This is a genomic window from Plantibacter flavus, from assembly GCF_900177615.1.
Classification (GTDB): Bacteria; Actinomycetota; Actinomycetes; order Actinomycetales; family Microbacteriaceae; genus Plantibacter; species Plantibacter flavus.
In genome coordinates, this window is sequence record NZ_FXAP01000003.1 from 502,165 (window position 1) to 544,526 (window position 42,362).

Genomic DNA, 42,362 nt, shown 5'->3' on the forward strand with positions numbered 1-42,362 from the left:
GGAACTCGACGAACGAGCCCGGCCAGCCGTGCGTCAGTACCAGCGGTAGAGCCCCCTCCACCGACGACCGGAGGTGCAGGAAGTGGATGGTCTGCCCGTCGATCACCGTTGTGAACTGCGGGAACTCGTTCAACGCCGCCTGCTGCGCCGCCCAGTCGAAGGTCTCAGCCCAGGTCGCGACCAGTCTGCGGAGGTAGCCGACCGGGACTCCCGTCGCCCAATCGTCGCGCGGCAGGGCCGGTGGGAACCGTGTCTCCCTGAGCCGGCGTCTGAGCTCGTCCACCGCGCTCGCGGGGATGTCGATTCGAAACGGCTGAATCTCGGCGTGCATCACAGGTTCCCTCCATCGCGTGCGGGCTCGAGCGAGCCACGTCACGGGAGCGACGATAGGAACGAACGAGGACACGACCTGTCCTCGGCTGAGATGCACGACGCGACGGACAGCGATGAGTGCGATGCTCGGTTCATGCCGTGGCCTGTGATCGAACCGCTGGTGTCCGAGCGCGTCACGCTGGAGCCGTTGTCGCTCGACCATGCCCGGCCGATGGTCGACGTCCTCTCCGACCCCGCCCTGCACACGTTCACCGGCGGAGAGCCGCCGACGCTCGACACGCTCTCCACTCGATTTGCCGCCCAGATCCGCGGGCCGGCCGACGGGTCGCAAGCCTGGTTCAACTGGATCGTGCGGCGGCATGACACCGGCGCGCTCGTCGGGTTCGTCCAGGCCACCGGAGAGTCCCAGGGCCAGGACATGCTGGCCGAGATCGCGTGGGTCATCGATCCAGCCCATCAGCACCAAGGCTTCGCCTCCGAAGCGACGGCTTCCATGATCGGTTGGCTGCACGCTCAAGGGGTCACCCGGCTAACCGCGCACATCCATCCGGAGCACACTGTGTCTCAGCGGGTGGCGCACCGCCGAGGCCTCCGTCCGACATCGAGCATCGAGGACGGCGAGGTCCGTTGGGAATCGCCTATCTCCTCGCCGACCCGAACGGTCACACCGCCTGGACGATGAGGGCGACACCGAATGCGACGATCAGACCGTTGCCGACGATGGCCGTCCACCTCCGAAAGGACGCGCCAGTCCTCCGCCGGAGCCCGGCTCCGAGCGCGACCAGCAGCGTCTGCCAGCCGAAGGATGCGAGCCCGACACCCACGATGAAGGCGACCGCCGTCGACCCTGATTCCGTGAACCCGGCCAGCCCGGTCAGGATCGCCGCGAAGTACACCAGGGTGGCCGGGTTGATCGCCGTCAGACCGAGGAAGAGCAGGTAGCGCTGACGCGAGGTGCCCGAGCGGCCTGCGGGCCGTTCCCCGGCTGACGGCTTCGCACGGAGGCCCTGCAGGAGTCCGTGCGCTCCGAGCGCGATGACGGCGACACCACCGAGGAGCTGCGGCCAGGGAGACCAGCCGCTCACGATGGGCCCGGCGAGCGCACCGGCAGCGACGGCGGCCGTGCAGTACGACACGTCCACCGTCGCCACGGCGGCGGCGGCAGGGAGTCCACTGCGCAACCCGCGGGTGATGCCCTCCTGGAGGAGCAGGATCCCGATCGCACCGAGCGGTGCAGCCAGGGCGAGGCCGGCGACGGAACCGGCGAGAAGGGCGAGGAGGACATCCATGCCGACGACTCTGGCGCAGCGCACCGGTCACGACAGTGCGTTCTGGCAGCGAGACGGCATACTGTTTCGCATGGACGATCTCGACAGTGCAATCATCGGCGTTCTGCAGGCGAATGCGCGCATATCGTTCAGTGAGCTCGGCCGTCAGATCGGGTTGAGCACGAATGCGACGGCGGCCCGTGTCCGTCGCCTGGAGCGCAGCGGCGTCATCACCGGGTACCGCGCGGTCCTCGGCTCCGATGCCCCGGTCGCCGAGGACGGCCTGGAGGCGTTCATCGACGTCCGACTCGACCCCGCGCGCAAGTCCGAGGAGTTCCTGGAGTGGACCCGACGGATCCCCGAGATCAGAGACGCGGTGCACGTCACCGGTGCCTACGACTACCTCGTCCACATCCGCGTCGCCGGCACCGCCGCCCTCGACCGCCTTCTCCGCAGCATGAAGAACGACGGCGGGGCGACCCACACGCAGACGCGGCTGGCGCTCCGGTAGGCGGGAACCACGCGCGCCGTCGCATCGCGCTACCGCGGCCTGTCTCTACACCGGCGCGAGCGGTTCACGGGCTCCGTCCGGCAGCTCCACGGTGATCGGATCACCTGGCTGCACGACGCCACCGACGAGCACCACACCCATGACTCCCGTCTTGCGGACGGTGCGGCCCTCTGCGTCCGTTCCGACGACCTGCTTGAGCAGGCCCGGTTCGAAGCGGTCGATCTGGACACACGGGTTCCGCAGCCCCGTCACCTCGACGACGGCGTCCGTCCCGAGCCGGAGCACGGCACCCGCGGGGAGGTCGAGGAGGTCCAGCCCCTCGGTGGTGATGTTCTCGCCCAGCTCCCCCGGCGTGAGGTCGGCGTCCACCTCCGCGAACAACTCCCGGTGGATGAGGTGGACCTGCCGGAGATTCGGCTGCGATGGGTCTCGTCTCACCCGGGATCGATGCTGCACCGTCGCACCGAAATGCGCGTCCCCTTCGACACCCAGCCCGGCGACGAGCGTGATCGCGTCCCGTCGCGGCTTGGAGAAACGGTGCTCATCATCGCTGCTGACCGAGACGACACGGGCGTTTGTCATCACCCCAGTGTGCACGGGGGGAGCGCGGAACTCCACAGGCCTCAGCGACCGACGGGCTCGTCGCCTGCGTGGGCTCCGTAGAACTCGGACTGCCGCCGCATCAGCTCGCGCATCGACACCTCGGGTCCGACGCCGTACACGGTCCCGCCGAAGTCGAGCTGTCGCTGGATCGCCCAGATCTCATCGTGGCGTTCGGGCGGGAGGATCGATGCAGGTGTTCCGACCGCGACCCATCCGATGGGAACCACGGCACCCGGTTCCAGCACGGTGTTGACCTGGACGACACCGTTGATCCGGACTTCAGCGCCGTGCCCGACTCGGCTGCCGGGGAACAGCGAGGCACCCGTGGCGATGAACGCCTCGTCGGCCACCACGCTGCCGTTGATGTGCGTGTGCGGCCCGATCATGACGGCGGCTCCGATGAGCGCTGGGTGACCGGACCGTCCGCGGATCAGGGCATGCTCCATGACGACGGTGTCCTCGCCGATGACCACCTCGCCGTCTTCGGCGGACACCACCGCACCGTGCAGGATCCGAGCACCCGCCTCGATTCTGACATCGCCCACGATCATGGCGGACGACGCGACGGTCGCGTTCGCGTGGATCGACGGTTCGCGGTCCCGGTGTCTGATCAGCATGCGCTCACGATAGCGAAGGCGTCCGGTCCCGGACGGTCAGCGGTGCAGGATCACCTGGTACAGGTTGTGGTCCTGCCAGGTCCCGGCGATCCGCAGGTACGACGGGGCCATGCCGATGTGCTCGAACCCGGCTTTGCGGAGCACCCGTTGCGAACCGTGGTTGTGCAGGAGGGTGCTCGCCTCGACCCGATGCAGGCCGAGGTCGTCTCGCGCCACCCGGACGATCGCCTGCACGGCGGCCGTCGCGAGGCCCTTGCCCGCGTACTCCGCATCCACCCAGTAGCCCAATCCGGCGTTCTGGAACGGGCCGCGGACAATCCCCGACAGGTTGAACCGGCCGACGATGGTCGTGCCGTCGAACAGGCCGAGGGAGTATCCGCTCCCGGCGGCGCTCGACGCGAGCTTGCTGGTGAGGTCCGCCGATTGCCCGGCTTCGGTGAAGAACTCGTCGGATCGAGCCGGCTCCCAGGGGGCCAGATGGTCGCGGTTCCGCGAGTACGCCGCGGCGAGCTCCTTCGCATCGCCGAGCTCCAAGGGCCGCATGTCGACGCCGTCGGCGAGGTTGATCACGGTGAACACCCGTCAACGGTAGTCGCCGCCGGCGCACTCGACCACCCCGATGCGACGTCTGTTTCCCGCCAGCTCAGGGCGACGCGAATGATGAGGCTGAGAGGTGACCACCCCGCTTCCCCGACGTCTGGACACCCGTGCCCCACTCCCATGTCGACATCGACCCCGCCATCCTCTACTTCGGGACACCCGTGGTGCTGCTCAGCACGGTGGACGCCGACGGCCGCCCGAACCTCGCGCCGATGTCGTCGGCCTTCTGGCTCGGACACACGGCCGTCCTGGGCATGGGGATGCGGTCGCAGACGGCGTCGAACCTGCTCGCGTCCGGGGAGGTCGTGATGAATCTGCCGTCGGTCGCCCAGGTCGACGCCGTCGACCGCCTCGCGTTCACGACCGGCCGCGATCCGGTGCCCGCGGCCAAGCAGCAGGTCGGCTACCGGCACGCCGCCGACAAGTTCGCCCTCGCCGGCCTCGCCGCGGTGCCCTCGACGACCGTCGCTCCCCCGCGGGTCGCCGAGTGCCCGGTGTCGCTGGAGGGCCGCGTGACCGCTGTCCATCCGCTCACTGTGGATGACCCCGCCGAGGCCGGTTCCGCCTCGGTCTTCGAGGTGACCGTCACCCGGGTGCACGTCCACCCCGGTATCCAGGACGCAGTCCACCCGAACCGGGTCGACCCGCTTCGGTGGCGACCCCTGATCATGAGCTTCCAGAAGTTCTTCGGCCTCACCGACCAGGTGCACCCCTCGCGCCTCGCCACGATCGACGAGGAGTGGTATCGCTGATCGAGACTCAGCGGCTGGCGATGGGGTGGGCCGGGTACTCGCGCAGCACCAGGGCCGTGCTGACAGGGCCGAACCGGCCGATGGCGTCGATGATCTGCTCGAGGCGTTCCGGCGAAGGAGCGTGCACGTCGAGGACGAAACAGTCCTCCCCGGTGACGCGGTAGATCCGGTGGATCTCCGGCAGCTCGTCGAACTGGGCCAGTGACGCCTGGATCTGCGCGTGGGTCGTCCGCAGACGGACCACGGCGTGCGTCGTGAGCCCGAGCTTCTGCGGCGACACCCGAGCTCCGTAGCCGGTGATGTACCCGGCGAGCTCCAGCTTGCGGACCCTCGCCGACACCGCCGGCTGGGACAGATGCACCAGCCGGGCGAGGTCGGTCATCGTGGTGCGCCCGTCGACCTGGAGCACGTCGAGGATCGTCTGATCCGTTCGATCGAAGGAAAGCGAGGCATCGTCCGTCATCTGCTTAGTAAACAACGGATGATGACGCTCCAGCTGCTGACATCGAGGGTTCTGCTGGCACGCTGAGGGCAGATCGCCCGACCACGACGAAGGAATCCCATGTCGATCATCACCATGCCCGGGATCGGTGGATCCGACGACGCTCACTGGCAGTCCCAGTGGGAGCGCGAGACACCCGCGATCCGACGGTTCGCACCGGCCTCCTGGGACGAGCCGGACCTCGACGATTGGTCCGCCGCGCTCGACCGGGCGGTGGCGGACGAACCGGCGATCCTGGTGGCCCACAGCCTCTCGTGTCTGCTGGCCGTCCGCTGGGCGGCGGCGAACCCTGCACGAGTCGCCGGGCTGTTCCTCGTCGCCGCCCCCGATCCCGACGGGCCGCGATTCCCGAGGGTCGCCGCCGCGTTCGCCGAGGACCTCGATGCCCGACCGCCCGTACCCGCAGTGCTCGTGACCAGTGACGACGACCCGTACTGTTCAGAGGCGCGCGCAGCCGAGTTCGCCGCAATGTGGGGCGTGCCTCGGATCAGCGTCGGGCGGCAGGGCCATGTGAACTCCGCCAGTGGACTCGGCGCCTGGCCGGAGGGCCGGCGACTGCTGACCGCCTTCAGCGCTGGCACCGCGAACGCCTCCCCGCCTCGAGGGAGCTGAGCGCCGGGATCGGCGGCAGGAGCGAGCTGCGCGGTGCCGCTAACCGTTGTCGCTTACGCGGACTTCTTCACCAAGCGAGTCGATGGACCGGCGAGCTGCTGAACGCGCTGGTAGCTCACACCGAGAATGGCCCCGGCCGCTTCCATCGGGTAGCCGTCTTCGCGGAGCTTGCGCGCTGCCTCGCGCCGCAGTGCGTCGGCGTGCTCGATCGCGGCCTTGCCGGCCGCATTGGCGTCGTTGCTCTCGGCCACGAGCCGGACGATCGCACTGGGCGCCTCGACCGTCACCGTCACCTCGAGTTCGGAGGGCTCGATATCCAGCCAAACGGACGCAAGGTCCGATGCAGCCTTCTTCACTCCTCGGAAGGTGAGTGCGGAACCGGTGGCGATGATCGTCGCTCCACTTGGCGCGGCGGACGTGAGTTCCGGGATCGTGATCGTCCACGTGCCGTCCTCGTCGCGGGTGGCGTGTGCTGTGACCTGCGTCGTCATGGCGGTTCCTCTCAGTTCCAGCTGCTTGGGGTGTCGGTGAAGGCAACCTGGACCTGACGGACGATCCCTGCCTTCACCGTGTCGCCGTGGACCGGGATCGAAATCTTCATCATGCCGTCCTCTGATGACCAGATACGGTGGCTGCCCCGCGTGCGAATGTGCACCCACCCTCACGGCGGAAGTCCGGTCGCATTCGGTGAACCCTGCGATGAACGTCGTCCGCGCTCTGCGCCGGTCGGGCAGACTTGAGCCGTGACCCGAGCCGACACGACCCGAGCAGCCCTTCTCCGCGACCGCATCGTCCAGCAGGTCGCCGAGCAGGGCTTCGGCGCGCACGGCCTGCACGTGCTCGCCGGTGACGACGAAGCCGAGCATCGCTGGACCGAGGAGGTCCGCGAGGACATCCACTCCGCAGCGAAGGGCGTCTGCGTGCTCGCCGCCGGCCTCGCCATCGACGACGGCCTCATCACGATGGACACCACGCTGGGCGCGGTCTTCCCGGAAGCCGACTTCGGCGAGGGCACCGCCGACGTCACCCTCCGGCACCTGTTGAACATGACGAGCGGCGTCGACCTCCCCTGGTCGCCGACCCTGCTTTCCGACTGGCCGGACCTGACCCTCGAGTTCCTGAGCAGGCCGTCCCCTGGTCGCGTCTTCCAGTACTCGAACGCCAGCACCTACACGGCGATGCGCGCGCTCGAGACCCGGGTCGGCGACGTCGGCGACTACCTCGAGCAGCGACTCCTCGCACCACTCGGCATTCACGACGCGCCCTGGGAGCGGTGTCCCCGCGGATTCATCGCATCCGGCGGCGGGCTGCAGCTTCGCACCACGGAACTCGCGCGAATCGGCCGGCTCATCCGCGACCGCGGCCGGTGGGCGGGCGAACAGCTCCTGTCGCCGGAGTGGATCGACGCCATGCACACCGACTGGGTGGCCTCCGGAACCGGCATCGGCTACGAGCGGTATGCGCTCGCCGGGTGGGACGGTCCAGGCGAGGCCTGGCGACTCCACGGCGCCTACGGGCAGCTCGTCATCTTCGCCGGCGACGCCGTGGTGACCATCACGGCCGAGGACCACGAGGGGGCCGACCGCATCGCGGCCTCCGTGTCCTCGCTCCTCACCGACACCGCGGACTGAGCCCGCCTGCGGGCGCGGGTCAGCTTCCGGCGCCGAGCACTCCCGCCGCCGCTTCGGCGGTCGAGACGAACGTGGCGCCGACGCTCCGGTGCCCGGACCGGATCTCCTGCTGCGGAGCGTCGGAGAGCACGACCACGTCGATGTCGAGGATACGACAGACACGCGCCTTGTACGCGATGTCGACGCGGTCCCCCGCTCGCGGGCACAAGACGACCGCGCTCGGTGGGAAGCGCTCGTCCGTGAGCATCTCACCCCAGGACGACGCCGCGATCGTCACCTGGAGATCAGGCGCGTGGGAGCCGAGCCATGACACGGCAGACGCGCGGGCGCGGTCGTCACTGTCCAGTACGCCGACTGTTCGCATCGATACCTCGTCACCCGCCGTCGCACCCGGAGTCACACCCCGGTGGTGTCGGCGCCATCCGTAAGATACCAGCGCTGGGACCGCCCGCGGAGCACGGGATCCGAACCCCACCGCACCACCCACCCACCCCTCATGCGGACCGTCCACCACGGGCGGCTCGCGGCGCTTGCGCCCCACAGGCCTGGCGAGCACGATGGACGGGTACCGCGGTGTCGTGGTGATCGTCGAAGCCCAGGCCGACTTGTCTGCCGACCGATCCCCCGCTCCGCCTCGGAGGCATCGTCCATGACGACTGCTCGCTCATTCCCGCCCTCCATCCTCGGCCCCTTCCGCTCAGCCGCCAACCGGTATCGCGGCGTCCTCGGCCGCCCGGGGGCGCCCCAGTTCTTCCTCGCTGCGGCCCTCGCCCGGCTCGGCGTCGCCATGTCGGGACTCGGGCTGCTGTTCTCGATCCAGCACGCGACGGGGTCGTTCGCGGTCGCAGGTGCGGCGACGGGGGCGTTCGCCCTCGCCGAGGCTGTGGTCGGTCCGCAGATCGCACGACTCACTGACCGGTGGGGACAGACAGCGACCGTTCCGGTGGCCGTGCTCGTGCACGTCAGTGCAGTCGTCGTCGCGATCACCGCTGCAGGACATGCGCCGATCGGCATCACCCTGGCGATCGTCATCGTCGCGGGTGCCGCGATCCCGCAGCCCGGCGCCCTGTCGGCGGCGCGCTGGTCACGGCTCCTCCCGGAGCCCGAGGCGCTCCGGACCGCCTTCGCCCTCGAGGCGAACGTGAACGACGTCGTGTTCCTGTCGGGACCGATCCTGGTGACGCTCATGAGTTCCTTGCTCGCGCCGTGGGCGGGATCCGCAGCTGCGGGGATCCTCGTGGTCACCGGCTGCGTCGCACTCTCCTTGCAACGCTCCACCGCACCGATTCCGCGACGTCGACCGGAGCGCAGGGCGGACACCCACCGATCCACCCTCCTCGCCCCGCCGTTCCTCGCGGCGCTCGGGGTGAACCTCGGGCTGGGGTGCTTCTTCGGTGCGGTACCACTCCTCGTCACGGCGGCGGCGACGGCGGAGGGACGACAACCGTTCATCGGACTCGTCCTCGCGCTCTCCAGTGCCGCGAGCATCGTCGCCGGCGCGCTGTACGGGGCGATGCGATCGACTCCGCAGCCTCAGACCGTGCAGCTGATCGCATCCGTCGTCCTCACGCTCGCCGTCCTCGTCGGCGCCGGCTGGCCGACCCTGCTCGGGCTGGCGATCATGCTCCTCGCCGGCGGGACCGCGATCGCGCCACTACTCGCGTCCTCCTCGCAGATCGTGCAGGCGACGGTCGCCCCACGGGAACTGACGCAGGGGTTCACCTGGATCAACTCGGCTTCCGCCGCGGGTATCGCGGCGAGCGCCGCGCTCACCGGTTGGCTCGTCGCGCAGGGAGGCGTCGAGGCCGCGATGCCGCCGCTCATGATCCTCGTCCTGATCGCGGTCGCGTCCGCAGGGTCGGCGCAAGCGCGAGCGAAGGCGGGCCGACGTCGCGAAGATGTCTCGCGGGGGCCTCACCGGTGAGGCCCGAGGACTGTCAGCTGGGGATGCGACGTCGACCAGACCTCACGGTAGACCAAGCCACCGACACCGGGGTTCCTGTCCAGCGGCAGGGAATCGTCGACCGAGGGACGGCAGATCGGTACCGTGGGTCACAACCGAGCGGGTTCACTCAGCGGAGGTACGTGCGATGTCTCAGAAGAAGCAAGCCGACAAGAAGCAGACGGACAAGAAGCGGGCCAGCACGAAACAGGCCGGCACCAAGCAGGCCGAGAAGCAGGCGAAGAAGCTGGCAGCTGAACAGCGGGCAGTGGAGCAGAAGCTCCGGCGCGGAGCTGAGAAGGCGGTCGCACGTGCCGAAGCCGCAGTGGAGGCCGCCCGAGACGCCGTCCGCACCTCCAGCAAGCAGCTGCGGAAGCAGGTCTCGGCGCTGGCGAAACGGACCGAGAAGCTCGCCGTCAAGCACGAGCAGTCCGTTCGCGAAATGACGCAGCAGCAGGCCCGCGCAGATGCGGCGCTCGCGACGCATGCAGCGGCCACCGGACCGGACGCACGACCCGCACCGCAGCTCACTCCGCCGCTGCCGAAGCCCGCTGGCGCGGTGCCGACGCTGATCGAACTGCGCGAACTCGCGAAGGAGCAGCGGATCGTCGGCTACTCCCGCATGAACAAGGCCACCCTCCTCGAGCGGGTCGACCTGGCCAACCGGGCGTGAAGGTCCTCGCGGTCTACAGCACCAAAGGTGGTGTCGGGAAGACGACAGCTGCGGTGAACCTGGCCTGGGAGGCTGCGAAAGACGCGCGGGTCCTGCTCTGGGACCTCGATCCGCAGGGCGCGGCCACGTTCCTCCTGAACGTGAAGCCCAAGGTGAAGGGCGGTGTCGGAGCCCTCGTCGGCGGGCAGCACAAGGTCTCCGGCGCCATCCGCTCGACCGCGTACGAACGCCTCGACGTCCTCCCGGCGGACGCGAGCTACCGCGACCTCGACCTCGTGTTCGACCAGGCGAAGAAGTCGGAGCGACGGGTGGCGAAGATCATCGAGCAGGTCGAGGACGACTACGACCTCGTGATCCTGGACTGCCCGCCCGGAGCGTCACTCGTCGCGGAGAACGCCGTCACCGCCGCCGACGCCATCGTGGTCCCGCTCGTGCCCTCCCCGCTGTCGATGCGTTCGCTCGACCAGGTGACCGAGTTCGTCTCGGAATCCTCGTCGCGGGCACCCGTCGTCGCGTTCCTGTCGATGGTCGATCGGCGCAAGACCCAGCACCGAGTGGCCGTCGACGAACTCCCCAGGGAGCGGAAGTCGGTGATCGACGTCGTCATCCCGTCCACCGTGCATCTCGAGCGCATGGGGTCCGAGCGCGCACCGGTCGGCAGCTACGCGCCCGCTACCGAGGCCGCCCGAGCCTATGCAGCCCTCTGGCAGCGAGTACGGGCTGTCGTGAAGCTCCGCACGGAGGCGCCGACCCCGAAGCGCAAGCGCTGACCCGGACGACGTCGGCCGCCCGCTCCCGCGGGTCACACCCCGGCGGCGGCTCAGCGGTCGAGACCGCCATCCTCACCGCAGGTGCGCTCGCCACGGCCTGAGCGCTACGCGTGTGTGGAGGCGTCGGCGATGACGCGATCGATCCAGTCGCGTCGCTGCAGCGCAGGGATCTCGTCTCGGGCGAACCAACCGAGTTCGAGGAGTTCCTCGGGATCTGCGGTCGCCTCACTGAGGAGCTCGCAGTCGTAGGCGGTGGTGACGTACCCGACGTGGTCACCGTTCGGGTAGCGCACCATCATCGGTTCACCGCCGTACACCCCGACGATGCCGCGGATGCGGACCCGGGCGCCGGTCTCCTCGAGCACCTCGCGCAAGAGGGCGTCGGCGGGTTCCTCACCCGGCTCGACGCCGCCGCCGATCAGGCTCCAGAGGCCGGAGTGGTGATGGCGACCGAGGAGGAACCGGTCCCCGTCCCGGATCACCGCGGTGACCCCTGGGAGCATGAGGAACGCGGTCCCGATGTGGGCGCGGATCGAGGCGACGTAGTCGGACATCGGCATGCGGGGAGTCTATGGAACCGGCCTGACCGGAACGTGTCAGTCGGCGTGCTCCGGCGGCCACACCACGGCGAAGTGTTCGAAGACGATCTGCTCGGACTCCGACCACTCCGCGCCCCGGGCCGCACTGGTCCGTTCCCAGTAGCGTCGGTGTTCGCGCTGCCAACTCTCGAGCGTGCGGTCGTCCTCACCTTCGGCGAACGCGAAGTCGGCGTCTCCGCTCGTGAACGGTCCGATGCGCAGCGCGGTGCTCCGGATGATGATCCGCGGAGCCCCGATGCTGTCGCACGCGATCCAGTGCGACCCGATCCGCGGGAGCGGGTCGCCGCGGTGCGCGAACTCCGAGACGAGTTCGGCGGTGGCCCGCTTCCGCCCGGTCAGGACGATGTCGAGCAGTTCGTCGGCCAGCCCGGCTGTGTCGCCGAAGTGCTCGACCGTGTAGTCGGCGTCGTCCGCGCCCGCGCCGCCGCGATGCTCGGCGTACGCCTGCCACATCGTCCTCGCGGCATCGGCGTCGGGGGCGGCGACCGGGGTGGCATCACTGGGAGCAGTCATGTCCTCGATCGTGCCAGACGAGCAGGCACCTCAGTCGAGGATGGCCGTCGCCTCGACCTCGACGAGCACGTCCGGCTCGAAGAGGTAGTCGACGCCGATGAGTGATGCCGGCGGCATGGGGACCGGCAGCCCGATCTCCTCGGCGACCGCACCGACACCGGCCATGAAGGCCTCGATCTTCTCCGGTGCCCAGTCGGTGACGTAGAACGTCAACCGGAGGACATCCTGGAAACCGGCACCGGCGCTGACGAGTCCGGCGTGGGTGTTGCGCAACGCCTGCGCGACCTGACCTGCCAGGTCGCCCGGAGCTATCGGAGCGGCATCTGCGGTGCGGGCGATCTGCCCGGACACGTGGACATGACGGGTCCCGCTCCCCACGGCGACGTGGTGGTAGGGGACGGGCTGCATCAGGCTGTCGGGTGAGGTGAGACGGACGGTCATCGGGGACTCCTTCGATCTGTTCGGTATCTCAGGACTACCTGGTGTCGGGAAGGCACTTCAACGAGACTGGGTAGCGTGACGGATACCACCCACTCCGCGTCGAGCCGGTTCGAGATCGACGCGCCCCACCGCGAACTGCTCGACCAGGTGCTCGACAAGTGGTCGCTCCAGGTGCTGAACGAGCTCTGCGAGCGCCCCCTGCGATTCAGCGGACTCAGACGCCTGATCCCGTCGGTCACACAGAAATCGCTCACCTCGACGCTTCGGCGACTCGAGCGGAACGGCGTGGTCGAGCGGATCGTGCTCAGTACCAGGCCTGTCGCGGTCGAATACCGGATCACGCCACTCGGCAAGACGCTGCGACCACCCGTCGAGGCGATCCTGGCCTGGGCAGGCGAGCACCTTCCCGCGATCGAAGCGGCACGGAACCGATTCGACGACGAGCAGGACGGTCGGATCTGAGCGGTCCTGCGCCAGGACTCAGCGCAGGCGACCGCCCGTGAATGCGCCGGCCGCGGCGAGGACGGTCTCGAGCGGTGTGTCGATCGCCACCTCGCCGACCTGGAACCCGAGCTTGCCGAGCGCGGCGAAGGACCTTGACGGGAGGGTCGTCGAGACGCCCGGTGACTGCGTGGTGAGACCGGGCACGAGGTGGAAGGTCAGGATCCGCCACCGGCCGCGCGAGCGCACCGACAGGCGTTCGATCGCACCCCACGGGAGATGGACCTCGCCCTGCTGGATGCTGCCACTGAGGCCGTCGGCGTCGAGTGTCAACACCGTTCGGGCGACCGTCTGCGCTCCACGGACCGTCGCGAACTGGACCACGGCGAACAGCATGAGCCACGAGATCACACTGAAGGACAGCCCGGCCAGCATGCCGAGGGCGAATCCGCCGGTGGTAGTCGTCAGCACGGCGAGGAGCATCCCGAGCACCGGGACCAACGCCGCTCCGATCAGCGTGAGCACGAAGGCCGGGCGGGTCACCCGTTCGGTGCGCTTCGGATCCGAGCCGACGACGAGTGGCGGGAAGGACTGCGGTGCGCCGTTCATGGAGCCAGTATGCCCGGTCACCGCGCAGTGAGGCCCGAGCCGTCCGCGTCAGCGACGAACGAGGTGGTGCCGTAGTCGTCGCCGACACTGAACATGATCTCCGGCGGCCCGGCCGGGCGGCCGAAGGCGGGACTGTGGACGTCGTCGTCGGTCGCGCGGACCACGTAGGCGAGGGCGTCGCCGACGGGCCGGTCGACCTGCTCGGCACCGTCCTGCATGAGCGTCCAGACGCGGTCGAGCGCGACGTCCGTCCAGGAGAACTGCTCGGCCGTCGACTCGGGCTGCGTGGTCGCCGCGCCGTCGTGGGTGACGGCTCCGTCCCGGTAGGTCCAGCGGTCGGTCTTCGTGTCACCAGCGGAACGTGGAGCCTCGACGATGATGAAGTCGGCCGCCACCGTGATGGAGGCCACGCGGTCGTGACCGATCGCCTCCTCGAGCGCCCGTTGAGCGTCGGCGAGCGCTTCCGGTCGGCGCAGATCCGGTCGGAGTCGTCCATCCTGCATGGCGGCGAACGACTGTCCGACCGCCCGGTGGTACGGCACGACCACGATGGCCGCTGCGGCGACCGCCACGACCGTGAAGAGGGCGATGCGGCCGGGACGACCGGCCCGGCCGACGCCGAGCAACGGTCCGCGTCGCCGTCCGTCGACGATGCGCTGGTGCGGCTCGACCGGGATGAACGGGACGGACCCACGCCCAGGCACGCGCAGACGCGCCCGTTCCGCCGGTGAGAGCTCACCTTCGTCGATGAACGCGACCTCCGGTCCACCGTCGAGCAGGATGGCGACATCGCGCTCCGTGCCGGGCTGGAACATCGGGATGGCGGTCAGTGGGACGATGGTGCGCATGGTGCTCGCGAAGGCCGATCCCTGCAGCGGTTGAACGGTCAGGTCGAGCTCGCACAGGGGCTGGTCGTTGATCTGCGTGCCGGTCTGACGGAGCGCGTCGATGCGTGCGACCCCGAGCCGGCGGGCGTCTTTGGCCTGCTGCACGGCCTCCGGAGAAGCCCCGACGGCGTTCCCCACCGACCGGGCGATGAGCGTGAGCACCGTGGCGATGATGAAGACGGGGAGTGCGATGCCGGCCACCGTGTACCCGACGGTGGAAGGACCGACGGCGATCACGATCACCCCGCCGACGAGAGCACCGAGAGCCGCGAAGGCGATCAGACGAAGCATGCCTTCGAGCCTATCGCCAGGCTCGGTCGCGATGCTGTCGTCGCTCAGCCCGGCCCATCGCTCCCCGCGGCGAGCAACGGCACGACGACGTCGCTGATCGGCGTGGGGATGCCGTGCGCGCTCCCCCGCCGCTGGATCACCGCGTTGCGGACGTCCCATTCGAGCGGTCGCCCCTGTTCGCGGTCGGCGAGGATCGAGGTCCCGCGGTCGACCGGAGCGGCACGGAACTGGTCGAGGAGCCGCCGAGGTTCGTCGTCGGTCAACCGCGCACCCTCCGCGCGCGCAACGGCGGCACATTCCTCGAGGTAGCCGAGCATCAAGCGGCCGATGTCGTCGCGCCGGTACATGCCGGATCGGCGTCCGGTCAACGCCATGAGTCCGGCGGCGGCATTCTGCAGCAGCTTCCGCCAGGCGAGGGTCGTGAAGTCGGTCGAGACCTCGACGGCGCAGCGGGAGCCTCGCAACGCGTCCTCGACCACGAGGGCACCGGGTGCCTCCGGTAGGGACAGGCGCGGCGGGCTCAACAGGGTGACCGGTCCGCCGGGCTCACGGGTGGCCGGGAACCACACGACCGCGGGGACGACCGTTCCCTCCCGGACGAGTGGCTCCACCATCTCGCGTTGCTCGACACCGTTCTGCAGGACGCACACGACCGTGTCCGGGCCGCACAACGCGGCGAGCCAGTCGGCAGCGGCAGCCGTCTGGGTCGCCTTGACCGCCAGGAAGACGAGGTCCGCGGTGCCCGGAGACTCCGCCGGATCGGTGTGGACCGGGCCGGGGACCGTCACCGTCCCGTCGTCGACCTGGAGCTGGAGTTCCGGCCGCTTCGACCGCCCCGCGATGAACGGCGTCCGTCCCTGTTCGTGGAGCGCTGCGGCGACCACGGTTCCGATCGCGCCCGGCCCGATCACCGCGATGCGGTCAGGCCCACCGGGCGTCACGCCTCGCTCGATCCGGACAGCGCATCGATCGTCGCGGCGATGACCGCTTCAGGGAACCGCCGGAGCTGGTCGAGGTCGACCCACTCCTCCGCCGCGTGCAGTCCGCCGCCGGCGGGGCCGCACACGACGGTCGGGATCCCCGCCGCCTGCCAGAGCGCCGACTCCATCCAGTACGGCGCTCCGACCGCCGCCGGTACGGCCTCGGCGTCCCGGGAGAGCTCGGCAGCCAGGGAGTCGGCGAACCGCGCAGCCGCCCCCTGCTCGTCGGCCTCCCAGGCCTCGCGCTGATGGGTCAGCCGAGCGCCCGTGCGGAGACCAGGCATCCGGGCGGCGACCGCGTCGAGCATCGCCTGGACCTCGACGAGGGCGTCCTCCGCGCGTTCACCCGGCAGAGTGCGTCGCTCGATGACGAGGGTCGCGTCGGCGGCGATCGTGAACGGAGCGTTCCCTGCCCTGGCGACCGTCGTGGTGAACGAACCGTGGTCGAGCAACGGGTGCGCCGGTCGCCGATGGAGTTCGTCGTCGGCCCGCTCCACCTCCTGCAGCAGCGCACCGAGGGCGCGGATCGCATCGACGGCCAGACCGGGCTGGGACGAGTGCGCGGCCGTCCCCTGCAGCGTGACCTCGACGACCGCGTACCCCCGGTGCGCCGCTACGCGGTCCAGCCAGGTGGGCTCGGCGATGAGGCACACGTCCGCCGTCACCCCGCGATCGGCGAGGTGTCGGAGGACGGCTGCGGCCCCCACGCTCGCGTCCTCTTCGTCGGCGACACCCGTGAAGACGACGGTGCCGGGGTGGTCGGCCGCTGCGAGTCGCTCCGCGGCGACGATCAGTCCTGCGAGGCCGGCCTTCATGTCGCTGGCGCCGCGTCCGAAGAGCTTGCCGTCTGCGATCCGCGGGGTGAAGGGGTCGACCATGCCCTCGACCCCGACAGTGTCGAGGTGGCCGTTGAACACGACCGTCGGACCCGGCTGCGATCCCGCGTGCACGGCCACGACGCTGACGCGTTGCGCGTCCTCCGGCGCGGGAACGAGGTCGACCACGAAGCCGGCTCCCTCGAGTCGCTGGGCGATCACCGCCGCGATCCGTCCTTCTCCGGGAGCCCCTGGGACGAGGCTCGGACTGACGGAGTCGGTCGAGATGAGCAGGCGGGCGAGCTCGAGCGCGTCGTCGCCGGGGCTGAGGTCGGACATCTCACGACGATAGCGGGATGCCCTGCCCGCGCGTGAGTGGTCAGCGCCTCGGCGTCACTCCGCCTTCGGCGCGCGCCACGTGCCCGCTCCGCCGAAGGAGACCGACTCGAGCGTCGCGCCCTCCGGCACCATGATGAGCTGACACCCTTCCGCCTTGCCGTCGGACACCTCGCCGAGACCGGTGCAGTCGAAATCCCCACCGAAGTTGAGGACGTTGATGGGCGACGCCTCTCCGTTCGACGCCTTGGCCTTCCAGAAGTTCTCGTTGAGGTCGCCGTCCGAGCCGTCGTTGAAGGCCACCTCGTACGTCACGAAGTACGGCGTCTGGCCGGCGAGCTCGTCGAGTTCGAGCGCGGCGACGTCCTCCGCGGTCCGCTGCTCAATCCCCGTGACCGTCATCATCCCTTCGGAGATTCGGACTTCATCGCCGATCTCGCCGCCCGAGCTCCCGCACGCGCTCAGGAGCAGCAGTGCCGGAACGGCCAGGGCTGCTGCCGAGGTGCGGATGATTCGCTGCCGGAATGTGTGCCCCATGGTGATGCTCCCCCTGATCGATGGTTGTTGCTCTCAGGGTCCAGCTTGGGGCACGCCACGACGACCGCTCAATGGGGACTGCTCCCCACCGTCGGCCCGTGGACGTCGACACCTGGGCGGATCGCGGCACTGGGCGGATCGCGGCACTGACGGCGAAGACCAGAACAGGCGCCCGTCTCCGTGAGGGGACAGACGCCTGAGCGCATCACCGACCACGATGGGCCGCTGATCAGGACTAGCGGTTCTTGACCCGCGTGACTGCGTCGGTGTTCTCCGAACGCGCATTGCCGGCCTTCTTGTCGGCCTTGGCGGTGCGCTTCTCCTTCAGCGTCTTCGCCGGTGCGGTCTTGCCGCCTTCTTTCCGTGCGGACTTCTCGCCCATGATGGTGCTCCTTTGCGAGTCACGGTGACCCGGTACCGCTGAGGGTACAGCCACATCCTGTCCCCCGGTCCAGCCACCGCATCCTTGTTAGCATTCGGGGATGACGAACCCGACACAGATCACCGACGTCCCGATCGGCGGCGAGGGCATCCGACTCGGGCAGTTCCTGAAGTTCGCAGGCCTACTCGACTCCGGCGGAGACGTGAAGGCGGCGATCGCCGACGGCGCAGTGAAGGTGAACGGCGAGATCGATCGCCGACGCGGCCGGCAGTTGCAGCTCGACGACGTCGTCTCCCTCGAGGGGCGCAGCGTCCGCGTCCGCCCCTGAGCCCGATGAGAGGAACCCTGTGAGCCCGAGCACACCCCGACCCATCGCCGTCACCGGATCGACCGGCGTCCTCGGCGGCCTGGTGGCGCACGACCTCGCCGCCCGCGGGATCCCACAACGCCTGCTGGTACGCACGCCCGCGACCGCACCGCAGCACCCACTCAGCACCGTGCACCGGTTCAGCTACACCGACCAGGCGGCGGCCCGCGCAGCCCTCGAGGGCGTCGACACCCTGTTCATGGTGTCGGGGGCCGAGAGCGCCGACCGGGTCGACCAGCACCGGTCGTTCATCGATGCGGCCTCCGCCGCCGGCGTGCAGCACCTGGTGTACACCTCGTTCGCTGCGGCGGCACCGGATGCCGTCTTCACGCTGGCGCGCGACCACCATGCGACCGAAGAGCACATCCGAGCGTCGGGCATGCGGTGGACGTTCCTCCGCGACGGCTTCTACCTCGACTTCATGGAGGCCCTCGTGGGTGAGGACGGCGTCATCCGCGGGCCGGCCGGGGACGGTCGCGCGTCCTTCGTCGCCCGCGCCGACATCGCACGGACCGCCGCGGCGATCCTCGTCGACCCGGCGTCCCACGCCGGTCGCACCTACGACCTCACCGGACCGGAGGCGCTCTCGATGGCCGACGTCGCCGCCACGATCGGTCGCGTCCGCCATCGCGAGGTCACCTTCCACGACGAGACCATCGAGGAGGCATACACGTCGCGAGCCTCCTACGGCGCACCCGACTGGGAGGTCGACGCCTGGGTGAGCACGTACACGGCCATCGGCAGTGGCGTGATGGCCGAGGTGAGCCCGTCGATCGAGGACGTCACCGGTGTTCCACCGATGGACCTGGAGACCTACCTGCGGGCGAACGCGGGCTGAGGACTCCACCGTCCGACGATCGACCGGGCACGACCACCCCGCTGGATCAGAGGCCGTAGAAGCCCAGCTCCCAGTCGACCGCTTCCGCAGGACTGAGCTCGACCTGCGGCAACTCGGACACGTCGTTGGTCGTGAAGGAGATCGACGTCCCAGGGCTCACGAAGACGCTCGCGAAGTCCTCGCCGACGACGTCGAGGTCGACGAAACCGCCCCCGGACAGCGCGGTGCGCTCCATCGTGTCCTTCAGGGTGGTGATGATCGTGCTCGGGTCGAGGTCGTAGACGAGCCCGCCGAGGGTGAGAGTGCTGCTTTCCATCGTGATGTCCTCAATGAGGTCATGGTGCGCGAACGGCAACCGTACGCCATCGAGCGGCGCGAGTGGGTTGCTCGCTCCGTGCGCCGAACACGCCGACTGACCCTGACGTCCGCCTGGCGGTGAAGTGGGTCCCGGCCGGAATCGAGGGGAAGCCGGCCGGGAACCCCGACAGGGCGAAAGGGTCCTGTCGGGCATCAGCGTAATCACGGAGCCGGGTGTCGCGTGGCCCGTTGCGCTCTGTGGCTAGCCGGGCGCCTCCGGCACCTTGCTTCCGGTCGGGCACGCGCCGTGGCGACCTTGCGATACTGGGCTGATGTCACAGCTGAGCCTGCAACCCATCGAGCGCCCTCGGGACGACGACGCGTTCGTCGAGTTCTTGAGCACTCACGAGTTCCCCTTCCACGTGCGGCCGCGACCGACAGCTGAGGATGCGCGTGCACGCCTGGTGGCCGGCGTCGTCGACGGGCCCGGCGCCTTCGGATGTTGGGTACTCGCAGACGGTGAGGTGGTGGGAGTCGTCACCCTCGAGGACCTGGAGGACGACGCGGCGTTGATCGACCTGCGGCTCGCCAAGGACGCGCGAGGGCGCGGGATCGGCTCGGCGGTGCTGCCGGTCATCGTCACCGAGGTGTTCGGGCGGTTCCCGTCGGTTCGCAAGCTCGAAGGGCAAACCCGCGAGGACAACGTCGCCATGCGTCGTGCCTTCCGTCGGGCCGGCTGGGTGAAGGAGGCCCACTACCGCGAGGGCTGGCCCGTGTCCGGCGGGCTGCCGCTCGCCTCGGTCGCCTACGCGATCCTCCGCAGCGACGTGCAGTCGGGCACGACGACACCGGTCCCCTGGGACGACGAGCCGTGAGGCGGGCCGGCACGCGTGCCTCGGCGCGGACCGGGAACCACCCACCTGAGGACCATCTGATCGCTCTCGTCCGGTCCGGTCACCCCGGCTCGGGAGGAGATCACCAGGACGAGCCGGCTTCGACGGGCGCGAGCCCAGCCACAGCGGCCAGCGCACGCAAGTACTGGTCGCCCATGCGGACGAGGGTGATGGTTCGGAGTCGATAGCCCAACGGGCCGGCGTGCCACGTCGCATCCGATCGGACCTCGAGCAGATACAACCAGTGACGTCTCAGTTGGTCGGGCACACCGACCCACATGAGGTCGGGTTTGTTCCGGCGTTCGATGGCGCAGAGGACTCCCTTCGCGAGGAACGACCGCAACATGCCGCGGGTCGAGTCCAGATCGGGCATCGGCCGACCGGGCGGAGGATTCACGGGCCACTCGGGTCGAGTTTCGGAGAAACGACGTTGGAACGATCGGTCGAACCGAACGCGGGCGATCTCGCGGACGCGGATGACCGCATAGCCGTCGAAGAACCCGCCTGAAGCAATCGGTGCGACGAGCACCCACTTGCGACCGATGGCGACGACGAACCCCTCGAGGGTCTCGTATGGGGCGGACATCCGGTTCAACTTCACGATCGTGGATGTCTCCCGAGCGAGGGCCAGTCGATTGAGGACCTTCGTGCGCGTCTGCATGGCTCATTGTCCCGCGGTGGACGCCTTCGTGGACGAGCACCGCCGACCGTCCACGCCGGGCCGCTATGGTTCTCGGGTGGCGAGAGACGGATCGAGGTCGGCGAGCGGCAGAGCCCGTCGTCGTGGGCAGCTGGCCGCCGCACGCCCGGTCCAGATCATCTCCATCGCGTTCGGAGCCGCGACCCTCATCGGCACCCTGCTCCTGATGCTGCCGATCTCGAAGACCGGCCCGGGCGGCGCGAACCTCATCGAGGCGCTGTTCACCGCGACGAGCGCCATCTGCGTCACCGGCCACATCATCGTCGACACCCCGGTGTTCTGGACGCCGTTCGGGCACGCTGTCATCCTCACGCTCATCCAGATCGGCGGCATCGGGGTGATGTCGTTCGCTACGCTCCTCGGCCTGCTCGTAGCCCGGCGGCTCGGCCTGCGGACGCGGCTCACCGCGGTCAGCGAGACCCACACGCTCGCGATCGGCGACGTCCGCCGGGTCCTGCGCGGCGTCATCCTCATCGCGCTCGGGGTCGAGGTCCTCTGCGCCGCCATCCTCGCCCTGCGGTGGATGATCGGCTACGGCTGGGCGCCAGGCGACGCGATCTGGTTCGGCGTGTTCCATGCGGTGTCGGCCTTCAACAACGCCGGCTTCGCCCTGTTCAGCGACAGCATCATGGGGTACGCGACCGACCCGTGGATCTCCCTGACGATCTGCGCGGCGGTCATCCTCGGCGGGCTCGGCTTCGGTGTGATCCTGGAGCTGCGCCGCCGGTTCAGGACGCCCTCGCGGTGGACGCTGAACACCATGACCGTCGTCGTCGGCACCCTGATCCTCCTCGTCGTCGGCTGCGGCTTCATCACCGCACTGGAGTGGTCGAACCCGGCGACGCTCGGCGCGCTCGCCCCGGCGGACCGATTGCTCGCGGGGTTCACCGCCGGCGTCCTCCCCCGCACCGCCGGGTTCAACAACCTCGACGTGAGCCAGATGCACCCGGTGACGTGGCTCGTCACCGACATCCTCATGTTCATCGGGGGTGGCCCGGCGAGCACCGCCGGTGGACTGAAGATCACCACGTTCGCGGTGCTGTTCTTCATCATCGTGACCGAGCTGCGCGGCGGTGCGGCGGTGAACATGTTCGGCAAGCGTCTCCCGCGGTCAACGCACCGGGAGGCCATCACCGTCGCGCTCCTGTCCGTCGGCCTCGTCGTCGGCGCAACGGCCGCGATCATGCTGATGACCGACTACAGCCTCGACCGCGTCCTGTTCGAGGTCATCTCCGCGTACGCGACGGTCGGACTCTCCACCGGCATCACCGCGTCCCTCCCGGTCGCGGCGCAGCTGATCCTGGTGGTCCTCATGTTCGTCGGCCGCATCGGCCCCATCGCTCTCGGTTCCGCGCTCGCGCTTCGGACCGAGACCCGCCTGTATGAACTCCCGAAGGAGCGTCCGATCATTGGCTAGACCGTTCAGCAACAAGCGTCCGCGCGGCGTGGAATCCGTCGTCGTCATCGGCCTCGGTCGGTTCGGAAGGGCCCTGGCCACCGAGCTCGCCGAATCGGGGACGGAGGTGCTCGGGATCGACACCGACGAGGACATCGTCCAGTCGCTGAACGGCGTCCTCACCCACGTGGTGCGTGCCGACACCACCCGCGAGGGCGTGTTCGACCAGCTCGGCATCGACGAGTTCGACCGCGTCGTCATCGCAATCGGCACCGACCTGCAGGCGAGCATCCTCACTGCATCGCTCCTGAAGCGCCGCGGGACGACGCATATCTGGGCGAAGGCGGTCAGCGAGCAGCACGGCCTGATCCTGGAGCAGATCGGGGTCGAGCACGTCGTCTACCCCGAGTCGGACATGGGCCGTCGCGTGGCGCACCTCGTCCGCGGCGGCGGGATGCTCGACTTCCTCGCGGTGGAGAAGGACTTCGTCATGGCCAAGACGACCGCTCCGGCAGAAGTCGTCGGGCAGACGCTGACCGCAGCGCGCATCCGCGACCGGTTCAGCGTGACCGTCGTCGCCGTCCGACACGACGACCGGTGGACCTATGCGACCGGCGACACGGTCCTCACCGCCGGCCAGCGTCTCCTGGTCCTCGGCCCGACGGACAAGACGGAGCGGTTCGCGGCGCTACCGCGGTAGACCCCGTAACCGTCGGCGACACAGGCTCGCGCGTGCAGCGTCGTCGAGGGGACCGACGCCCGTCCGCTGGGACGACGAGCCGTGAGGCGCCGTCTCCTGCCGGCTACGAGCGCCGAGGACGCCCCTGACGCGGACCTTCCGCCGTCAGCCGGGGAGCTCCCACGAGGGGTCGCGCAGCAGCGTGGTCGCGTACCCGTCGCCGCGCGCTGCCGCGATCTCGTAGGCCTGTCTTGCTGCGGCATCGTCGCCGAGTGTGTGGAGCAGGTTGCCGAGGCTGCGCGCCGAGTGGGCATCTCCGACAGCCATCGCCCGGAGATAGGCTTCCTGCGCCCGTTCCGCATCGTCCGCCCACCAATGGATGTCCCCGAGCACGGCCAACGCGTCCGGGTCGTTCGCTCTCACCTGGTCCTGCAGCAGAGCGATCGCATCCTCCACATGACCGAGTTTCGCGATAGCCAACGCGCGCCAACACATCCAGATGTCCTCACTGTCCCCGACACGGTCGAGATAGGTGAGCGCCTCGTCCATGTGCTCCTCGTCGTCGTAACGGTCCGCGATGAGGCCGCCAAGGATCCCGAAAAGCCTCGGATCCTCCCAATCAGGATGGCGGGATACGAAGTCACGGAGCGCTGCTTCGGCTCTCGGATCACCGACCCAATCGAGCGACTGCGCCAGGGCGAACCCGGCGAGATCGAGCCCCGCGACCGAGGACGCTTCGAAAGCGAGGAGCGCCGCCTGCGGTTCGACGTCGTCCCGGTCCGACCAGGCGAGTTCCCACAGGGCGTAGCCGCAGTCGTACATCGCGTTGGCGAACGACTCCTCCGGGTCGAAGAACGTCTCCCAGTTGTCCTCAGCGAACTGATGCCCGTGCGCAGCCAGGGCGGCCCGGACGAGCGCGCAGGCGCGTTCCGGCTCGCCCTTCGCCCGGAGGTCGAGCAATGCGGAGATGAGCGCTTCCGGCGAGTCGAATCGCATCATTTGCGTGCCCTCCTGTTCCGAGCTGCCGGCCACCACTGCACATCATTGCAGCACCGGCGCCCGAGGCAGAGGCAAGGCCAGTCCCCGGGATGACCAGCACTGCGGAGCCGTCTACGAAGACGCGCTGGCGAACCGGCAGCTGCTCACCCGCGCCAAAGCTCGGCCTTCACCGGCCGAGATTGACGATGGCCCGCTGATAGGCGTCGAGGTTCGCACGCCGCCCGACGGCGACAGCCTCGACGGCGACAGCCTCGACGGCGACGGCGTGGATCTCATCCGGCGTGTAGCGGTAGACGAGTCGGTACCTCGGCTTTCCGGATCCGTCCGGGTCGAAGTAGAGCTTGCGACAGTCACCCAGGCCCCCGGTGCCGACCCGCGAGTCGAGCTTCACGCCCGCGATCTTCCCGTCCCGGACGAGGACGAGCATGTCCAGCGCCATCTTCTTCGTGGCGAGGTCCGGGAGCGCGTCGATGTCTTGCTGAAAGCCCGGGAGGAGAGCAGTCAGTTTGAGGGACGCGCCATCAGCGGTAGTCGTCAGGATCGAGGCCGAGACCGAGGGCGACGTCAGCCAGGGACCCCGATCCGCCGACGGCAGCGCGCTCGCGCACCAGGTGAGCGATCTCGATGTCTTCGATGACGGGCAGCAGCACCAACTTCTCGTCCGGAAGGTCGTACGGCTCTCGATACATCTGTTCTCTAGCGCTTGCTGGCAGCGCGCCGGACGGCGCCGAACAGGATCGTGCCGATGATGAGGACGATGCCGATGACCCCGAGCCAGAAGAGGCCCTTCAACGCGAACCCGACGACGGAGAGGATCGCCCAGATGACGAGGAGCACGATGATGATCTGCATGGCTTGGGTTCCTGATTCGCTGGGGTGATGACGAGTGGTGTCGATGCAGCGTAGCAACCCGGCATCCGACGGCGATCCTCCACAACCCACTCCAAACTCAGCCGGAACAGGGCAGGATGGAGGTTCGAACATCACCGAGCACTCTCGAAGGAACACACCCATGGCAGGCCTCAGCCTCTCCAAAGGCAACAACCTCTCGCTCACGAAGACCAGCCCAGGGCTGACCATCGCCACGGTCGGTCTCGGGTGGGACCCGCGCACCACCGTCGGCGTCGCGTTCGACCTCGACGCCTCCGCCATCCTCGTCGCCGAGAACGGCAAGATCCGCAGCCCTGCGGACTTCATCTTCTACAACCAGATGTCGACGCCCGACGGCTCGGTCGTGCATCAGGGCGACAACCGCACCGGCGAGGGTGACGGCGACGACGAGCAGATCACGATCGACCTCCGCGCTGTGGAGCCCGACGTCTCACGCATCGTCATCGCCGTCTCGATCCACGACGCCGACAACCGCCGCCAGAACTTCGGCCAGGTCCGCGACGCCTTCTGCCGGGTCATGGACCAGGATCAGCAGGAGATCGTCCGCTACGACCTCACCGAGGACGCCTCCCAGGAGACGGCGATGCTGTTCGCCGAGATCTACCGGTACAACTCGGAGTGGAAGTTCCGTGCCGTCGGCCAGGGCTACACCACCGGCCTGGCCGGCATCGCGGGCGACTTCGGCGTCCCGCTCGACTGAGCCGGACGCAGGCGCCCGCAGGACCGGCGGTCAATGACCGCCGGTCAGCTTGCCGGCCAGCCGGCTGTGGATCCGCGTGCTCGCGTCGTTCATCCCCTCGATGACGACCCGCTTCCCGCGACGCTCGTACTTCGTGGTGATCGCGTCGAGGGCGGCGACGGTCGACGCGTCCCAGACGTGCGACTGCGAGAGGTCGATGACGATCCGCTCCGGGTCCTCGGCGTAGGCGAACTGCGTCGTGAGGTCGTTACTGGACGCGAAGAACAGCTCGCCGGTCACGGTGTACCGGGCGGTGGGCGTCGCGGCCGACAGATCGACCGCGCGTTCGACGGTGGCGAGGTGGGCGACCCGCCTCGCGAACACGACCATCGCGGCGATCACACCGATGACGACACCGATCGCGAGGTTGTGCGTCAGGACCACCACGACGACCGTGGCGACCATGACGACGGTCTCGCCGAGGGGCAAGGCGCGCAGGGTCCTCGGGTTGATGCTGTGCCAGTCGAAGGTCGCGACGGACACCATGATCATCACCGCGACGAGGGCGGCCATGGGGATCACCGCGACCACGTCGCCCAGCGCGACGACCAAGACCAGCAGGAACACCCCGGCGAGGAAGGTCGAGATCCGCGTCCGCGCGCCGGAGGCCTTCACGTTGATCATGGTCTGACCGATCATCGCGCAGCCACCCATGCCGCCGAAGCACCCGGAGAGCACGTTCGCGATCCCCTGGCCCAGCGACTCGCGGGTCTTGCCCGACGGGGTGTCGGTGACGTCGTCGACGAGCTTGGCCGTCATGAGCGACTCGAGGAGCCCGACCAACGCCATCGCTGCCGCATACGGGGCGATGATCGTGAACGTCTCCAGCGTGAACGGCACGTTCGGGATGAACAGGGTCGGCAGGCTGCGCGGCAGTTCGCCCTGGTCGCCGACGGTCGGCACGTTCAGTCCGGTGACCACGGTCGCCGCGGTGATGAGCACGATCGCCACGAGCGGCGCCGGCACGACACTCGTGAGGCGGGGCATGACGACCATGACCACGATGCCGACCGCGACGAGCGGGTACACGAGCCAGGGCACGCCGATGAGGTTCGGGAGCTGGGCGGTGAAGATCAGGATCGCCAGGGCGTTGACGAACCCGACCATGACGCTGCGCGGGATGAAGCGCATGAGCTTCGCGACGCCGAGGAGACCGAGGACCACCTGGAAGACACCGCCGAGGATGACCGTGGCGATGAAGTAGTCGAGGCCGTGTTCGCGGGCGACCGGGGCGATGACCAGGGCGATCGCTCCCGTGGCCGCCGTGATCATCGCCGGGCGGCCGCCGAGGAAGGCGATCGCCACGGCCATGACGAACGAGGAGAACAGCCCGACCTGCGGGTCGACGCCCGCGATGATCGAGAAGGAGATCGCCTCCGGGATGAGCGCCATGGCGACGACGAGGCCCGCCAGCACCTCCCTGCTGAGGATGCGGGGGCTGCGGAGGGCGGAGAGGACGGTGGCGTCCGGTGCGGCGGATCTGGGGCCAGTGGCCATGAGTGCTCCTGTCGGAGTCGGGGTCCTCAACGCGAGGACCGGATGGGGATGTCTGGGTCCGGCGCTGCGGTGCGCACGCCACCGACCGCGCGGGGGCGTCACGCGCGGGAGAATGGTGGGGAGATGCGGCCCGATCGGCCGCCATCGATAACTCTACCCTAACGTAAGGGTTGATTTGAAGTGAGGCGACCGTGACGAGCGAACCGACCACCATGCACATCGGCGAACTCGCCGAGCGCACCGGACTCTCGCTCCGCACGCTGCGGCACTACGACGACGTCGGCCTGGTCTCGGCCTCCGCGCGCACCGAGGGCGGATTCCGCTTGTACACGCAGGACGACTACGACCGCCTCATCCTCATCCGACGCATGAAACCACTCGGCTTCTCGCTCGAGGAGATGGCCGAACTCCTCCGGGTGATCGACGCAATGGACACCGCACCCGACGACGACACGCGCGCGATCCTCGACGGATTCATCACCGACGCGGCCGAGCGTCGCACCAAGCTGCAGCAGCAGCTCGCGATGGCCGACGAGTTCGTGTCGCTCCTCGAAGCCCGCCGCTGACCGCTGCCCGTTCAGGCCTTCCGGCGCCGACCCGCCGAGCGCGGCGGCGCCGCCCGCAGATGCTCACTGACCCGCCCGAGGATGCGCGCGAGCTCGCTGACGTCGTCGACGTCGAGCGGCGCGAAGAGCAGGTCCTTGACGGCCTGGATGTGACCAGGGAACACCGTGGCGAGCACGTCCCGGCCGGCCGTCGTGATCGCCACGACGGTGCTGCGCTCGTCGTCCGGTGACGGCGAGCGGGTGATGAGCCCCCGCTGTTCGAGCAACTGCGCCTGGTAGGTGAGGCCACTGCGGCTGTAGACCACACCGTCCGCGAGATCCGTCATGCGCTGGTGACCGTCCGGCGCATCACCGAGGCGCGCCAGCAACAGGAACTGGACGTAGCTCAACTCCCCGGCCTCTCGGAGCTGCTGCTCGACCGCCGGCCGCAGCAGGCTGCTCACCTCGGTGAACGCGAAATACGCGCCGAGCTCGGTCGGGGTGAGGGATGCAGGCGTTTCGGACACGCATCCATTCTAGGTGTTGCTTCGACTTCGAAGCAGTGTTATCGTCATGGCACTTGCTTCAAATTCGAAGCATTCAACAAAGGAGAGCATCATGCAGGCAGTCCAGTTCCACGAGGTCGGCGGACCCGAGGTCCTCCACTACGGCGACATCGAGCAGCCGATTCCAGCCGCGGGGCAGGTGCGCATTCGCGTCGCCGCGTCGGCGTTCAACGCGGCCGACAACGGCATGCGGGCCGGCTTCCTGCCGATCCCGGTCCAGCTCCCCCACGTCCCCGGGTACGACGTGTCGGGCACGATCGACGCGATCGGTGAGGGCGTCGAGGGGCTCTCGGTCGGCGACGCAGTCATCGGCTTCCTCCCGATGCAGCTCGACGGTGGTGCGGCTGAGTACGTGATCGCACCGGCGGACGCCGTCGTCGCAGCACCGACGGCCATCCCGCTCGCGGACGCCGCTGCCCTCCCCTCGGTCGCCCTGACCGCCTGGCAGGCGCTGTTCGACGACGGCGGCCTCGAGTCGGGTCAGCGCGTCCTCATCGTCGGCGGCGGCGGGGTCGTCGGCAAGTACGCGATCCAACTCGCCAAGCGCGCAGGGGTCCATGTCATCGCGACGGCCAGCCCGCGGAGTGAGGCGGCAGTCCGGGCCGCCGGGGCGGACGAGGTCGTGGACCACACGGCGTCCGACCTCCTCGGCGCGGTGTCGGCACCCGTCGACGTCCTCCTCAACCTCGCGCCGATCGACCCGGAGCAGTTCGAGGCGCTCGTCGGGCTCGTCCGCGACGGCGGCGCAGTGGTGAGCACCACCGCGTGGATGCCGACGCCCGGGGACGAGGAGCGGCAGGTCCGTTCGGCGACGGTCTTCGTCCTGCGGAACCGCGACCGCCTGTCCACCCTCGTGTCCCTCGTCGACGAAGGGGCACTGACGGTCGAGGTGACGCGCCGGATCCCGCTCACGGAGCTGCCCGCACTCCATGCCGAAGCCGCTGCCGGCCGGGTCGCCGGCAAGGTCATCGTCCTGCCGTCGTGAGCAGCCCGGTTCATCGCGACCGGACAGACGGCGATCCCGGCCGAGGTGACGATGGTCACCCCGGACGGGATCGGTGCTGTGTCGGCGCGGGCTAGGAGGCGACGCGTCGGCGACGGACGACCAGCCACGCACCGGCTGCGACGAGCAGCCCGGCCAGGCCCAGGAATCCGACGACCGAGACACCGGTGGTCGACAGCGCACCAGGACCGGAGCCCGCAGCGCCGGGAGCCGCGGCATCCGCGGCCAGGACGGTCAGCGCCGCCTCGGCCGTGATGCCCGAGTCCGCGCCCAGCGCCTGCAGGGTGTGTGCACCCGGCACCACCGAAGCGGGCACCGTGAGCGTCGCCACGAACGCACCCGAAGCGTCCGCGACGACGGTCCCGAGGTCGGTCGGGGTGGAGAACAGCGTGAACCGCACCTGCTCCCCCGCGGCGAAGCCGGACCCGGACACCGAGATCGACTCACCCACCCGCACCGACGGCTGGTCGATCGTCAGTGTGCCCTCGGCACCGGGCACCGCGATCCGCTGCGGGCCGACGCTCTCGAGGGTCGGGACGACCGGGTTCATGAGGCCCGTCTCCGGGTCGAACGTCAGCCGGTCGATCGTCGTCTCGCGGTGCTGGCCGTCACCACCCGGAATGGCGAACCGGTGGTAGACGATGTACCAGTCGTCGGTGCCCGGCACGTTGAGGATCGAGCTGTGACCGGTGGCGAGGATGCCGAGTTCTGGTTTCTTCTGCAGGATCACACCGCGGTACGTCCACGGGCCGTCGACGCTCGTCGCCGTCGCGTACCCGACCCGGTAGTTCTCCGAACCGGTGTCGTCGATCGAGTACGTCAGGTGGTAGATCCCGTCCCGGTAGTTGACGAAGGCACCCTCGCGGAAGTCGGTCAGACCGTCGATGCGCTTGAGCGTGTCGGCCTTGATCGACAGCATGTCGTCCGACAGCTCGGCGTACACCGGCGCGCCGTTGCCCCAGAACAGGTAGCTCTTCCCCGTCACCGGGTCGGTGAACGTGGCCGGATCGATCGCCTGTCCCGAGGTCACCGCTTCGTCGTTGAGGATCATCGCGTTCGGCTGAGCCGTGAACGGACCGGCCGGGCTGTCCGCGACGGCGACACCGATGGTCTTCCGGTCGACCGAGGGGTTGTGGCCGCTGAAGTAGAAGAAGAACTTCCCGTCCTTCTCCCCGATCGTCGGCGCCCAGGCGTTGCCGGTCGCCCACGGCACGTTCCCGTTCGCGCCGTCGAGCGTCAGGATCGGCTCCGCCGAACGCTCCCAGTCGACGAGGTCCTTCGACGACCAGACGAAGAACTCCTTGCCACCCCAACCGGCGAAGCCGTCCGAGGTCGCATAGATGTAATAGGTGTCGCCCCAGACGAAGACGTTCGGATCGGCGTAGAGACCGGGGATGACCGGGCTCTTCATCTCGACCGCCCGCATCGTCCACGTCACGGCAGCACCCGAGGTCGGCGTCAACGTCACGGTCACCGGGCTGCTGAGGTCGACGGCGGTCCCCGAGGCGGGGCTCACCGTGACACCGGCCGCGGTCGTGAACGTCGGGCTCAAGACGGTGCGGTCCGTTCCGGGGCGCACCGGGAAGACGACCTCGTGACGGTCGTTGTCGACGATCGGGGCGGTCTTCAACACGTCCTCCTCGAGGCCGATGTCGGTGAGCGCCGCGGTGTTCCCGGAGCCGGCGAGCACCTCGTCCGCCGAGAGCGCGCGATTGTAGATCGCGAACTCGCGGAACGCGCCCTTCAGGCGGTTGTCGGCGTCGTAGTTCGAACGGCCCAGGTAGTTGGCGCTCGTCCATCCGCCGCCGATGTCGCCCGGATCGGACGTCACGGTCCCGGTCCCGACGGCGATGCCGTCGAGGTAGATCGTGGCGGTGGTGCCCTGCAGCGTGTACGTCAGCTTCGCCCAGCGACCGCGCGTCAGGTCCTTGCCCTGCGACACCGTCTGCTCCGTGCTCCAGTTACCGGTCGCGAGGCTCGTCCGATACGCGTTGCCGGTGCTGAACAGGTAGCCGTCGCCGGCGCCACCGGTGGTGTTGCCGAGCCCGTAGATGAAGTACGGGTTGGCCTGCGTCGGGTCGATCCAGACCTCCGCCTCCACCGTGACGTCCTTCACGCTGGCGAGCAGGTCGTCGGGCAGCTTGACGTAGTCGTCTCCGCCGTCCAGCTGCAGCGCACCGTCGGAGAAGGTCGCACCGCCTTCGACCGTCGCGTCGAGGCCGTTGCCGGAAACGTCGCTGAGCGTCGATCCTGCGGAGCCGGCGAAGTCGTAACGGACGATCTCGCCGTCCTCGTTCGCGGGCACCGGCTCGGGTGCTCCGCCGAGGCTGTCCTCGAGCAGCTGCAGCTCTGCAGCCGTGACCGGGAGCACCGTGCCGTGGCGCGGGCTCGCGGGCAGGTCGTAGTCCTTCGCGACCTGCCAGTCCGGGTTCGCGATGTCCTCGGTCTCGAGCGGGATGTAGCCGCGTCCGCCGTACTCGTCGACGAAGAGGTAGAACTTGTCGCCGTTGACGTCGCCGGGGTTGGCGGCGAACGCCGTCGGCCCCTCGACCGCGCTGGTGCCGGCGTCGCGACCGATGCAGGTGTCGAGCACCGTCCAGGACTCGAGCGTGGCCCGCAGGTCCGTCGAGGACTCCTGGATGATGTCGGCGCACCCGGTGCCACCGGCACCCTCGTCCTTGGTGAAGCGGTAGTAGGTGTCGCTCGACTTGATCACCGTCGAGTCGATCCGCGAGACACCCTGGTCCTGCCAGACCTGCGGCTCGCTGAACGACGTGAAGTCGCGGGTGGTCGCGTACATCATGCGGTGGTAGCTGTTCCCGGTGTGGTCCGGGTCGTCGGCGCCGTAGAGCGACGAAGCCCAGAAGACCACGTACGCGCCGATGGTGTCGTCGTAGTACGCCTCGGGTGCCCAGGTGTTGCCCGCGTTCTCCGGTGCGACCTCGATGTGCCGCTGGTCAGACCAGGTCACGAGGTCGTGGGACTCCCACACCTCGAGGTAGTGACTGCCCGTCCGGACCGAGTCGCCCCAGGACGTGCCACTGCCGATCGAGAGGTCGGTGGCGATGAGGTAGAAGGTGTCGCCCTCGGGAGAGCGGATGAGGAACGGGTCGCGCAGCCCCTTCGTGCCCTCGTCCGAGGTGAGGACCGGGCGTCCGGCGTTGAGTTCGTTCCAGTCGAGCGCGTTGTTGCCTTCACTGGCGGCGAAGTAGATGTTCTCGCCGGCGAGCGAGTTGCCGGTGAAGTAGGCGAACGCGTAGCCCTCGTAGTCGGGGGTCGCGATCGCGGCGCGGACGGTCGCCGTGAACTCGCGCGTCGCGGTCGCCTCGCCCTGGCTCAGCGTGACGGTCAGGGTGACGGTGGTGTCGGCACCCGGCCTCGTGACGACGCCGTCGGTGGCGATCACGGCGGGGTCCGACGACGCCCAGGCGATGTCGATCCCCTCAGGTGCTCCCGGCAGGGTCAGATTCCCGCGCACGTCGTCGACGTTCGCGATCGAGAGCGCCGCCGCGGCGGCGTCCAGGTCCTCCTGCGTCGTCGGGGCGGCTCGGAAGCTGGACTGGGAGGTCGCCGCTGTCGGAGCGGCCCCCGACGGCGCCGCTGCAGCGGCGCCGGAGGCACCGACGAGCGGCAGGATCAGGGCCGCGATGGAGGTCGCGACGACCGTTTTGAGGCGCAGTTGTCTCATGGGGGTTGGTTCTCCTGGTTCGGCGTCGTTGTCGAGCGGGATGGAACGGGTGGTGCTGCGGGAGGGGGGCGGGCGTCAGGTCTTGCGTTTGCGCGAGACCACGAGTCGCTGGAGGAGGACGAAGACGAGCAGGATGCCGCCGGTGATGATGGTGGTCGCCTCCGGCGGGATGCTGCCGTCGCGGGTGATGAGCACGTTCATGAGGCCGAGGACGAGCGCACCGACGACGGAGCCGAGGACGAACCCGGCGCCTCCGGTCAGCAGGGTGCCGCCGATGATGACCGCGGCGATGGCGTCGAGCTCCCAGCCGACGCCCGTGATGTTCTGGGCGATGCCGAGCTTCGAGGTGTAGACGACGGCCGCGAGGCCGGCCAGCGTGCCGCTGATCACGTAGACCATGAGCTTCGTTCGGACCACGGGCAGCCCCATGAGGAGGGCGGACTGCTCCGAGCCGCCGATCGCGTAGACGGTCCGGCCGAGGCGGGTCTTGTGGAGCACCACGAACGCCGCGGCGACGACGAGGACGGCGATCAGGACGTTCGGGGTGGTGATGAGGTCGTTGATCTTCGGGCCGTCGATCACCTTCCACTCGGTGGACAGCGAACGGATCGGCGAGTCGTCGGCGAGACGCTCCGGGGTGGTGCTGAGCATCGACGCGAGACCGCGCCCGAGGAACATCATCGCGAGCGTGGCGATGAACGGTTGCACGTTGAAGTACTGCACGAGCACGCCCGAGAACACGCCGAACGCGGAGCCGATCAGGATCATGATCACCATGACCGCGATCGGGTTCCAGCCCGAGTTCGCGAGCATCACCCCGATCAGACTGCTGATGGCGATGATCGCACCGACCGAGAGGTCCACGCCGCCCGTGAGGATCACGAAGGTGAGCCCGACGGCGAGGATGATCAGGTAGGCGTTGTTGATGAGCAGGTTCGAGATCGTGCTGGCCTGGACGATGCGTCCGTAGGCGATCTCGCCGTACACGACCATGCCGATGAAGATGACGACGGCCGCCAGGGTGGGCAGGGTCTCGAGGTTGGGCGTCAGCCGCGACAGCAGCGAGCGCCGCGGCAGCACCGGAGCGTCGGGCGCCGGCCGGTCGGTGAGGGTGCTCATGCGGACACCGTTTCCTTTCGCGTGGGGACCGACGCCGTGGGCGTCGTCCGGGACTTCCGCCGGGCGAACAGGGCTCTCACGCGCTGTGACTGGAGGAGGCAGATGATCACGATCACGACGGCCTTGAACGCCGGCGTCGCCGAGGAGGGGATGGAGAGGAACACGATCGTCTTGTCGAGCGTCGCGATGAGGAGCGCGCCGATCACGCTGCCGGTGAGGGAGAACTTGCCACCGGCGAGCGAGGTGCCGCCGATGACGACCGCGAGGATGGCGTCCATCTCCGCGTTCAGACCGGTCTTCGCGACCTCGACCGTCATGACGCTGGCGGTGCTGAAGATCCCGGCGACACCCGCGAGGACGGCGCTCACGATGTAGACGGCGATGAGGATGCCGATGGGGCGGATACCCGCCATCCGGGCGGCGCGCGGGTTGATGCCGATGGACTCGATCATCAGGCCGAGCGCGGTGCGCCGGACGAGGAACGCGACGATCGCGACGATGACACCGGCGATGATGAAGACCACGGGGAATCCGAACACGGTGCCGTTGGCGAGCCAGCGGAAGGGCTCGTTCGTGGCCGAGGTGTTCTGCCCCGAGGTGATGACCTTCGCGAGGCCGCGACCGGCGAGCATCGTGATCAGCGTGGTGATGAACGGCTGCAGGCCGACGATCGAGACGAGCACCCCGTTGACGGTGCCGAGGAAGGCGCTCACGGCGAGCGCGAGCAGTGCTGCGACGATGGCCGAACCGGCGTCGCCGCCGCTCTGGTTGCTCATGAACTCCATCGACACGGCGCCGGAGACGGCCATGACGGAACCGACCGAGAGGTCGATGCCGCGGGTGGCGATCACGAGCGTCATCCCGACCGCGATCATCATGATCGGGGCGCTCGCACGCAGGATGTCGATGGGGTTGCCCGACAGGTTGCCGGTCGTGCCGTTGACGGAGACGCCCAGGTAGCCGGGGTCCTTGACGAGGTTGATGACGAGCAGGAGCAGCAGGGTCACGATCGCCCAGATGTAGGGCTGGTGGACGATGGTGCTGACGACGCCGCGTGCGGAGCCGTGCCCGCCGCGTGCGGAGGAACCGGAACGGGCCGGCCCCTGATCAGTGGCGCTCACGTGGCGCTCCCTTCGGTGGCGATCAGGTCGACGATGGTGTCTGCGGTGACCTCGGGTCCGTTGACGATCTCGCCGATCTTACGGTGGTCCTTCAGCACGACGATCCGCTCGCTCAAGCGCACGACCTCCTCGAGCTCGGAGGAGATGAACACGACGGACATCCCGTCCTCGGCGAGCGCGGCGATCGCCTCCTGGATCTCGGCCTTGGCGCCGACGTCGATGCCACGGGTCGGCTCGTCGAGCACGATGAGCTGCGGCTTCGTCGCCAACCATCGGCCGAGGAGCACCTTCTGCTGATTACCGCCGGAGAGGTTCTTGATGGGTCGTTCCGGGTCGGAGGGTCGGACGTTGAGTTCGAGCAGGTACTTGTCGCAGAGCTCGTTCTGCTCGCGGCGGGACAGCGGACGCGCCCAGCCTCTGCGGGCCTGGACGGCGAGGATGAGGTTCTCGCGCACGGTCAGGTCGCCGATGATGCCTTCGTCGCGTCGGTTCTCCGTGGAGAAGGCGATCTGCTTCGACAGGCCGGCCATGGGCGTGTGGACCTCTGCGGTCGCGCCGTCGATCGTGACCGTGCCGGAGTCGGGACGGTCGGCACCGTAGATGAGCCGACCGAGCTCGGTGCGGCCCGACCCGAGGAGCCCCGCGAGACCGACGACCTCGCCGGCGTGGACCTCGATGTCGACGGGGTCGATGGAACCCTTCCGCCCGAGGTCCTTGGCGCTGTAGAACGCCGGGGTGTCGGCGGTGGCGGTCCGGCCGCGGTTGGAGCCGAGGGCGGCGAGCGCGCCGTAGTCCTTGCCGATCATCTTGGAGATGAGCTCGGTGCGATTGAGGTCCGCGGTGCGGTACTCCCCGACGAACTCGCCGTTGCGGAGCACCGTGAGGCGGTCGCTGATCGCGTAGACCTGGTCGAGGAAGTGGGAGACGAAGAGGATCGCGACGCCCTGGTCGCGCAGTCGGCGCATGACCTGGAAGAGGCCCTCCACCTCGTTGGCGTCGAGGCTGGAGGTCGGTTCGTCGAGGATGAGCACCTTCGACTTGGTGACCATGGCCCGGCTGATCGCGACGAGCTGTTGCAGCGCGAGCGAGATGCTCGAGAGCGGCTGCTTGGGGTCGATGTGCCCGAGGCCGAGCCCGACGAGCGCTTCGTGTGCGGCTTCGTGGGTGCGGCGCCAGTTGATGCCGAAGGGACCGCGGACCTCGTGGCCGAGCATGACGTTCTCGCCGACGGTGAGGTTGTCGCAGAGGTTCACCTCTTGATAGACGGTCGAGATGCCGGCGCTCTGCGCGTCCGCCGTTCCGGAGAAGGAACGGGGGCCTCCGGCGACCAGGATCGTGCCGGAGTCGATCTTGTACACCCCGGTGAGGGCCTTGATGAGCGTCGACTTGCCGGCGCCGTTCTCGCCCATGAGCGTGTGGACCTCGCCGGGGAAGAGACGGAAGTCCACGTCTTGCAGGGCTTTGACGCCCGGGAACTCGATGGAGATGTGCTGCATCTCGACGATCGGCTCGGTGATTGCCATGTCTGCCTGGTCGTTCTGCCGGTCGATCCGGCGTCGTCGCCGGGGAGTCTGGTCCCCGGGAAGCGGGTGGGCGGTCGCCCGGCAGCAGGGGGGTGGCTGCCGGGCGACCGGGTCGGATCAGTAGGCGCGTTCGGGCAGTGCTGCCGTCGCGGCGTCCGGGGAGTCGAACGTGACGCTCGGCACCACGATGTCCGATTCGACCGTGTCGCCGGCGAGTGCCTTCTTGACGATGTCGATCGCGGTCTCACCGAACAGCGGGTTGTATTCGGCGACGAAGCTCAGGCGTCCGGCGGCGAGTGCTTCGAGCGCCGCCTTGGTGCCGTCGATCGTGATGATCTTGACGTCGGTGCCGGGCTTCAGGCCGGCCTCCTCGACGGCGAGTGCAGCGCCGAGGCCCATCTCGTCGTTCTGTGCGAAGACGAGCTGGACGTCGTTGTTGTTCGCCTTGAGGATGGTCTCGAAGACGCTCTTCGCCTCTTCGGTGGACCAGTTGGCCGACTGCGACTCGAGCTTCGTGAAGTTCGGGTCGATGGTGTCGTCCCAGCCCTTGTTGCGGTCGTTGACGACGGAGAGGCCGGGAGGGCCCTCGAGGACGACGTACTTGGCGCCGTCGGGGAACTGACCGTTCGCCCACTCGGCGGCCGAGGCGCTGATGCCGACGTTGTCGGGGGCGATGCGGCTCGTGTAGAGCTCGGTGTCGTTCGGCTCGATGCCGCGGTCGAGCAGGACGACGGGGATCTCGGCCTCCTTCGCGCGCTCCAGGACGCTCTCCCAGCCGGTCGCTTCGGTGGCGGACAGCAGGATGGCGTCGACGCCCTCGTCGATGAACGAGGTGAAGGCGGTGATCTGCGAGTTCTGGTCGCCGTTCGTCGCCGGTGCGTACTTGAGGTCGAAGCCGTTCTCCTTCGAGAACGAGTCCTGGATGTTCTTCTCGTTCGCGGTGCGCCATCCGCCCTCGGGGCCGACGGCCACGAAGCCGATGGTGGTGAGTTCGCCGTCGGAACCGGCGTCGCCGTCGGAGCTTCCGGAACCGCTGGAGCAGGCGGTCGCGCTGAACGCGAGAGCGCCGACCAGGGCGAGGCCCGCGAGTGCGCGGACACGTGTTGTCTTGAACATTGTTCTCCTCTTTGAGACCCGCGGTCCCGACGATGGGTGCGGCGTGAATGTGACGTGCGTGGTGCTGCGGTGACGCAGGTGGTCGGAAATTGTTAGCGATCACATCTGCGTTGTGCTGAACATTAGCCAGGGCTCGAAGTGGTTGTCAACAGGCAATGTTAGCCCTCACAATTCTCCCGGAGCGGCCTCCCGGCGGTGCCGTCGCGCGCGCTAGAGTCGGGTGATCAACGGACACCCCGGCCGCGACCAACTCGATGGAGAGCTGCAGATGACCTCGCCCACGCCACTCGTGCAGTTGCGCGGTGTCTCCGTGAGCTTCCCCGGTGTCAAAGCGCTCGACGACGTCGACCTCCGGTTGTTCCCCGGCGAGGTCCACTCCCTCATGGGCGAGAACGGAGCGGGGAAGTCGACCCTGATCAAGTCGCTGACCGGGGTCCATCGGATCGACAGCGGAAGCATCCTCCTCGAGGGACGCGAGGTCTCGTTCTCGAGCGTCGCCGACGCCCAGGCGCACGGGATCAGCACCGTCTACCAGGAGGTCAACCTCCTCCCCAACCTGACCGTCGCCGAGAACATCCTCCTCGGCCGCGAACCACGTCATGCCTGGGGAGGGATCTCGGGGAGGCGCATGCGCGAGCGCGCCCGCGAACTGCTCGCCGTCGTCGGACTCGACATCGACCCGGCCTCGCAGCTCTCCGCCCACCCGCCGGCGATCCAGCAGCTCGTCGCGATCGTCCGGGCGATCGCCGTGCGCACCAAGGTGCTCGTCCTCGACGAACCGACCTCGAGCCTCGACAACGACGAGGTCACCGAGCTCTTCCGGGTCATCTCGATCCTCAAGGCCGAGGGCGTCGCGATCCTCTTCATCTCGCACTTCCTCGACCAGGTCTACGAGATCTCCGACCGACTCACGGTGCTGCGGGAGGGGCGTCTCGTCGGGGAGTACCTCCCACATGAACTGCTCCGGATCGACCTCGTCCACAAGATGATCGGCAAGGAGCTCGCGACCTTCGACGAGATCCGACGCGGGCTCGACACCTCCGACGAGGGCGACGCCCTCGACGGTGAGGACCCGTTCGTCGCGGCGATCGGGCTCGGGCGCCAGGGTGCGATCGAACCGATCGACCTGAAGGTCTACGAGGGCGAGATCGTCGGCATCGCCGGCCTGCTCGGCTCAGGCCGGACGGAGCTCGCCAGACTCCTGACCGGCGTCGACCGGGCCGACACCGGCTCGGTGGAGGTGGCTGGGAGGGCCACCCGCCTCGGATCCCCGCGTCGCGCCCTCAAGCAACGGATCGTCTACGCGTCGGAGAACCGTCGCACCGAGGGGATCATCGGTGACCTCAGCCTGCGCGACAACATCGCGCTGGCCCTCCAGGCGGACCTCGGGTGGTTCAGACGCATCCCGCTGCGTCGGCAGAACGAACTGGCCGAGAGCTACATCCAGGCGATGGGCATCAAACCGGCGAATCCCGATGCGCTCATGAAGGAGCTCTCAGGCGGGAATCAACAGAAGGTACTCTTGGCGAGGTGGCTCGCGCTCGCTCCTCGGTTGCTCGTGCTCGATGAACCGACCCGAGGCATCGACATCGGCGCCAAGGCCGAGATCCAGAAGCTCGTGACCCGGCTCGCCGAGAACGGTCTGTCGGTCGTGTTCATCTCAGCCGAACTCGAGGAGGTCCTGCGCATCAGCCACCGGATCGCCGTGCTGCGCGACCGACGGAAGGTCGCCGACCTCCCGAACTACGACCTCACCGTCTCGAAGCTGCTGGCCGCGATCTCGGAGGGGCCGGACGAGGCCCCGCCGCAACCGAGCACGACCGCCGACGACGAGAGGGGACCGCGTGGCTGAGCCGTCCCGTCATGCGACGATCTTCGACGTCGCGCGGCTCGCGGGGGTGTCGCACCAGACCGTGTCACGGGTGCTCAACGACCTCCCGAACGTTCGGCCGGCGACGAAGGCGCGGGTCGATGAAGCGATCAAGCAGCTGCGCTACGTCCCTTCCCCCGCCGCGCGGACACTCGTCACGAAGCGCTCCCGGACCATCGGCCTCATCGCCACCGGCGGTACGGAGTTCGGGCCCTCGTCCTCGGTCCTGCACTTCAACGCGGCGGCCCGCGACGCACGGTGGTCGGTCTTCACCGCGAACATGGTGGACAGCGACCCGGGTTCCGCGCGTGCAGCGGTCGAGGGGTTCCTGCGCCAGAACGTCGAGGGCATCGCCGTCATCAGCGCGCGCGAGGGGGTCACCGACATCGTGGCGGGGATGGAACTCAGCGTGCCGCTCGTGGCGCTGCACGCCACGCCACGTGCAGGTATGGTCACCGTCGGCGTCGACCAGTACGCCGGCGCGCGTGCCGCGACCGCCCACCTCATCGGGCTCGGCCACCGGCGCATCGGGCACCTCGCCGGACCACCGGACGCGATCGACGCCCGCGAGCGCGAGCGCGGCTGGCGAGACGAACTCGCCACCGCGGGTCTCGTCGCGCAGGTCGTCGGGACCGGCGACTGGACGCCGACGTCCGGATACGCTCTCGGCCGTCAGCTGGACGACGAGGTCACCGCGGTGTTCGCCGCCAACGATCAGATGGCCCTGGGGCTCATGCACTCGCTCACCGAGCGCGGACTCCGGGTCCCGCTCGATTTCAGCGTCGTGGGGTTCGACGACATCCCCGAGGCGGAGCACCTCTCGCCGCCGCTCACCACTGTGCAGCAGGACTTCGAACAGGTCGGCCGGACCCTGCTCGCGACCCTGCTCGACCACGTCAACGGAGAACCCCCGGGAGCGGTGCCGCCCTCGGTACCGGAGCTGATCCTGCGCGACTCCACGGCGACGGCGAACGCCGAGCGCTTGGCGAGGCGCAGGGTCGACGCCCCCTGAGCGTCTCAAGCCCCTGACCCCCACCCGGTCCCTGAGCCCCACCCCGGTCCCTCAGCCCCACCCCGGTCCCTGAGCCCCACCCCGGTCCCTCAGCCCCACCCCGGTCCCTGAGCCTGTCGAAGGGCGAATTCCCAGGTACCCCGCCCACCCCCTGACCTACACTTGTCGGAGCAGGGGGAGTACTCCTTCGCGACATGCTCGTCAGTACGGATCCGCCATCGGGTCCCGGGGTGTCGGCTCTCATCAAGAGTGGAGAAGACCGTGTTCCGACCATCGCGTCGGAGTCCCGTCCTCGAGCCCCTGGAGCCACCATGGCCGTCACCCCGCTGATCTGGATCATCACCATCGGTGTCACGATCCTCTTCTTCGTCTACGAGTTCTTCGCGCACGTGCGGAAGCCCCACGAACCGACCATCGCCGAGTCGGCACGCTGGTCGATCTTCTACGTCAGCCTCGCCCTGCTGTTCGGCGTCGGCATCGGCCTCGTCTCCGGTTGGACGTACGGCGGCGAGTACTTCGCCGGGTATCTGACCGAGAAGGCGCTGTCGATCGACAACCTGTTCGTCTTCCTCATCGTCATGGCCGGGTTCGCCGTCCCGAAGGCGTACCAGCAGAAAGTGCTGATGATCGGCATCATCATCGCGCTCATCATGCGCGGCGCGTTCATCGCCGTCGGCGCCGCACTCATCGAGAACTACTCCTGGATCTTCTACCTGATGGGCGCACTGCTGCTGTTCCTCGCGTACCGCCAGGCGTTCGGCAGCCACGAGAGCGACCCGGCCAACGGCAAGGTCGTGGGATTCGCCCGCCGCATCCTCCCGATCACCGACACGTATCACGGTGACCGACTCTCGGTGAAGATCGACGGCAAGCGCTTCTTCACGCCGATGCTGCTGACGATCGTCGCGATCGGGTTCGTCGACCTCGTATTCGCTGTCGACTCGATCCCCGCGATCTACGGCCTCACCGAGCAGGCGTACATCGTGTTCACCGCGAACGCCTTCGCCCTCATGGGCCTGCGTCAGCTGTTCTTCCTCATCGGCGGCCTGCTGGAACGCCTCGTCTACCTGGCGCAGGGCCTCGCCGTCATCCTCGCCTTCATCGGTGTGAAGCTCGTGTTCCACGCCCTCCACGTGAACGAGCTGCCGTTCATCAACGGCGGTCGGCACATCGACTGGATCCCCGACATCCCGATCTGGTTCTCGTTGCTCTTCATCGCCGCGACCATCACCGTGGCGACGGTCGCCTCGCTCGCGAAGACCCGCCGCGACGCACGGGCCGGCATCGAGCGGTAGGGGTCGACCGACCGCACATGCGCTCCTATGCTGAGCGCATGTGCGGTCGCTTCGTCGTCACCGATTCCACGTCCACCCTGCTCGCAGACCTCGTGGCCGAGTTCGAGGCGCCTGCGCCCGACTACAACGTCGCTCCCACCACCGAGGTGACCGTGGTCCGCACCCGTCACGACGAACGGACCGCGACCGGCGCCCGCTGGGGCTTCCTCCCCGGCTGGGCCAAGGACTTCGCCAAGCAACGCCCGCAACCCATCAACGCGCGCATGGAGACGGTCGCGACGGCGTCGATGTTCCGGAAGGCGTTCGCGTCAGCACGGTGCATCGTGCCGGCTTATCTGTAGTGGGCCGTCACCGGGGGTCGAGAAACGCGCCTCAAGTCGCGGTCCGTTCCATTGAAGACGCGTCATCGAAAGATTCCAACACTGCTCTCGATCGAGGATCGAGTGGAACAGGATGCGGACCCGGACGTGTGAGCAGCCTCGCTCTGTGTCGTCGTTTTCGCTGCGATCGGTGTCGGGTCAGGTGGTGCCGATGACGAGGGTGCTGCGGGCGGCCTCGACGAC

52 protein-coding genes (1 of these 52 running past the window's edge) are annotated in these 42,362 nt (G+C 68.7%); 21 read left to right on the forward strand and 31 right to left on the reverse strand.

The annotated features are described in order from the left end of the window. Nucleotides 1-331, reverse strand: partial view of an epoxide hydrolase family protein gene (locus B9Y95_RS12380; RefSeq protein ID WP_085512135.1) — the 5' end (the start) only. 824 nt of this gene lie to the left of the window's left edge; 331 of the gene's 1,155 nt are visible here — the first part of the coding sequence; the start codon lies at nucleotides 329-331; the stop codon falls past the left edge of the window. Between the two features lie 93 nt (nucleotides 332-424). Between B9Y95_RS12380 and B9Y95_RS12385 the strand changes: the two genes are divergently transcribed. Continuing rightward, entirely contained in the window at nucleotides 425-1,015 is a 591-nt protein-coding gene (locus B9Y95_RS12385) for a GNAT family N-acetyltransferase (RefSeq protein WP_234994092.1), read from the forward strand. Here the strand turns inward: B9Y95_RS12385 and B9Y95_RS12390 are convergent. Then, on the reverse strand, nucleotides 996-1,622 hold the full coding sequence (locus B9Y95_RS12390) for a LysE family transporter (RefSeq protein WP_085512136.1): 627 nt from the start codon (nucleotides 1,620-1,622) through the stop codon (nucleotides 996-998). The two genes, B9Y95_RS12385 and B9Y95_RS12390, sit on opposite strands and share 20 nt — an antisense overlap. Nucleotides 1,623-1,692: 70 nt before the next feature. On the opposite strand from B9Y95_RS12390, the gene B9Y95_RS12395 reads away from it, so the two are divergent. Beyond that, nucleotides 1,693-2,112, forward strand: coding sequence for an Lrp/AsnC family transcriptional regulator (locus B9Y95_RS12395; RefSeq protein ID WP_085512223.1), 420 nt, complete (start codon nucleotides 1,693-1,695; stop codon nucleotides 2,110-2,112). Nucleotides 2,113-2,157: 45 nt separating this feature from the next. On the opposite strand, the gene B9Y95_RS12400 is transcribed toward B9Y95_RS12395, so the two are convergent. From B9Y95_RS12400 to B9Y95_RS12410, 3 genes are read right to left on the reverse strand one after another with little or no spacing between them, the layout of a single operon-like run. Continuing rightward, nucleotides 2,158-2,694, reverse strand: a complete 537-nt coding sequence (locus B9Y95_RS12400; protein WP_085512137.1) for an MOSC domain-containing protein — start codon at nucleotides 2,692-2,694, stop codon at nucleotides 2,158-2,160. Nucleotides 2,695-2,735: 41 nt separating this feature from the next. Next, nucleotides 2,736-3,332: a gamma carbonic anhydrase family protein gene (locus tag B9Y95_RS12405; protein WP_085512138.1), complete on the reverse strand. Its 597-nt coding sequence runs from the start codon at nucleotides 3,330-3,332 to the stop codon at nucleotides 2,736-2,738. Nucleotides 3,333-3,368: 36 nt separating this feature from the next. After that, complete coding sequence (locus tag B9Y95_RS12410; protein WP_085512224.1) at nucleotides 3,369-3,875, reverse strand: GNAT family N-acetyltransferase; 507 nt, start codon at nucleotides 3,873-3,875, stop codon at nucleotides 3,369-3,371. A gap of 164 nt (nucleotides 3,876-4,039) precedes the next feature. On the opposite strand from B9Y95_RS12410, the gene B9Y95_RS12415 reads away from it, so the two are divergent. After that, entirely contained in the window at nucleotides 4,040-4,684 is a 645-nt protein-coding gene (locus tag B9Y95_RS12415; protein ID WP_085512139.1) for a flavin reductase family protein, read from the forward strand. Between the two features lie 7 nt (nucleotides 4,685-4,691). Here the strand turns inward: B9Y95_RS12415 and B9Y95_RS12420 are convergent, their stop codons facing one another. Next, nucleotides 4,692-5,147 carry an Lrp/AsnC family transcriptional regulator gene (locus tag B9Y95_RS12420; RefSeq protein WP_085512140.1) on the reverse strand — a complete coding sequence of 152 codons (456 nt, stop codon included), beginning with the start codon at nucleotides 5,145-5,147 and terminating at the stop codon, nucleotides 4,692-4,694. Between the two features lie 99 nt (nucleotides 5,148-5,246). Here B9Y95_RS12420 and B9Y95_RS12425 point away from each other — a divergent pair, with 99 nt between their 5' ends. Beyond that, nucleotides 5,247-5,798 (forward strand): RBBP9/YdeN family alpha/beta hydrolase, encoded by a 552-nt coding sequence (locus B9Y95_RS12425; RefSeq protein WP_085512141.1) that lies wholly within the window; start codon nucleotides 5,247-5,249, stop codon nucleotides 5,796-5,798. Nucleotides 5,799-5,851: 53 nt separating this feature from the next. Here the strand turns inward: B9Y95_RS12425 and B9Y95_RS12430 are convergent, their stop codons facing one another. Continuing rightward, nucleotides 5,852-6,289, reverse strand: coding sequence for a hypothetical protein (locus B9Y95_RS12430; RefSeq protein WP_085512142.1), 438 nt, complete (start codon nucleotides 6,287-6,289; stop codon nucleotides 5,852-5,854). Between the two features lie 11 nt (nucleotides 6,290-6,300). Further along, the gene (locus tag B9Y95_RS12435; protein ID WP_085512143.1) at nucleotides 6,301-6,453 is read right to left on the reverse strand and encodes a type II toxin-antitoxin system HicA family toxin; all 153 of its coding nucleotides are present in this window, start codon (nucleotides 6,451-6,453) and stop codon (nucleotides 6,301-6,303) included. Nucleotides 6,454-6,541: 88 nt separating this feature from the next. Here B9Y95_RS12435 and B9Y95_RS12440 point away from each other — a divergent pair, with 88 nt between their 5' ends. Continuing rightward, nucleotides 6,542-7,429, forward strand: a complete 888-nt coding sequence (locus B9Y95_RS12440) for a serine hydrolase domain-containing protein (RefSeq protein ID WP_085512144.1) — start codon at nucleotides 6,542-6,544, stop codon at nucleotides 7,427-7,429. Nucleotides 7,430-7,448: 19 nt separating this feature from the next. Here B9Y95_RS12440 and B9Y95_RS12445 read toward each other — a convergent pair whose 3' ends face one another. Beyond that, complete coding sequence (locus tag B9Y95_RS12445) at nucleotides 7,449-7,793, reverse strand: hypothetical protein (protein WP_085512145.1); 345 nt, start codon at nucleotides 7,791-7,793, stop codon at nucleotides 7,449-7,451. 285 nt (nucleotides 7,794-8,078) lie between these two features. On the opposite strand from B9Y95_RS12445, the gene B9Y95_RS12450 reads away from it, so the two are divergent. The 3 genes from B9Y95_RS12450 to B9Y95_RS12460 all read left to right on the forward strand — a co-directional run bounded on the left by B9Y95_RS12450 (nucleotide 8,079) and on the right by B9Y95_RS12460 (nucleotide 10,814). Further along, on the forward strand, nucleotides 8,079-9,353 hold the full coding sequence (locus B9Y95_RS12450) for an MFS transporter (RefSeq protein ID WP_085512146.1): 1,275 nt from the start codon (nucleotides 8,079-8,081) through the stop codon (nucleotides 9,351-9,353). Nucleotides 9,354-9,519: 166 nt separating this feature from the next. Continuing rightward, a complete protein-coding gene (locus B9Y95_RS12455; protein ID WP_085512147.1) occupies nucleotides 9,520-10,044 on the forward strand; it encodes a hypothetical protein in 525 nt (174 codons plus the stop codon). Continuing rightward, nucleotides 10,041-10,814: a ParA family protein gene (locus tag B9Y95_RS12460; RefSeq protein WP_085512148.1), complete on the forward strand. Its 774-nt coding sequence runs from the start codon at nucleotides 10,041-10,043 to the stop codon at nucleotides 10,812-10,814. Before B9Y95_RS12455 ends, B9Y95_RS12460 begins: the two co-directional genes overlap by 4 nt. A gap of 104 nt (nucleotides 10,815-10,918) precedes the next feature. On the opposite strand, the gene B9Y95_RS12465 is transcribed toward B9Y95_RS12460, so the two are convergent. Genes B9Y95_RS12465 through B9Y95_RS12475 form a run of 3 tightly spaced genes read right to left on the reverse strand, consistent with a single transcriptional unit; the run spans nucleotide 10,919 to nucleotide 12,367 of the window. Next, nucleotides 10,919-11,374: an NUDIX domain-containing protein gene (locus B9Y95_RS12465; RefSeq protein ID WP_234994094.1), complete on the reverse strand. Its 456-nt coding sequence runs from the start codon at nucleotides 11,372-11,374 to the stop codon at nucleotides 10,919-10,921. Nucleotides 11,375-11,410: 36 nt separating this feature from the next. Continuing rightward, a complete protein-coding gene (locus B9Y95_RS12470) occupies nucleotides 11,411-11,926 on the reverse strand; it encodes an ASCH domain-containing protein (RefSeq protein WP_200811405.1) in 516 nt (171 codons plus the stop codon). A 30-nt stretch (nucleotides 11,927-11,956) separates the two neighbouring features. After that, nucleotides 11,957-12,367, reverse strand: a complete 411-nt coding sequence (locus tag B9Y95_RS12475) for a RidA family protein (RefSeq protein ID WP_085512149.1) — start codon at nucleotides 12,365-12,367, stop codon at nucleotides 11,957-11,959. A 75-nt stretch (nucleotides 12,368-12,442) separates the two neighbouring features. On the opposite strand from B9Y95_RS12475, the gene B9Y95_RS12480 reads away from it, so the two are divergent. Then, the gene (locus B9Y95_RS12480) at nucleotides 12,443-12,829 is read left to right on the forward strand and encodes a winged helix-turn-helix transcriptional regulator (RefSeq protein WP_085512150.1); all 387 of its coding nucleotides are present in this window, start codon (nucleotides 12,443-12,445) and stop codon (nucleotides 12,827-12,829) included. An 18-nt stretch (nucleotides 12,830-12,847) separates the two neighbouring features. Here the strand turns inward: B9Y95_RS12480 and B9Y95_RS12485 are convergent, their stop codons facing one another. The 6 genes from B9Y95_RS12485 to B9Y95_RS20870 all read right to left on the reverse strand — a co-directional run bounded on the left by B9Y95_RS12485 (nucleotide 12,848) and on the right by B9Y95_RS20870 (nucleotide 17,645). Continuing rightward, entirely contained in the window at nucleotides 12,848-13,417 is a 570-nt protein-coding gene (locus B9Y95_RS12485) for a hypothetical protein (protein ID WP_085512151.1), read from the reverse strand. Nucleotides 13,418-13,434: 17 nt separating this feature from the next. Beyond that, entirely contained in the window at nucleotides 13,435-14,595 is a 1,161-nt protein-coding gene (locus B9Y95_RS12490; RefSeq protein ID WP_085512152.1) for a hypothetical protein, read from the reverse strand. Between the two features lie 44 nt (nucleotides 14,596-14,639). Beyond that, complete coding sequence (locus B9Y95_RS12495; RefSeq protein ID WP_234994095.1) at nucleotides 14,640-15,536, reverse strand: oxidoreductase; 897 nt, start codon at nucleotides 15,534-15,536, stop codon at nucleotides 14,640-14,642. Next, on the reverse strand, nucleotides 15,533-16,729 hold the full coding sequence (locus B9Y95_RS12500; RefSeq protein ID WP_085512153.1) for a M20/M25/M40 family metallo-hydrolase: 1,197 nt from the start codon (nucleotides 16,727-16,729) through the stop codon (nucleotides 15,533-15,535). Before B9Y95_RS12500 ends, B9Y95_RS12495 begins: the two co-directional genes overlap by 4 nt. A gap of 54 nt (nucleotides 16,730-16,783) precedes the next feature. Beyond that, the gene (locus B9Y95_RS12505; protein WP_085512154.1) at nucleotides 16,784-17,263 is read right to left on the reverse strand and encodes a hypothetical protein; all 480 of its coding nucleotides are present in this window, start codon (nucleotides 17,261-17,263) and stop codon (nucleotides 16,784-16,786) included. Between the two features lie 235 nt (nucleotides 17,264-17,498). Continuing rightward, nucleotides 17,499-17,645, reverse strand: coding sequence for a hypothetical protein (locus tag B9Y95_RS20870; RefSeq protein ID WP_157579891.1), 147 nt, complete (start codon nucleotides 17,643-17,645; stop codon nucleotides 17,499-17,501). A gap of 100 nt (nucleotides 17,646-17,745) precedes the next feature. On the opposite strand from B9Y95_RS20870, the gene B9Y95_RS12510 reads away from it, so the two are divergent. Next, the gene (locus B9Y95_RS12510) at nucleotides 17,746-17,973 is read left to right on the forward strand and encodes an RNA-binding S4 domain-containing protein (protein ID WP_085512155.1); all 228 of its coding nucleotides are present in this window, start codon (nucleotides 17,746-17,748) and stop codon (nucleotides 17,971-17,973) included. Nucleotides 17,974-17,992: 19 nt separating this feature from the next. Further along, nucleotides 17,993-18,850, forward strand: coding sequence for an SDR family oxidoreductase (locus tag B9Y95_RS12515; protein WP_085512156.1), 858 nt, complete (start codon nucleotides 17,993-17,995; stop codon nucleotides 18,848-18,850). A 46-nt stretch (nucleotides 18,851-18,896) separates the two neighbouring features. On the opposite strand, the gene B9Y95_RS12520 is transcribed toward B9Y95_RS12515, so the two are convergent. Beyond that, nucleotides 18,897-19,166: a hypothetical protein gene (locus B9Y95_RS12520; protein ID WP_143736466.1), complete on the reverse strand. Its 270-nt coding sequence runs from the start codon at nucleotides 19,164-19,166 to the stop codon at nucleotides 18,897-18,899. A gap of 313 nt (nucleotides 19,167-19,479) precedes the next feature. Here B9Y95_RS12520 and B9Y95_RS12525 point away from each other — a divergent pair, with 313 nt between their 5' ends. Further along, entirely contained in the window at nucleotides 19,480-20,022 is a 543-nt protein-coding gene (locus tag B9Y95_RS12525; protein ID WP_085512158.1) for a GNAT family N-acetyltransferase, read from the forward strand. Between the two features lie 100 nt (nucleotides 20,023-20,122). Here the strand turns inward: B9Y95_RS12525 and B9Y95_RS12530 are convergent, their stop codons facing one another. Further along, nucleotides 20,123-20,701 (reverse strand): hypothetical protein, encoded by a 579-nt coding sequence (locus B9Y95_RS12530; protein WP_085512159.1) that lies wholly within the window; start codon nucleotides 20,699-20,701, stop codon nucleotides 20,123-20,125. 76 nt (nucleotides 20,702-20,777) lie between these two features. On the opposite strand from B9Y95_RS12530, the gene B9Y95_RS12535 reads away from it, so the two are divergent. Together B9Y95_RS12535 and B9Y95_RS12540 are read left to right on the forward strand one after the other, a co-directional pair. After that, nucleotides 20,778-22,157 (forward strand): TrkH family potassium uptake protein, encoded by a 1,380-nt coding sequence (locus tag B9Y95_RS12535; protein ID WP_234994096.1) that lies wholly within the window; start codon nucleotides 20,778-20,780, stop codon nucleotides 22,155-22,157. Beyond that, nucleotides 22,150-22,836, forward strand: coding sequence for a potassium channel family protein (locus tag B9Y95_RS12540; protein WP_234994097.1), 687 nt, complete (start codon nucleotides 22,150-22,152; stop codon nucleotides 22,834-22,836). Before B9Y95_RS12535 ends, B9Y95_RS12540 begins: the two co-directional genes overlap by 8 nt. Nucleotides 22,837-22,980: 144 nt before the next feature. Here B9Y95_RS12540 and B9Y95_RS12545 read toward each other — a convergent pair whose 3' ends face one another. From B9Y95_RS12545 to B9Y95_RS20875, 4 genes are all read right to left on the reverse strand, one after another. Then, nucleotides 22,981-23,814 (reverse strand): tetratricopeptide repeat protein, encoded by an 834-nt coding sequence (locus B9Y95_RS12545; protein ID WP_085512162.1) that lies wholly within the window; start codon nucleotides 23,812-23,814, stop codon nucleotides 22,981-22,983. A 166-nt stretch (nucleotides 23,815-23,980) separates the two neighbouring features. Then, nucleotides 23,981-24,253 carry a hypothetical protein gene (locus tag B9Y95_RS12550; protein ID WP_085512163.1) on the reverse strand — a complete coding sequence of 91 codons (273 nt, stop codon included), beginning with the start codon at nucleotides 24,251-24,253 and terminating at the stop codon, nucleotides 23,981-23,983. Nucleotides 24,254-24,335: 82 nt separating this feature from the next. Next, nucleotides 24,336-24,503 (reverse strand): hypothetical protein, encoded by a 168-nt coding sequence (locus B9Y95_RS20695; protein WP_159453400.1) that lies wholly within the window; start codon nucleotides 24,501-24,503, stop codon nucleotides 24,336-24,338. 7 nt (nucleotides 24,504-24,510) lie between these two features. After that, the gene (locus tag B9Y95_RS20875; protein WP_170169550.1) at nucleotides 24,511-24,666 is read right to left on the reverse strand and encodes a hypothetical protein; all 156 of its coding nucleotides are present in this window, start codon (nucleotides 24,664-24,666) and stop codon (nucleotides 24,511-24,513) included. Between the two features lie 160 nt (nucleotides 24,667-24,826). Between B9Y95_RS20875 and B9Y95_RS12555 the strand changes: the two genes are divergently transcribed. Further along, the gene (locus B9Y95_RS12555) at nucleotides 24,827-25,405 is read left to right on the forward strand and encodes a TerD family protein (RefSeq protein ID WP_085512164.1); all 579 of its coding nucleotides are present in this window, start codon (nucleotides 24,827-24,829) and stop codon (nucleotides 25,403-25,405) included. 30 nt (nucleotides 25,406-25,435) lie between these two features. Here B9Y95_RS12555 and B9Y95_RS12560 read toward each other — a convergent pair whose 3' ends face one another. Continuing rightward, nucleotides 25,436-26,941 (reverse strand): SulP family inorganic anion transporter, encoded by a 1,506-nt coding sequence (locus tag B9Y95_RS12560; RefSeq protein WP_085512165.1) that lies wholly within the window; start codon nucleotides 26,939-26,941, stop codon nucleotides 25,436-25,438. Nucleotides 26,942-27,153: 212 nt separating this feature from the next. Between B9Y95_RS12560 and B9Y95_RS12565 the strand changes: the two genes are divergently transcribed. Then, entirely contained in the window at nucleotides 27,154-27,507 is a 354-nt protein-coding gene (locus B9Y95_RS12565) for a MerR family transcriptional regulator (protein ID WP_064295101.1), read from the forward strand. 11 nt (nucleotides 27,508-27,518) lie between these two features. Here the strand turns inward: B9Y95_RS12565 and B9Y95_RS12570 are convergent, their stop codons facing one another. Beyond that, on the reverse strand, nucleotides 27,519-28,013 hold the full coding sequence (locus B9Y95_RS12570; protein WP_085512166.1) for a MarR family winged helix-turn-helix transcriptional regulator: 495 nt from the start codon (nucleotides 28,011-28,013) through the stop codon (nucleotides 27,519-27,521). Between the two features lie 91 nt (nucleotides 28,014-28,104). Here B9Y95_RS12570 and B9Y95_RS12575 point away from each other — a divergent pair, with 91 nt between their 5' ends. Then, entirely contained in the window at nucleotides 28,105-29,037 is a 933-nt protein-coding gene (locus B9Y95_RS12575; RefSeq protein ID WP_085512167.1) for an NADP-dependent oxidoreductase, read from the forward strand. Between the two features lie 91 nt (nucleotides 29,038-29,128). Here B9Y95_RS12575 and B9Y95_RS12580 read toward each other — a convergent pair whose 3' ends face one another. The 5 genes from B9Y95_RS12580 to B9Y95_RS12600 all read right to left on the reverse strand — a co-directional run bounded on the left by B9Y95_RS12580 (nucleotide 29,129) and on the right by B9Y95_RS12600 (nucleotide 37,622). After that, a complete protein-coding gene (locus B9Y95_RS12580; RefSeq protein ID WP_085512168.1) occupies nucleotides 29,129-32,743 on the reverse strand; it encodes a family 43 glycosylhydrolase in 3,615 nt (1,204 codons plus the stop codon). Between the two features lie 75 nt (nucleotides 32,744-32,818). Then, nucleotides 32,819-33,862, reverse strand: coding sequence for an ABC transporter permease (locus B9Y95_RS12585; protein ID WP_085512169.1), 1,044 nt, complete (start codon nucleotides 33,860-33,862; stop codon nucleotides 32,819-32,821). Next, nucleotides 33,859-34,983, reverse strand: coding sequence for an ABC transporter permease (locus tag B9Y95_RS12590; protein WP_123539667.1), 1,125 nt, complete (start codon nucleotides 34,981-34,983; stop codon nucleotides 33,859-33,861). The genes B9Y95_RS12585 and B9Y95_RS12590 overlap by 4 nt, the downstream gene beginning before the upstream one ends. Further along, nucleotides 34,980-36,506: a sugar ABC transporter ATP-binding protein gene (locus B9Y95_RS12595; protein WP_064295086.1), complete on the reverse strand. Its 1,527-nt coding sequence runs from the start codon at nucleotides 36,504-36,506 to the stop codon at nucleotides 34,980-34,982. Before B9Y95_RS12595 ends, B9Y95_RS12590 begins: the two co-directional genes overlap by 4 nt. A gap of 117 nt (nucleotides 36,507-36,623) precedes the next feature. Then, nucleotides 36,624-37,622: an ABC transporter substrate-binding protein gene (locus B9Y95_RS12600; RefSeq protein WP_079000993.1), complete on the reverse strand. Its 999-nt coding sequence runs from the start codon at nucleotides 37,620-37,622 to the stop codon at nucleotides 36,624-36,626. A 268-nt stretch (nucleotides 37,623-37,890) separates the two neighbouring features. Here B9Y95_RS12600 and B9Y95_RS12605 point away from each other — a divergent pair, with 268 nt between their 5' ends. The 4 genes from B9Y95_RS12605 (at nucleotide 37,891) to B9Y95_RS12620 (ending at nucleotide 42,140) form a co-directional block, all read left to right on the forward strand. Continuing rightward, on the forward strand, nucleotides 37,891-39,474 hold the full coding sequence (locus B9Y95_RS12605) for a sugar ABC transporter ATP-binding protein (RefSeq protein ID WP_085512170.1): 1,584 nt from the start codon (nucleotides 37,891-37,893) through the stop codon (nucleotides 39,472-39,474). Beyond that, nucleotides 39,467-40,504 (forward strand): LacI family DNA-binding transcriptional regulator, encoded by a 1,038-nt coding sequence (locus B9Y95_RS12610; protein WP_085512171.1) that lies wholly within the window; start codon nucleotides 39,467-39,469, stop codon nucleotides 40,502-40,504. Before B9Y95_RS12605 ends, B9Y95_RS12610 begins: the two co-directional genes overlap by 8 nt. 311 nt (nucleotides 40,505-40,815) lie before the next feature. Then, a complete protein-coding gene (locus B9Y95_RS12615; protein WP_085512172.1) occupies nucleotides 40,816-41,799 on the forward strand; it encodes a TerC family protein in 984 nt (327 codons plus the stop codon). 38 nt (nucleotides 41,800-41,837) lie between these two features. Further along, nucleotides 41,838-42,140 (forward strand): SOS response-associated peptidase, encoded by a 303-nt coding sequence (locus B9Y95_RS12620; protein ID WP_085512228.1) that lies wholly within the window; start codon nucleotides 41,838-41,840, stop codon nucleotides 42,138-42,140. Nucleotides 42,141-42,362 lie beyond the last annotated feature (222 nt).

What these genes read in the sequence shown, in the direction of transcription:
- B9Y95_RS12530 (WP_085512159.1), bottom strand. Translation starts at nt 20,701, where the DNA reads ATGCAGACGCGCACGAAGGTCCTCAATCGACTGGCCCTCGCTCGGGAG.
- B9Y95_RS12465 (WP_234994094.1), bottom strand. Translation starts at nt 11,374, where the DNA reads ATGCCGATGTCCGACTACGTCGCCTCGATCCGCGCCCACATCGGGACC.
- B9Y95_RS12510 (WP_085512155.1), top strand. Translation starts at nt 17,746, where the DNA reads ATGACGAACCCGACACAGATCACCGACGTCCCGATCGGCGGCGAGGGC.
- B9Y95_RS12555 (WP_085512164.1), top strand. Translation starts at nt 24,827, where the DNA reads ATGGCAGGCCTCAGCCTCTCCAAAGGCAACAACCTCTCGCTCACGAAG.
- B9Y95_RS12550 (WP_085512163.1), bottom strand. Translation starts at nt 24,253, where the DNA reads ATGGCGCTGGACATGCTCGTCCTCGTCCGGGACGGGAAGATCGCGGGC.
- B9Y95_RS20695 (WP_159453400.1), bottom strand. Translation starts at nt 24,503, where the DNA reads ATGTATCGAGAGCCGTACGACCTTCCGGACGAGAAGTTGGTGCTGCTG.
- B9Y95_RS12605 (WP_085512170.1), top strand. Translation starts at nt 37,891, where the DNA reads ATGACCTCGCCCACGCCACTCGTGCAGTTGCGCGGTGTCTCCGTGAGC.
- B9Y95_RS12580 (WP_085512168.1), bottom strand. Translation starts at nt 32,743, where the DNA reads ATGAGACAACTGCGCCTCAAAACGGTCGTCGCGACCTCCATCGCGGCC.
- B9Y95_RS12450 (WP_085512146.1), top strand. Translation starts at nt 8,079, where the DNA reads ATGACGACTGCTCGCTCATTCCCGCCCTCCATCCTCGGCCCCTTCCGC.
- B9Y95_RS20875 (WP_170169550.1), bottom strand. Translation starts at nt 24,666, where the DNA reads ATGCAGATCATCATCGTGCTCCTCGTCATCTGGGCGATCCTCTCCGTC.
- B9Y95_RS12455 (WP_085512147.1), top strand. Translation starts at nt 9,520, where the DNA reads ATGTCTCAGAAGAAGCAAGCCGACAAGAAGCAGACGGACAAGAAGCGG.
- B9Y95_RS12545 (WP_085512162.1), bottom strand. Translation starts at nt 23,814, where the DNA reads ATGATGCGATTCGACTCGCCGGAAGCGCTCATCTCCGCATTGCTCGAC.
- B9Y95_RS20870 (WP_157579891.1), bottom strand. Translation starts at nt 17,645, where the DNA reads ATGGGCGAGAAGTCCGCACGGAAAGAAGGCGGCAAGACCGCACCGGCG.
- B9Y95_RS12410 (WP_085512224.1), bottom strand. Translation starts at nt 3,875, where the DNA reads ATGCGGCCCTTGGAGCTCGGCGATGCGAAGGAGCTCGCCGCGGCGTAC.
- B9Y95_RS12600 (WP_079000993.1), bottom strand. Translation starts at nt 37,622, where the DNA reads ATGTTCAAGACAACACGTGTCCGCGCACTCGCGGGCCTCGCCCTGGTC.
- B9Y95_RS12420 (WP_085512140.1), bottom strand. Translation starts at nt 5,147, where the DNA reads ATGACGGACGATGCCTCGCTTTCCTTCGATCGAACGGATCAGACGATC.
- B9Y95_RS12425 (WP_085512141.1), top strand. Translation starts at nt 5,247, where the DNA reads ATGTCGATCATCACCATGCCCGGGATCGGTGGATCCGACGACGCTCAC.
- B9Y95_RS12475 (WP_085512149.1), bottom strand. Translation starts at nt 12,367, where the DNA reads ATGACCGTCCGTCTCACCTCACCCGACAGCCTGATGCAGCCCGTCCCC.
- B9Y95_RS12560 (WP_085512165.1), bottom strand. Translation starts at nt 26,941, where the DNA reads ATGGCCACTGGCCCCAGATCCGCCGCACCGGACGCCACCGTCCTCTCC.
- B9Y95_RS12575 (WP_085512167.1), top strand. Translation starts at nt 28,105, where the DNA reads ATGCAGGCAGTCCAGTTCCACGAGGTCGGCGGACCCGAGGTCCTCCAC.
- B9Y95_RS12405 (WP_085512138.1), bottom strand. Translation starts at nt 3,332, where the DNA reads ATGCTGATCAGACACCGGGACCGCGAACCGTCGATCCACGCGAACGCG.
- B9Y95_RS12585 (WP_085512169.1), bottom strand. Translation starts at nt 33,862, where the DNA reads ATGAGCACCCTCACCGACCGGCCGGCGCCCGACGCTCCGGTGCTGCCG.
- B9Y95_RS12505 (WP_085512154.1), bottom strand. Translation starts at nt 17,263, where the DNA reads ATGGGGCACACATTCCGGCAGCGAATCATCCGCACCTCGGCAGCAGCC.
- B9Y95_RS12395 (WP_085512223.1), top strand. Translation starts at nt 1,693, where the DNA reads ATGGACGATCTCGACAGTGCAATCATCGGCGTTCTGCAGGCGAATGCG.
- B9Y95_RS12445 (WP_085512145.1), bottom strand. Translation starts at nt 7,793, where the DNA reads ATGCGAACAGTCGGCGTACTGGACAGTGACGACCGCGCCCGCGCGTCT.
- B9Y95_RS12470 (WP_200811405.1), bottom strand. Translation starts at nt 11,926, where the DNA reads ATGACTGCTCCCAGTGATGCCACCCCGGTCGCCGCCCCCGACGCCGAT.
- B9Y95_RS12390 (WP_085512136.1), bottom strand. Translation starts at nt 1,622, where the DNA reads ATGGATGTCCTCCTCGCCCTTCTCGCCGGTTCCGTCGCCGGCCTCGCC.
- B9Y95_RS12385 (WP_234994092.1), top strand. Translation starts at nt 425, where the DNA reads ATGCACGACGCGACGGACAGCGATGAGTGCGATGCTCGGTTCATGCCG.
- B9Y95_RS12490 (WP_085512152.1), bottom strand. Translation starts at nt 14,595, where the DNA reads ATGCTTCGTCTGATCGCCTTCGCGGCTCTCGGTGCTCTCGTCGGCGGG.
- B9Y95_RS12525 (WP_085512158.1), top strand. Translation starts at nt 19,480, where the DNA reads ATGTCACAGCTGAGCCTGCAACCCATCGAGCGCCCTCGGGACGACGAC.
- B9Y95_RS12615 (WP_085512172.1), top strand. Translation starts at nt 40,816, where the DNA reads ATGGCCGTCACCCCGCTGATCTGGATCATCACCATCGGTGTCACGATC.
- B9Y95_RS12485 (WP_085512151.1), bottom strand. Translation starts at nt 13,417, where the DNA reads ATGAACGGCGCACCGCAGTCCTTCCCGCCACTCGTCGTCGGCTCGGAT.
- B9Y95_RS12400 (WP_085512137.1), bottom strand. Translation starts at nt 2,694, where the DNA reads ATGACAAACGCCCGTGTCGTCTCGGTCAGCAGCGATGATGAGCACCGT.
- B9Y95_RS12620 (WP_085512228.1), top strand. Translation starts at nt 41,838, where the DNA reads ATGTGCGGTCGCTTCGTCGTCACCGATTCCACGTCCACCCTGCTCGCA.
- B9Y95_RS12520 (WP_143736466.1), bottom strand. Translation starts at nt 19,166, where the DNA reads ATGGAAAGCAGCACTCTCACCCTCGGCGGGCTCGTCTACGACCTCGAC.
- B9Y95_RS12500 (WP_085512153.1), bottom strand. Translation starts at nt 16,729, where the DNA reads ATGTCCGACCTCAGCCCCGGCGACGACGCGCTCGAGCTCGCCCGCCTG.
- B9Y95_RS12565 (WP_064295101.1), top strand. Translation starts at nt 27,154, where the DNA reads ATGCACATCGGCGAACTCGCCGAGCGCACCGGACTCTCGCTCCGCACG.
- B9Y95_RS12430 (WP_085512142.1), bottom strand. Translation starts at nt 6,289, where the DNA reads ATGACGACGCAGGTCACAGCACACGCCACCCGCGACGAGGACGGCACG.
- B9Y95_RS12595 (WP_064295086.1), bottom strand. Translation starts at nt 36,506, where the DNA reads ATGGCAATCACCGAGCCGATCGTCGAGATGCAGCACATCTCCATCGAG.